General features: G+C 69.2%; 53 protein-coding genes (1 of these 53 cut by a window edge). 21 read left to right on the plus strand and 32 right to left on the minus strand.

Annotated features, from left to right (window positions below):
- Positions 1 to 320: 320 nt before the first annotated feature.
- Positions 321 to 584 (plus strand): hypothetical protein, encoded by a 264-nt coding sequence (locus tag AWQ70_RS01480; RefSeq protein ID WP_067169060.1) that lies wholly within the window; start codon positions 321 to 323, stop codon positions 582 to 584.
- A gap of 531 nt (positions 585 to 1115) precedes the next feature.
- Here the strand turns inward: AWQ70_RS01480 and AWQ70_RS01485 are convergent.
- The 5 genes from AWQ70_RS01485 to pstS all read right to left on the minus strand — a co-directional run bounded on the left by AWQ70_RS01485 (position 1116) and on the right by pstS (position 5586).
- Positions 1116 to 1754 (minus strand): winged helix-turn-helix transcriptional regulator, encoded by a 639-nt coding sequence (locus AWQ70_RS01485; protein ID WP_084516426.1) that lies wholly within the window; start codon positions 1752 to 1754, stop codon positions 1116 to 1118.
- Positions 1755 to 1829: 75 nt separating this feature from the next.
- Entirely contained in the window at positions 1830 to 2606 is a 777-nt protein-coding gene (gene pstB, locus AWQ70_RS01490) for a phosphate ABC transporter ATP-binding protein PstB (protein ID WP_067169062.1), read from the minus strand.
- 4 nt (positions 2607 to 2610) lie between these two features.
- Positions 2611 to 3501: a phosphate ABC transporter permease PstA gene (pstA, locus tag AWQ70_RS01495; RefSeq protein ID WP_067169065.1), complete on the minus strand. Its 891-nt coding sequence runs from the start codon at positions 3499 to 3501 to the stop codon at positions 2611 to 2613.
- The gene (gene pstC / locus AWQ70_RS01500) at positions 3498 to 4475 is read right to left on the minus strand and encodes a phosphate ABC transporter permease subunit PstC (RefSeq protein ID WP_067169067.1); all 978 of its coding nucleotides are present in this window, start codon (positions 4473 to 4475) and stop codon (positions 3498 to 3500) included. The genes pstA and pstC overlap by 4 nt, the downstream gene beginning before the upstream one ends.
- 4 nt (positions 4476 to 4479) lie before the next feature.
- Entirely contained in the window at positions 4480 to 5586 is a 1107-nt protein-coding gene (gene pstS / locus AWQ70_RS01505) for a phosphate ABC transporter substrate-binding protein PstS (RefSeq protein WP_067169069.1), read from the minus strand.
- A 151-nt stretch (positions 5587 to 5737) separates the two neighbouring features.
- Here pstS and AWQ70_RS40380 point away from each other — a divergent pair, with 151 nt between their 5' ends.
- Entirely contained in the window at positions 5738 to 6196 is a 459-nt protein-coding gene (locus AWQ70_RS40380; RefSeq protein WP_067169071.1) for a low molecular weight protein-tyrosine-phosphatase, read from the plus strand.
- A complete protein-coding gene (locus AWQ70_RS01515) occupies positions 6183 to 6995 on the plus strand; it encodes a fructosamine kinase family protein (protein ID WP_067169073.1) in 813 nt (270 codons plus the stop codon). Before AWQ70_RS40380 ends, AWQ70_RS01515 begins: the two co-directional genes overlap by 14 nt.
- 6 nt (positions 6996 to 7001) lie before the next feature.
- Here AWQ70_RS01515 and hisN read toward each other — a convergent pair whose 3' ends face one another.
- A complete protein-coding gene (gene hisN, locus AWQ70_RS01520; RefSeq protein ID WP_084516451.1) occupies positions 7002 to 7787 on the minus strand; it encodes a histidinol-phosphatase in 786 nt (261 codons plus the stop codon).
- Positions 7788 to 7869: 82 nt separating this feature from the next.
- Between hisN and AWQ70_RS01525 the strand changes: the two genes are divergently transcribed.
- Positions 7870 to 8307 (plus strand): DUF4442 domain-containing protein, encoded by a 438-nt coding sequence (locus AWQ70_RS01525; protein ID WP_067169076.1) that lies wholly within the window; start codon positions 7870 to 7872, stop codon positions 8305 to 8307.
- Between the two features lie 81 nt (positions 8308 to 8388).
- On the opposite strand, the gene AWQ70_RS01530 is transcribed toward AWQ70_RS01525, so the two are convergent.
- The 3 genes from AWQ70_RS01530 to aroA form a co-directional block, all read right to left on the minus strand.
- A complete protein-coding gene (locus tag AWQ70_RS01530; protein ID WP_157529839.1) occupies positions 8389 to 8802 on the minus strand; it encodes a hypothetical protein in 414 nt (137 codons plus the stop codon).
- Positions 8803 to 8897: 95 nt separating this feature from the next.
- On the minus strand, positions 8898 to 9845 hold the full coding sequence (gene rsgA, locus AWQ70_RS01535) for a ribosome small subunit-dependent GTPase A (RefSeq protein ID WP_245646670.1): 948 nt from the start codon (positions 9843 to 9845) through the stop codon (positions 8898 to 8900).
- 91 nt (positions 9846 to 9936) lie between these two features.
- On the minus strand, positions 9937 to 11247 hold the full coding sequence (aroA, locus tag AWQ70_RS01540; protein ID WP_067169085.1) for a 3-phosphoshikimate 1-carboxyvinyltransferase: 1311 nt from the start codon (positions 11245 to 11247) through the stop codon (positions 9937 to 9939).
- 75 nt (positions 11248 to 11322) lie between these two features.
- Here aroA and AWQ70_RS01545 point away from each other — a divergent pair, with 75 nt between their 5' ends.
- Entirely contained in the window at positions 11323 to 12066 is a 744-nt protein-coding gene (locus AWQ70_RS01545; RefSeq protein WP_067169088.1) for an SOS response-associated peptidase, read from the plus strand.
- A 115-nt stretch (positions 12067 to 12181) separates the two neighbouring features.
- Here the strand turns inward: AWQ70_RS01545 and AWQ70_RS01550 are convergent, their stop codons facing one another.
- Positions 12182 to 12922, minus strand: coding sequence for a class I SAM-dependent methyltransferase (locus AWQ70_RS01550; RefSeq protein WP_067169091.1), 741 nt, complete (start codon positions 12920 to 12922; stop codon positions 12182 to 12184).
- Positions 12923 to 13170: 248 nt separating this feature from the next.
- Here AWQ70_RS01550 and AWQ70_RS01555 point away from each other — a divergent pair, with 248 nt between their 5' ends.
- The 7 genes from AWQ70_RS01555 (at position 13171) to AWQ70_RS01585 (ending at position 19820) form a co-directional block, all read left to right on the plus strand.
- Entirely contained in the window at positions 13171 to 13776 is a 606-nt protein-coding gene (locus AWQ70_RS01555) for a sigma-70 family RNA polymerase sigma factor (RefSeq protein ID WP_157529840.1), read from the plus strand.
- On the plus strand, positions 13773 to 14039 hold the full coding sequence (rsrA, locus tag AWQ70_RS01560) for a mycothiol system anti-sigma-R factor (protein ID WP_067169094.1): 267 nt from the start codon (positions 13773 to 13775) through the stop codon (positions 14037 to 14039). The genes AWQ70_RS01555 and rsrA overlap by 4 nt, the downstream gene beginning before the upstream one ends.
- A 32-nt stretch (positions 14040 to 14071) precedes the next feature.
- Positions 14072 to 14986 (plus strand): NAD-dependent epimerase/dehydratase family protein, encoded by a 915-nt coding sequence (locus AWQ70_RS01565; RefSeq protein ID WP_067169097.1) that lies wholly within the window; start codon positions 14072 to 14074, stop codon positions 14984 to 14986.
- Between the two features lie 398 nt (positions 14987 to 15384).
- The gene (locus AWQ70_RS01570) at positions 15385 to 16734 is read left to right on the plus strand and encodes an HD-GYP domain-containing protein (RefSeq protein WP_067169100.1); all 1350 of its coding nucleotides are present in this window, start codon (positions 15385 to 15387) and stop codon (positions 16732 to 16734) included.
- 12 nt (positions 16735 to 16746) lie between these two features.
- Positions 16747 to 18009: an HD-GYP domain-containing protein gene (locus AWQ70_RS01575; RefSeq protein WP_067169103.1), complete on the plus strand. Its 1263-nt coding sequence runs from the start codon at positions 16747 to 16749 to the stop codon at positions 18007 to 18009.
- A gap of 151 nt (positions 18010 to 18160) precedes the next feature.
- The gene (locus AWQ70_RS01580) at positions 18161 to 19492 is read left to right on the plus strand and encodes an acetyl-CoA carboxylase biotin carboxylase subunit (RefSeq protein ID WP_067169105.1); all 1332 of its coding nucleotides are present in this window, start codon (positions 18161 to 18163) and stop codon (positions 19490 to 19492) included.
- Positions 19493 to 19607: 115 nt separating this feature from the next.
- Positions 19608 to 19820: a biotin/lipoyl-binding carrier protein gene (locus tag AWQ70_RS01585; protein ID WP_218004374.1), complete on the plus strand. Its 213-nt coding sequence runs from the start codon at positions 19608 to 19610 to the stop codon at positions 19818 to 19820.
- A 92-nt stretch (positions 19821 to 19912) separates the two neighbouring features.
- Here AWQ70_RS01585 and AWQ70_RS01590 read toward each other — a convergent pair whose 3' ends face one another.
- Positions 19913 to 20290 (minus strand): thioesterase family protein, encoded by a 378-nt coding sequence (locus AWQ70_RS01590; protein WP_067169108.1) that lies wholly within the window; start codon positions 20288 to 20290, stop codon positions 19913 to 19915.
- Between the two features lie 300 nt (positions 20291 to 20590).
- Here AWQ70_RS01590 and AWQ70_RS01595 point away from each other — a divergent pair, with 300 nt between their 5' ends.
- Positions 20591 to 22294 (plus strand): serine/threonine protein kinase, encoded by a 1704-nt coding sequence (locus AWQ70_RS01595; RefSeq protein ID WP_245646636.1) that lies wholly within the window; start codon positions 20591 to 20593, stop codon positions 22292 to 22294.
- Here AWQ70_RS01595 and AWQ70_RS01600 read toward each other — a convergent pair.
- From AWQ70_RS01600 to AWQ70_RS01615, 4 genes are all read right to left on the minus strand, one after another.
- Positions 22291 to 23940: an acetolactate synthase gene (locus tag AWQ70_RS01600; protein WP_067169115.1), complete on the minus strand. Its 1650-nt coding sequence runs from the start codon at positions 23938 to 23940 to the stop codon at positions 22291 to 22293. The genes AWQ70_RS01595 and AWQ70_RS01600 overlap by 4 nt on opposite strands.
- Positions 23941 to 24039: 99 nt before the next feature.
- Positions 24040 to 24762 carry a dethiobiotin synthase gene (gene bioD, locus AWQ70_RS01605; protein WP_067169118.1) on the minus strand — a complete coding sequence of 241 codons (723 nt, stop codon included), beginning with the start codon at positions 24760 to 24762 and terminating at the stop codon, positions 24040 to 24042.
- 9 nt (positions 24763 to 24771) lie between these two features.
- Positions 24772 to 25497 (minus strand): GntR family transcriptional regulator, encoded by a 726-nt coding sequence (locus tag AWQ70_RS01610; RefSeq protein WP_067169670.1) that lies wholly within the window; start codon positions 25495 to 25497, stop codon positions 24772 to 24774.
- 5 nt (positions 25498 to 25502) lie between these two features.
- Complete coding sequence (locus AWQ70_RS01615) at positions 25503 to 26696, minus strand: 8-amino-7-oxononanoate synthase (RefSeq protein ID WP_067169122.1); 1194 nt, start codon at positions 26694 to 26696, stop codon at positions 25503 to 25505.
- Positions 26697 to 26763: 67 nt separating this feature from the next.
- On the opposite strand from AWQ70_RS01615, the gene AWQ70_RS01620 reads away from it, so the two are divergent.
- Positions 26764 to 28227, plus strand: coding sequence for a PAS domain-containing sensor histidine kinase (locus tag AWQ70_RS01620; RefSeq protein ID WP_067169672.1), 1464 nt, complete (start codon positions 26764 to 26766; stop codon positions 28225 to 28227).
- 107 nt (positions 28228 to 28334) lie between these two features.
- Here the strand turns inward: AWQ70_RS01620 and AWQ70_RS01625 are convergent, their stop codons facing one another.
- Complete coding sequence (locus AWQ70_RS01625; protein WP_067125837.1) at positions 28335 to 28589, minus strand: WhiB family transcriptional regulator; 255 nt, start codon at positions 28587 to 28589, stop codon at positions 28335 to 28337.
- A 280-nt stretch (positions 28590 to 28869) separates the two neighbouring features.
- Positions 28870 to 29862 (minus strand): diacylglycerol/lipid kinase family protein, encoded by a 993-nt coding sequence (locus tag AWQ70_RS01630; RefSeq protein ID WP_067169125.1) that lies wholly within the window; start codon positions 29860 to 29862, stop codon positions 28870 to 28872.
- A gap of 59 nt (positions 29863 to 29921) precedes the next feature.
- Here AWQ70_RS01630 and AWQ70_RS01635 point away from each other — a divergent pair, with 59 nt between their 5' ends.
- The gene (locus tag AWQ70_RS01635; protein WP_084516452.1) at positions 29922 to 30317 is read left to right on the plus strand and encodes a hypothetical protein; all 396 of its coding nucleotides are present in this window, start codon (positions 29922 to 29924) and stop codon (positions 30315 to 30317) included.
- Between the two features lie 4 nt (positions 30318 to 30321).
- Here AWQ70_RS01635 and AWQ70_RS01640 read toward each other — a convergent pair whose 3' ends face one another.
- The 3 genes from AWQ70_RS01640 to sodN form a co-directional block, all read right to left on the minus strand.
- A complete protein-coding gene (locus AWQ70_RS01640) occupies positions 30322 to 31101 on the minus strand; it encodes an RNA polymerase sigma factor SigF (RefSeq protein ID WP_174552356.1) in 780 nt (259 codons plus the stop codon).
- 17 nt (positions 31102 to 31118) lie between these two features.
- Positions 31119 to 31544: an ATP-binding protein gene (locus AWQ70_RS01645; protein ID WP_067169132.1), complete on the minus strand. Its 426-nt coding sequence runs from the start codon at positions 31542 to 31544 to the stop codon at positions 31119 to 31121.
- Between the two features lie 201 nt (positions 31545 to 31745).
- A complete protein-coding gene (gene sodN, locus AWQ70_RS01650) occupies positions 31746 to 32147 on the minus strand; it encodes a superoxide dismutase, Ni (RefSeq protein WP_067169135.1) in 402 nt (133 codons plus the stop codon).
- An 80-nt stretch (positions 32148 to 32227) separates the two neighbouring features.
- Here sodN and AWQ70_RS01655 point away from each other — a divergent pair, with 80 nt between their 5' ends.
- Complete coding sequence (locus AWQ70_RS01655; protein ID WP_084516428.1) at positions 32228 to 32551, plus strand: S24 family peptidase; 324 nt, start codon at positions 32228 to 32230, stop codon at positions 32549 to 32551.
- On the opposite strand, the gene AWQ70_RS01660 is transcribed toward AWQ70_RS01655, so the two are convergent.
- A complete protein-coding gene (locus tag AWQ70_RS01660; RefSeq protein WP_067169678.1) occupies positions 32497 to 33051 on the minus strand; it encodes a CGNR zinc finger domain-containing protein in 555 nt (184 codons plus the stop codon). The genes AWQ70_RS01655 and AWQ70_RS01660 overlap by 55 nt on opposite strands.
- A 270-nt stretch (positions 33052 to 33321) precedes the next feature.
- Here AWQ70_RS01660 and AWQ70_RS01665 point away from each other — a divergent pair, with 270 nt between their 5' ends.
- Positions 33322 to 34506 carry an NAD(P)-dependent malic enzyme gene (locus AWQ70_RS01665; RefSeq protein ID WP_067169138.1) on the plus strand — a complete coding sequence of 395 codons (1185 nt, stop codon included), beginning with the start codon at positions 33322 to 33324 and terminating at the stop codon, positions 34504 to 34506.
- Between the two features lie 70 nt (positions 34507 to 34576).
- On the opposite strand, the gene AWQ70_RS40960 is transcribed toward AWQ70_RS01665, so the two are convergent.
- From AWQ70_RS40960 to AWQ70_RS01720, 11 genes are all read right to left on the minus strand, one after another.
- Positions 34577 to 36106, minus strand: a complete 1530-nt coding sequence (locus tag AWQ70_RS40960) for a trypsin-like serine peptidase (RefSeq protein ID WP_067169141.1) — start codon at positions 36104 to 36106, stop codon at positions 34577 to 34579.
- 518 nt (positions 36107 to 36624) lie between these two features.
- Positions 36625 to 37725: a trypsin-like serine peptidase gene (locus tag AWQ70_RS01675; protein WP_067169144.1), complete on the minus strand. Its 1101-nt coding sequence runs from the start codon at positions 37723 to 37725 to the stop codon at positions 36625 to 36627.
- Between the two features lie 123 nt (positions 37726 to 37848).
- The gene (locus tag AWQ70_RS01680; RefSeq protein WP_067169147.1) at positions 37849 to 39024 is read right to left on the minus strand and encodes a trypsin-like serine peptidase; all 1176 of its coding nucleotides are present in this window, start codon (positions 39022 to 39024) and stop codon (positions 37849 to 37851) included.
- A 256-nt stretch (positions 39025 to 39280) separates the two neighbouring features.
- The gene (locus tag AWQ70_RS40965) at positions 39281 to 40969 is read right to left on the minus strand and encodes a trypsin-like serine peptidase (protein WP_245646638.1); all 1689 of its coding nucleotides are present in this window, start codon (positions 40967 to 40969) and stop codon (positions 39281 to 39283) included.
- Between the two features lie 628 nt (positions 40970 to 41597).
- Positions 41598 to 42878 carry a trypsin-like serine peptidase gene (locus AWQ70_RS40970; protein WP_245646640.1) on the minus strand — a complete coding sequence of 427 codons (1281 nt, stop codon included), beginning with the start codon at positions 42876 to 42878 and terminating at the stop codon, positions 41598 to 41600.
- 531 nt (positions 42879 to 43409) lie between these two features.
- Complete coding sequence (locus AWQ70_RS01695; protein WP_067169150.1) at positions 43410 to 44642, minus strand: trypsin-like serine peptidase; 1233 nt, start codon at positions 44640 to 44642, stop codon at positions 43410 to 43412.
- Positions 44643 to 45719: 1077 nt separating this feature from the next.
- Complete coding sequence (locus AWQ70_RS01700; protein WP_067169153.1) at positions 45720 to 46940, minus strand: trypsin-like serine peptidase; 1221 nt, start codon at positions 46938 to 46940, stop codon at positions 45720 to 45722.
- 574 nt (positions 46941 to 47514) lie between these two features.
- On the minus strand, positions 47515 to 48771 hold the full coding sequence (locus AWQ70_RS01705) for a trypsin-like serine peptidase (protein ID WP_067169156.1): 1257 nt from the start codon (positions 48769 to 48771) through the stop codon (positions 47515 to 47517).
- 615 nt (positions 48772 to 49386) lie between these two features.
- Positions 49387 to 50658 (minus strand): trypsin-like serine peptidase, encoded by a 1272-nt coding sequence (locus AWQ70_RS01710; RefSeq protein WP_067169159.1) that lies wholly within the window; start codon positions 50656 to 50658, stop codon positions 49387 to 49389.
- A 548-nt stretch (positions 50659 to 51206) separates the two neighbouring features.
- A complete protein-coding gene (locus AWQ70_RS01715; protein ID WP_067169162.1) occupies positions 51207 to 52379 on the minus strand; it encodes a trypsin-like serine peptidase in 1173 nt (390 codons plus the stop codon).
- 551 nt (positions 52380 to 52930) lie between these two features.
- Positions 52931 to 54028, minus strand: coding sequence for a trypsin-like serine peptidase (locus AWQ70_RS01720; RefSeq protein ID WP_067169166.1), 1098 nt, complete (start codon positions 54026 to 54028; stop codon positions 52931 to 52933).
- 203 nt (positions 54029 to 54231) lie between these two features.
- On the opposite strand from AWQ70_RS01720, the gene AWQ70_RS01725 reads away from it, so the two are divergent.
- From AWQ70_RS01725 to AWQ70_RS01740, 4 genes are all read left to right on the plus strand, one after another.
- Positions 54232 to 54687: an SSI family serine proteinase inhibitor gene (locus tag AWQ70_RS01725; RefSeq protein ID WP_084516430.1), complete on the plus strand. Its 456-nt coding sequence runs from the start codon at positions 54232 to 54234 to the stop codon at positions 54685 to 54687.
- A 297-nt stretch (positions 54688 to 54984) separates the two neighbouring features.
- Positions 54985 to 55275 (plus strand): hypothetical protein, encoded by a 291-nt coding sequence (locus AWQ70_RS01730; RefSeq protein ID WP_157529842.1) that lies wholly within the window; start codon positions 54985 to 54987, stop codon positions 55273 to 55275.
- A 7-nt stretch (positions 55276 to 55282) separates the two neighbouring features.
- A complete protein-coding gene (locus tag AWQ70_RS01735) occupies positions 55283 to 55690 on the plus strand; it encodes a type II toxin-antitoxin system VapC family toxin (RefSeq protein WP_218004375.1) in 408 nt (135 codons plus the stop codon).
- Between the two features lie 147 nt (positions 55691 to 55837).
- On the plus strand, positions 55838 to 56764 hold the 5' portion of the coding sequence (locus tag AWQ70_RS01740) for a zinc-binding dehydrogenase (RefSeq protein ID WP_067169175.1). Its footprint extends 36 nt past the window's final position; 927 of the gene's 963 nt are visible here — the first part of the coding sequence; the start codon lies at positions 55838 to 55840; its stop codon lies off the right edge, out of view.

Genomic DNA, 56764 nt, shown 5'->3' on the forward strand with positions numbered 1-56764 from the left:
CTGGGTGTTCGTTGTTGTGTTTGTGGGGGTTGTCCTGCCTGGTCGGGGTGGCCTCTTTTTCTGGTTTTTGTGGGGGTCTTCGGGCCCCCTTTTTTTGTGTCCGGGGGTTCGGGGGAGGCCGGCTTCTGTCGAGGTGATGGTCGCGGTGGTGGGGCGGGGCTTGTGGTCTCGGCTGGGGGTCCGGGAGTTGCCTGGTCGTTGGTCGTTGGTCGTTGGTCGTTGGTCGTTGGTCGTTGGTTCGTCGGGTCGTCGGGTCGTCGGGTCGGTCGCGAGCGCGGGGGGCTGGTTACTCATCGGCTTGCGCACCCAGGGAGCACCTGGTGGGGCGGCCGCTGTCGGCCGAGGACGTGGCCGCCGAGGACGTGGCCGCCGAGGACGTGGCCGCCGAGGACGTGCCCGCCGAGGCCGAGGCGCTGAAGGACGTGCCCGCCGAGGCCGAGGCGCTGAAGGACGAGATGGCCGCGAGGCTGCCGTTCGCGCCGATCGCCCTCGCTGCTGATCGAGCTGGACGCGCGCACGCACTTCCTGGACTGCTTCTTCACCCACGCCGGCGCGCGCAAGCTGACCAAGGCGGCCGGGACTAAGCGCAACATGCTGGGCGTGCTCATCGCGACCGAGACCAAGCGCAACATGCTGGCTGTGCTCATCGCGATGGCCACGTATCTGGGCCTGGCCCGGACGTCGGAAGCCTGCCCGCCACGGCGACCGCGCCATTCCGCGCGCCCGGCTGGAGACGCGGTTCACCAACGGCGCGCAGCGCTGCGAGAACGCGTGCTCTGGAGGCGCTCCTGTACGACGCGGCCGCCCGGGCCGAGGAAATCCTCACCCTGAATGTCGAGGACCTCGACCTGAGGTTCCGCCGCGCCCGCGTCGTCTCCAAAGGCGGCGCCATCGAGTACGTGCACTGCCCACTCCGACGGCCCGGCTGCTGCCCCGCCCGTTGACCCGCCGTACCAGCGGCCCGGGTGTTCCTGGCCGACCGGCACGCCCCCACCTCTGGACGCCGAGCGCCCGCGGGCGCCGACATCGAGTCCACCACCGGCCGGGGACGGCTGTCCTACCCTCGTGCCGAGTATCTGTTCAAGTCCGGTGAGGCGTGTGGCCGGCTGGCTCGTTCAGGTGGTTGAGACGAGGCGGTAGCCCACACCGCGGACTGTTTGGAGCATCTTGTCATCCACGTCGCCGAGCCGGGCGCGGAGGCGCTTCACATGAACGGCGATGGTGTTGGTGGACATGGTGTCGGCGGAGTGCCAGACGTTGCGCATGATCTGCTCACGGGTGACCGTACGGTCGGCGTTGCGCATCAGGTAGTGCAGCAGCTCGAACTCTCTGAGCGGGAGATGCACGATCTTCCCGTCCACCTTGACCTGGTAGGCGGTGACGTCGAGCTCCACGTTGCCGATCGTCAGTACGGCGCGGTCGGCTTCCTGGCGGCGGAAGGCGGCCTGGACGAGGGGGAGCAACTCGGGCACACGGTACGGCCGGGCGACGCAGGCGGTGGCCCCCGCGGCGAGGGCGTGCACCGCCTGCTCGGCATCGCTGCCGAAGTCGATGCCGAGCAGGACGGGTACGGCCCGCGCGAGCCGTACGGCGCGGACGAAGTCGAGCGGCCCGATGATCGGGAGCGAGGCGCTGATCAGGACGGCGTCGGGCTGGAGGGCGGCGGCGAGTTGCCGGATCAGGTCGCTGTCCGGATCGGCCACCAGGAGTATGGGCGCCGACCGAGTGTCCCCCTCCACTGCGGGTACCGTCACCCGGGTCCCTCCACTTCCTTCCGCTTGTGTCGCGCTTCCGTTCGTCCCGGATCTCGCGTCCGCCCTGGTCCCCGGTCAGCCGAAGCGGCCGGTGATGTAGTCCTCGGTCGCCTTCATGCCGGGGTTGGTGAAGATCCTGGACGTGTCGTCCATCTCGATGAGCTTTCCGGGCTGGCCTTGGCCCGCCAGGTTGAAGAACGCCGTCTTGTCGCTGACGCGGGCGGCCTGCTGCATGTTGTGCGTCACGATCACGATCGTGTAGTCCGTCTTCAGGGACGAGATGAGGTCCTCGATCGCCAGCGTGGAGATCGGGTCGAGAGCCGAGCAGGGCTCGTCCATGAGGAGGACCTGCGGCCGTACGGCGATGGCCCGGGCGATGCACAGACGCTGCTGCTGTCCGCCGGAGAGGCCGGAGCCGGGCTTGTGCAGGCGGTCCTTGACCTCGTTCCACAGGTTGGCGCCCTTGAGCGAGGACTCGACGATGCCGTCCAGCTCCGACCGGGAGAACCGCCCGTTGAGCCGGAGGCCGGCGGCGACGTTGTCGTAGATGGACATCGTCGGGAACGGGTTGGGCCGCTGGAACACCATGCCGATGGTCCGGCGGACGGACACCGGGTCCACGTCGGGGCCGTAGAGGTCCTGCTCCTCCAGGCGGACCTTGCCCTCGACGCGGGCGCCGGGGATGACCTCGTGCATCCGGTTGAGCGTGCGCAGGAAGGTGGACTTGCCGCATCCGGACGGCCCGATGAACGCCGTCACGGTCCGCGGCTCGATGGTCATCGTGATGTCCTCGATGGCCTTGTGCGCTCCGTAGTAGGCGTCGAGTCCGGAGACCTCGATCTGCTTGGCCATGTCCTTAAGACCCTCTCTTCGCGGGTGAGCGCCACCACGCGATGAGGCGCGCCACCAGGTTGAGCAGCATGACGATCAGGATGAGGGTGAGCGCTCCGGTCCACGCGCGGTCGATCGCGGTGTCGGTCGGCCGTCCCGCCTGGTCGAAGACGTACAGGGGAAGGCCCATCTGCGGCCCGTTGAACGGGTCGTTGTTGATGGAGTCGGTGAAGAAGACGGTGAGCAGCAGCGGGGCCGTCTCGCCGGCCACGCGGGCGACGGCGAGCATGACGCCGGTCAGGATGCCGGTGAACGCGGTCGGCAGCACGACCTTGACGATCGTCCGCCATTTCGGGACGCCGAGCGCGTACGCGGCCTCGCGGAGGTCGTTCGGAACGAGGCGCAGCATCTCCTCGGCCGAGCGGACCACCACCGGCATCATCAGGATCGACAGCGCCATGGCGCCGGCGAAGCCGGAGAACGGCATGCCGAGGGCGAGGACCCAGAACGCCAGGACGAAGAGGCCGGAAACGACTGATGGGACGCCGGTCATGACGTCCACGAAGAAGCTGATCCACCGGGCGAGCCGGCCGCCTGGGCCGTACTCCACCAGATAGACGGCGGTGAGCAGGCCGATCGGCACCGCGATGAGCGAGGCGAGGAGCACCTGTTCCAGGGTTCCGATGATCGCGTGGTACGCGCCGCCGCCGGCGTCCCTGGCCCCGATGTTGCGCATCGAGTGGGTGAGGAACTCCAGGTCGAAGCGCCCGATGCCGTTCTTGACGACGAGCCACAACACCGAAAGCAGGGGGACGACCGCGATGGCGAAAGCGAGATAGACCAGCATCTGGACGATGCGGTCCTTCACCCGGCGGCCGGTCGAGATGGGCTGGATGCCCGTTTGCACAGTGGTCATGCGGCCCTCGCGAACTCCTTACGGCGAGCGATGACGAGGCGGGCGGCCATGTTCACCACCAGCGTGATCAGGAAGAGGACGAGGCCCGACGCGATCAGCGCGCCGCGGCCGACCGCGGTGGCCTCGCCGAAGCCGTTGGCGATGTTGGCGGCGATGCTGTTGCCGTTCGGGCCGAGGATCTCGAACGAGATCCCGAAGGTCGCGGGGAGGATGAGGGCGACGGCGATCGTCTCGCCCATGGCCCGCCCGAGGCCGAGCATCGCCGCGCTGATGACGCCGGGGCGGCCGAACGGCAGCACCGACATCCTGATCATCTCCCAGCGGGTGGCCCCGAGGGCGAGCGCGGCCTCCTCCTGCGTCTTCGGCGCCTGGAGGAACACCTCGCGAGAGATGGCCGCGATGATCGGAAGGATCATGATGGCCAGCACGATGGACGCGGTGAGCATCGACTTGCCGACGACCTGGTCGCCGCCGAAGATCGGGATCCAGGCGAAGTACGTGTTCAGGAACTCCGACGGGCCGCGCATGAACGGCACCAGGAAGACGACGCCCCACAGGCCGTAGACGACGCTGGGAACCGCGGCCAGCAGGTCGACGACGTAGCCGAGGACGGCGGCCAGGCGGCGCGGCGCGTAGTGGGAGATGAACAGCGCCACGCCGATGGCGACCGGCGTGGCGATGACCAGCGCCAGGAACGAGCTGAGCACGGTGCCGAACGCGAGCGCGCCGATGCCGAACGCCGGCTCCACCGCGTTCGGGTTCCAGATCTTCTCCGTCAGGAAGTTCGAGGTGTTGGCCTGGAGGGCGGGGATGGCCTTGACGACGAGGAAGACCCCGATCGCGGCCATGATCGCCAGAAGGACGACGCCCGCTCCCGTCGAGGCGAGACGGAACGGCGCGTCGCCGCGGCTGCGCCGGAAGGCGGACCGGCGCACGGCCGGTCCGCCTTCACGTGTACGTGGTGTCGTGACCATGTGGTTAGGAGATCGCCTCGACGGCGGTGCGGACCTTGCCGAGCAGGGAGGCCGGCAGCGGCGCGTAGCCGAGGCCGGTGAGCGCCTGCTGGCCCTCGTCGCTCGCCGTGTAGGTCAGGAAGGACTTGACGAGCTTGGCCTCCTCGGCGGGCAGGCCCTTCTCGCAGGTGATCTCGTAGGTCACCAGGACGATCGGGTACGCGCCGGCGGCCTTGGTGGCGTAGTCGATCGACAGCTTCAGGTCGTTGCCGGAGCCGGTGATCTCGGCGGCCTCGACGGTCTTGCCCGCGCTCTCCGGGGTGAGCTCGACGAACTCGCCGGAGCCGTTGGCGACCTTGGCCTTCTGGAGCTGCGAGTTCTCCGCGTACGACAGCTCGACGTAGCTGATCGCGCCCTCGGTCGACTTCACCGAGGAGGCGATGCCGTCGCTGCCCTTGGAGCCCTGCCCCTTGGCCTCGGCCGGCCACGCCTTCGCCGGCTCGTACGGCCAGTCGGCGGTGGTCTTGAGGAACTTGGTGAAGTTGTCGCTGGTGCCCGACTCGTCCGAGCGGTGGAACGCCTGGATCGCGGTCGAGGGAAGCTTCGCGTCCGGGTTGTCGGCCTTGATCGCCGGGTCGTCCCACTTGGTGATCTGGCTGTTGAAGATGCCGCCGATCGTCTTCGGGGAGAGCTGCAACCCGTCGACCCCCGGGAGGTTGTAGACGACCGCGACCGGGCCGGTGACCATCGGAAGGTTGATCGCCTTGCCGGTCTTGCAACGGGCGTCGGCCTGCGCCGGCTCGCCCTTGTCGTCCTTCAGAGCGGAGTCCGAGCCCGCGAAGGCGACGGTGCCCTGGATGAACGCCTGGACACCCGCGCCGGAACCGCTGCCCTGGTAGTTGATGCTCACTCCGGGGTTCGCGGACTGGAAGGACTTCTTCCACTCCGCGATCGCGTTGCCCTGTGCGGAGGAGCCGGCCGCGTTGAGGGTTCCGGACAGACCGCCGGCTGCGGCGGAGGAGCCGGCGGCGGTGGCACCGCTGTCGGCGCCGGTGTTGTCATCAGTGCCGCACGCAGCGAGCGAAAGCACGCCGGCGATGGCGGCCGCGGCGAGCCGGCCTGCATACTTCACGGTTATGTCCTCCCACTTCCGTCTTTCAACGATCAGGACAGTAGGGAGCCAAGGTGACCTAATCCCCTGTTAAAGGTGAACGGGCAGTGAACGGGCCTGGTCGCTCTTGTGCCGGTTCCGCCGCGCCGCCGCGAGCTGGGAACATGAACACATGAAGCGCATCTGCCTGGTCTGCATGGGCAACATCTGCCGGTCGCCGATGGCGGAGGTCGTGCTCCGCCGCACGCTGGAGAAGCACGGCCTCGACGTCGAGGTCGACAGCGCGGGCACCGGAGGCTGGCATGTCGGCGATCCCATGGACGAGCGGGCGCTGGCGACGCTCACCGAGGGCGGATACGACGGCTCTGCGCACCGGGCGCGGCGGTTCGACCCGTCCTGGTTCGCCGAGCGCGACCTGATCCTGGTCATGGACGCCGAGAACCTGCGCGCCGTACGCCGGATCGCGCCGCCGGAGGCGGATGTGCGGCTGTTCCGCTCCTTCGACCCCGGCTCTCCCGCGGGAGCGGAGGTGCCCGACCCCTACTACGGCGGCCGCTCGGGTTTCGCCGACGTCCTCAGGATGGTCGAGGCCGCCTCGGAAGGGCTGGCGAGGCACCTTGCGGATCACTAGGGACCTGGGCTCCAGCCACGCCTGGACGCTGCACGAGGGCGAGATCGACGGACGCCGCGTCTTCGTCAAGCGCGGCGCCGACTTCACCTCCGAGGCGGCCGGGCTGCGCTGGCTGGCCGAGCCGGGGGCGGTCGCCGTACCCGAGGTGATCGAGGCCGGAGACGGCACGCTGGTCCTGGAGTGGGTCGAGCCCGCGAACGCGACCGCCGCCGCGGCCGAGCGGTTCGGGCGCGAGCTGGCGGCGCTGCACCGGGCGGGCGCGCCCGGGTTCGGGGCGCCGTGGCCCGGCCACATCGCCGAACTGCCGATGGACAACACGCCCGCCCCGGACTGGCCGTCCTTCTACGTCGCGCGCCGCGTCCTCCCGTTCGTACGGCTCGCGCGGGACGGCGGGGCGCTGTCGGCGGCGGACGTGAAGCTGATCGAGGAGGCGGCCGACCTCATCCCGGCTGTCGGAGGCCCCGCCGAGCCGCCCAGCCGCATCCACGGGGACCTCTGGAGTGGCAACGTGCTCTGGACGGCGGCGTCGGGCGGGTCCGGCGCGGAGCGCGCCGTGCTCATCGACCCGGCCGCGCACGGCGGGCACCGGGAGACGGACCTCGCCATGCTCGCCCTCTTCGGGGCCCCGCATCTGAACACGATCCTCGCGGCGTACCGCGAGGCCGCGCCGCTCGCCGACGGATGGCGCGAGCGTGTGCCGGCGCACCAGCTCCACCCGCTGCTCGTGCACGTCTGCCTGTACGGCGAGGCGTACCGCGGCAGCCTGATGACGGCGGTGGCGCAGACCCTCGCTCTGTGACTCGGGTCAGCCGCGGGCGAGGCGCTTGAGCACCTCGTCGTGCAGCAAACCGTTGCTGCAGACCATGCTGCCGCCCTCGAGCGGGTCGCCGCCCTCGACGGCGGTGCAGGTGCCGCCCGCCTCCTCCACGATCACGGTGAGCGCGGCCATGTCCCAGGGCGACAGCTCGGGCTCGGCGGAGACGTCGACCGCGCCCTCGGCGACCATCATGTGCGACCAGAAGTCGCCGTACGCCCGGGTGCGCCAGACGCCGCGCATGAGATCAAGCATGTTGTCGAGCCGCCCCTGCTCCTCCCAGCCGGTCAGGCTGGAGTACGAAAGGGAGGCGTCGGCGAGGCCGCCCACACGGGAGACCTCGCAGCGGGTCGCCTTGGTCAGGTTGCGGCCGGTCCACGCGCCGCTGCCGCGCGCGGCCCACCAGCGGCGGCCGAGCGCCGGGGCGGAGACGACGCCGACGACGACCTTGCTCTCCTCCATCAACGCGATGAGGGTGGCCCAGACGGGGACGCCGCGCACGTAGTTCTTCGTGCCGTCGATGGGGTCGATGACCCACGAGCGCATGCCGTACCCGGTCTTGCCGAACTCCTCGCCCACGACGGCGTCGCGGGGGCGGGCGCGGCGCAGCGTGCCGCGGATGGCCTCCTCGACGGCGCGGTCGGCGTCGCTGACCGGGGAGAGGTCGGGTTTGGTGTCGACCTTCAGGTCGACCGCCTTGAAACGGCGCATGGTGATGTCGTCGGCGGCGTCCGCCATCACGTGCGCGAGACGCAGGTCGTCGCTGTAGCCCGTCACGAGGATCAACGCTATCGCGTCGGACACCGGCTACATCAGATCAGGTATCGCGCCGAATGGTACTCATCAGTAACATTTCGCCATGGACATCGGTGCTTTCATGCTGGACAGCGTGCCCTTCGCCCGGTTGCTCGGGATCTCCTTCGACACGGTCGGCGCGGGAACGGCCACCGCCCGCCTGCCCGAGCGGGCCGACCTGCACAACCACGTCGGCGGCCCGCACGCGGGCGCGCTGTTCTCCCTGGCGGAGTCCGCCTCGGGCGCGGCCATGTTGTCGGCCTTCGGCGACCAGCTCTCCCGGGCCGTCCCCCTCGCCACCTCGGCCGAGATCCGCTATCTCAAGCTGGCCAAGGGCGAGGTGACCGCCACCGCCACGCTGCGGGCCGACCGCGCCGAGGTCCTGGCCCTGCTGGACGAGGGGAAGCGGCCCGAGTTCACGATCGCCGTCGAGATCAGGAACGCCGACGGCGTGGTCGTCTCCGAGGTGACCGTGTCCTGGACCCTGCGCCCCAACCGGTAGCGGTCCGCGGACCGGGCGTCAGCCGTTTCACGTCGCGCTCGGCCGGCCCGGCTCCTGCCACCGCGCGGACCCGGGCGGGCTCTACTCGATCGGGGCGTAGTCCGTGCCGGACGTGGCGCCGCCGTCGATGCCGCCGGAGATCTTCACCTGCGTGCCCACGGGCGCGTAGTGATAGATCGGAACGGTGTGATCGACGGTGAGCTCCTCGTTCTTCACCACGCCCGCGTTCTTCACATCCAGGGCCACCCAGATCTTGGTGCGCTTGCGCAGGTCGGTCGTCTTGATCGTGACCGCGCAGGCGCTCCTGGTGCCGGCGTTGTGGAGCAGGTACGTGACCGCGCCCTTGAATGCGACCGACCGCTGTACCGCGAAGCCGGGCCCGCAGACCTTGGCCGGCGTGTCGCGGCCGGCCGAGGTGCCGGCCAGAGCGGTGCCGCCGGCGACGAGCAGGGCGGCCGTGGCCACCGAACCCAGCATGATCGAGGTGATACGCATGGGACGAAAGTAGGTCATGCGCTCACCCGCGACCGGGAGATTCCTCAACTTTTCGTGAAATAGGACCAAATCGCCCGCTCGCTGACGCGGGACGGTCAGGGGAGGTCGTCGCCGCCCTCGCGGCTGACGAGCAGCCGGCGCAGCGACTCCAGGCGCGCCGGGTCCGCGTGCCCCTCGGCCACGAACCGGTCGAGGGCGCACCCGTCGCCGAGGTGGGTGCAGCCCTTGGGGCACTCGACGGTCGCCTCGTTCAGATCCGGGAAGGACGCCAGCACGGTCTCGACGTGCACGTGCGCGAGGCCGAAGCTGCGCACCCCTGGCGTGTCGATGATCCAGCCGCCCTCGGGCAGCTCCAACGCCACCGCCGAGGTCGAGGTGTGCCGGCCGCGGCCGGTCACCACGTTGACGTGCGAGACCGCCCGCCCGGCCGTCGGGACGAGCGCGTTGACCAGCGTCGACTTTCCGACCCCCGAATGGCCGACGAGCACGCTGATCCGATCCTCCAGGTGGCCGCGCAGCTCGTCCAGCGGCCCGCCCTTGCTCACCACCACGTACGGCACGCCCAGCGGCTCGTAGAGCGCGACCAGCTCGTCGGCGGGCGCGAGATCCACCTTGGTCAGGCAGAGCAGCGGATCGATGTCGGCGTCGAACGCGGCGACCAGCAGCCGGTCGATCATGCGGGGCCTCGGGGGAGGGTCGGCCAGCGCGGTGACGATGACGAGCTGGTCGGCGTTGGCCACGACGGGACGCTCGACGTCGTCGGTGTCGTCGGCGCTGCGGCGGAGCATCGAGCGGCGGTCCTCCACCCGGACCACCCGGGCGAGGGTGTCCGGCCGGCCGCTCACGTCCCCGACCAGGGCGACCCGGTCGCCGACCACGATGCCCTTGCGGCCCAGCTCGCGCGCCTTCATCGCGACGACCGTGACCGAACCCACCAGGCACGTGTAGCGCCCGCGATCGACCGCCACCACGAAACCCTCGACGGCCTTCTCGTGCGCAGGACGGAGCCGGGTCCGGGGCCGGGACCCCTTGCCCGGCCGGATCCTCACGTCGTCCTCGTCGTAGTGCCGCTTGTTCAGCCTGTCCGTCCTTCTCGTGCGCCCGCGCGTCCCGCGCGGGAACCACGCGTACCGGTCACCCGGTCGCGTCCGTCCTCTCGGTCCTGCCCGCCGGACCGGCCAGCATGTCCGCCCACATGCGGGCGAAGTCCGGGAGGGTCTTGCCCGTGGTCGCGATGTTCTCCACCTCGACTCCCGGCACCGCCAGGCCGATGACCGCGCCCGCCGTGGCCATCCGGTGGTCCTCGTAGCTGTGGAAGACCCCGCCCGTCAGCGGGCGCGGCCGGATCTCCAGGCCGTCGTCGGTCTCGCGGGCGTCGCCGCCGAGCCGGTTGATCTCGGTGGCCAGCGCGGTGATGCGGTCGGTCTCGTGCCCGCGGATGTGCGCCACACCGCTGATCCGCGACGGGCCGTCGGCCAGCGCGGCGAGCGCGGCGAGCGTCGGAGTGAGCTCGCTGACCTCGCGCAGATCCGCCTCGATGCCGCGCACCCGGCCGGCGCCGGTCACCCGCAGTCCCTCCGGCGTACGCGTCACCTCGGCGCCCATGGCGGCGAGCAGGTCGCGGAGATGGTCCCCGCCCTGCGTGGTCTCCTCGGGCCAGTCCGGCACGGTCACCGAGCCGCCGGTGACCAGCGCGGCCGCGAGGAACGGCGCCGCGTTCGACAGGTCGGGCTCGACCACGACGTCCCGCGCCGCGATCGGGCCCGGCTCGACCCGCCACACGTCGCGCTCGGAGTCGTCCACCTCGACCCCCGCCTCGCGCAGGAGCTGCACCGTCATCGCGATGTGCGGCATGGAGGGGACCGGCGGGCCGCTGTGCCGTACGGTGAGGCCCTTCTCGAAGCGGGGCGCGGCCAGCAGCAGGCCGGACACCATCTGGGAGGAGACCGAGGCGTCCAGCACGACCTCGCCGCCCCTGATCGGCCCCCGTACGGTGAACGGCAGAGCGTCGGCGCTCACGGTCGCGCCGAGGGCGCGCAGCGCGCCCAGGATCGGGCCCATCGGCCGCTTGCGGGCGTGCGGATCGCCGTCGAAGGAGACCTCGCCGTCCGCGAGCGCCGCGACCGGCGGCACGAACCGCATGACGGTGCCGGCGAGGCCGACGTCGATCGAGGCGCCGCCCCTGATCGGACCGGGGGTGATCGCCCAGTCCACGCTCGACACGCTCTCGTTCGACGGGGTCATCCCGGCGCCGAGCGCGCGCAGCGCCGCGACCATCAGGTCGGCGTCTCTGCTGCGCAGCGCGAGCCGTACGGAACCGGGGGCCTCGGCCAGCGCGGCCAGGAGCAGCACCCGGTTGGTCACGGACTTGGAGCCGGGCAGGCGGACGGTCGCGTGGACGGGCCCGGTCGCCACGGGAGCGGGCCACAGGGGCTGGGTCGGCATGGCTGAAAGCCTACCGGCAGGTCCGGTCCCCGTCGGGGCGCCGCTCGACCGCCTGGGGATGGCAAGGTGGGGGGTATGTGCGGAAGGTACGCGTCGACGCGCAAGCGGCACGAGCTCATGGAGGAGTTCGAGGTCGAGCTCGACACGGGCGAGGAGATCGGCCCGGACTACAACGTGGCGCCCACCAAGCAGGTGTACGCGGTGATGAGCCGCGTGCCCAAGGTCGAGGGCGCGGAGCGGCCGGTGCGCCAGCTCAGGGTGGTCAGGTGGGGGTTCGTGCCGAGCTGGGCCAAGGACCCCTCGATCGGATCCCGGATGATCAACGCCAGGGTGGAGACGGTGGCGGAGAAGCCCGCCTTCCGCAGGGCGTTCGCCTCGCGCCGCTGCCTGCTCCCGGCGGACGGCTTCTACGAGTGGAAGGCGGCCTCCGAGGGGGCCAAGAAGGCGAAGCAGCCGTACTACATCCACCCCCAGGACGGCGGCGTCATGGCGATGGCGGGGCTGTACGAGTTCTGGAAGGACCCCTCGCGGCCCGACGACGACCCCCTCAAGTGGCTGTGCACCTGCACGGTGATCACCACCGACGCCGAGGACGGGGTGGGCCACATCCACGAGCGCATGCCGATGATGGTCGAGCGGGACAGGTGGGCCGAGTGGCTCGACCCGCGCGTGAGCGACGCGAGCCGGCTGCTGGTCCCCGCGCTCGCCGGACGGCTGGAGGCGTATCCGGTCTCCACCGCGGTCAACAACGTCCGCCACAACGGTCCCGAACTCGTCGAGCCGCTGGAGGAGGACGGCGACCGGGCCATGCTCTCCTGAACGCGGAGTGTAAAGGCCGTGCCACCGGAGGTCCGACCGGAGGCGGCCGCTGCGTCGAGTGCCAGTCGAGGCGCGAGCGCCGCCGCTGAGCACTCCGAGGCCGAGCGGGGCCGGGTCAGCCCCTCTTGCGCGCGCTGGCCACCAGGTGGATGCCGACCGTGTCCTCCTCACCGGGCCGGGTCGCCAGCTCGGTGCGGACCAGGCGGGTCAGCGAGTGACCGCCCGAGGCGAGCACGTGGTCGACCGTGGACGGGGACAGCACGGTGCGCGGCCGCACCCACTCCACCTCCAGCCCGGCGGCCGTGATCAGCTCGCGCAACTGGACGCTGGTGAAGCAGCGGGTGATGCTGCCGTCGGGCCAGGGCACGAGCATGACCTCGCCCGTCTGGCACAGGTGGGCCCAGTAGTTCTGCTCGGCGAGGATCGCCATGCCGAGCACCAGCGAGTCGACGCAGACCAGGGTGCGCCCGCCGGGCTTGAGCACGCGGGCGACGTCCTCGATCACGGACTCGGCCATGATCTCGACCGAGAGGGCGCGCTCCTCGGCGATCACCGCGTCCACGCAGGCGTCGGGAAGGAAGCCGAGGTCGTCGGCGCGGACCTTCTGCACGCGGCCGGACGCGTCGCGCAGCCACGGCTCGGGCAGCCGCCGGAAGTCCATCACCTGGATGACCCGGTGCCCCGCCCGTGCGGCCTGAGCCGTCCAGCGGCCGCGGCCGCCGGACAGGTCGAGCAGCAGGGAGGGACGCTCGGGCAGCCACCGGCGAAGTTGTTCGGCGACGACCGCGTGATAGAAGGTCCAGTACGGCCCGAGGGCTCCCGGGCCGTTGAGTTCGTTGGCCGGAATGGGCAGCACGAGCGGCTCCTGGACTATGGCTACCTCAGAAGGCGACATGAGATAGCGGAAATCGGTTTCCGGGCTACCAGCCGGTACGTAGGTCCTTCCCCAAACAGCGGTGTTCGTACCGCGAAAACGTACCGGGAACAGACTCTACGCCCGCCCTGTTGCAGTTGTGCATGAACGCGTTGCTCGTGCCCCCCGCCCAGGAGAATGGCGCCGCTACCCTGCCGGTATTCTCGGCTACGTACGGCGTCCTAGAGGGGGTGGGTCCGGTCTCCAAGACAGCTGAGGAGACTCTGGAGCAGCGCAGCGAGCGGTTCGAGCGCGACGTAATGCCGTATCTCGACCAGTTGTACTCCGCCGCGCTCCGGATGACCCGGAATCCCGCAGACGCCGAGGACCTCCTGCAGGAGACGTTCGCCCGGGCGTTCGCCTCCTTCCACCAGTTCCAGGAGGGCACGAACCTCAAGGCGTGGCTCTACCGCATCCTGACGAACACCTTCATCAACAGCTATCGGAAGAAGCAGCGCGAGCCCAAGCAGGCCGGGACCGAGGAGATCGAGGACTGGCAGCTCGCCAGGGCCGAGTCGCACACCTCGACCGGGCTGAAGTCGGCTGAGGCCGAGGCGCTGGAGCACCTGCCCGACAGCGACGTGAAGGACGCGCTCGCGGCGCTCCCCGAGGATTTCCGCATCGCGGTGTACCTTGCCGACGTCGAGGGCTTCCCGTACAAGGAGATCGCCGACATCATGGGGACCCCCATCGGGACCGTGATGTCGCGCCTGCATCGCGGCCGGAGACAACTGCGAACGCAGCTCGAGGACTACGCGCGCGCTCGCGGCCTGGTACGGGACGAGGAGGGGCGATGAGCTGCGGCGACCACCACGACACCGACTGTGGCGAGGTCCTTGACCGGGTCTACAGCTACCTCGACGGCGAGCTGGACGACAGCAGGCGGGCCGAGATACGCCAGCATCTGGACGAGTGCGGTCCCTGCCTGGAGGAGTACGGCCTGGAGAAGGTCGTCAAGCAGCTCGTCGCCAAGCACTGCGGCTGCGATCCGGTGCCCCAGGACCTGCGCGACAAGATCCTCGCCCGGATCGCGCAGGTGCGGGCGGATCTCGCCGATTAGGATCGGCCCGTACACCTGACGAAGGGGCGGGCATGCGCGTACTGGTCACCGGCGGGGCGGGATTCATCGGCTCGAACCTCGTGGACCGCCTGTTGGCCGACGGGCACGAGGTCGCGGTCGTGGACGACATGTCCTCCGGCAGCGTCCGCAACCCCGACGCCGCCCTGCACGCGATCGACGTGCGCGAGCCCGCGCTCATCGAGGCGGCCGAGGCGTGGCGTCCCGAGGTGGTCTGCCACCTGGCGGCCCAGATCAGCGTCCGCAGGAGCGTCGCCGATCCGCTGCACGACGCCAGGGTGAACGTCGAGGGCACCCTCAACGTCCTGGAGGCCGCCCGCCGGTCCGGCGCCCGCAAGGTCGTCTACGCCTCCTCGGTCGCCGTTTACGGCAGGCCCGCCGTGATCCCGGTGCCCGGCGACGCGCCCACCGACCCGCGCTCGCCGTACGCCGCGTCGAAGCTGAGCGGCGAGATCTACCTGTCGGCCTACAGCGCCCTGCACGGGCTGGAGTACACGACGCTCGTGCTGTCCAACGTGTACGGCCCGCGCCAGTCGCCGGAGGGCGAGGCCGGGGTGGTCGCGATCTTCACCGACGCGCTGCTCGCCGGTCGCCCCACGGTCCTGTACGGCGACGGCTCACAGACGAGGGACTACATCTTCGTCGAGGACGTGGTGGACGGCTTCGCCCGCGCCTGCGGGCCCGTGGGGAACGGGCGCAGGTTCAACCTCGGCACCGGCCTGCGGACGACCGACCGCGAGCTGCACACGCTCGTCGCGGCCGCTGCGGGTGCGCCCGACGAGCCCGCTCTGGCCCCGGCCCGCCTGGGCGACCTGCCCGAGATGGCGGTCGACCCCGAGCCGGCCCGCGAGGGGCTCGGCTGGCGCCCGCGCACCGATCTCGCCACCGGCCTCAAGGCCACCGTCGCCTGGGCGCAGTCCCGGTCCTGAACGGCCCGCCCGGTGCCGGTGGGGTTTCGGAGACCGGCGTGACGGGCACGTCACCGAGTTCCGGACGGTCACCGCCGACCGGTGAGGGCAGGCGTTCCGCTCCGGAGATCACGGGGGATGCGCCGGCCCACCGGCGTGCCGAACGACCGGACGAACCAGGGCGAATGCGCACAGCGTGATTGGTTGGTCACGGTTTGGCTGCGGTTCGCCGACCTCTCTGACCGGGCCCCCGGGCTTCTGTAGCCTGTGGGCGAAATCGATGTGGAGGCAGCGATGTTCAACAGGGTGGCCACCAAGTTCCTGGCGGCGTTGATGCTGCTCACCCCCGTGGTGGTGTACGTGGCCGAGACCGGCGTGACCTCCGGGATCTCCTGGACCTGAGGACGCGAGGTGGCCGCATGCGCGAACTGCCGTGGCGGGCAAAGGTCTACTTCGTCGTACTGATCGCCGCCGCCGCCGCACTGGTGGTCGACAGCGCCGTCACTCCCGGCTGGTTCGACCAGGCCGAGCTGCCGACGCTCGTCGTACTGGCGTTGCTCTTCCTGGTGTGCGAGTCCGTGCCCACGGTGCTCAACGTGCCGCAGGCGGCGATCTCGGTGAGCTTCTCGGCGGCGCTGGCCGCCGTCGTGCTCGTCGGGCCCCAGGGGGCGGCGCTGGTCGGGCTCATGGCGGTGGCGAGCGTACGGCCCGGCCTGCCGGTGGTGAAGCGCCTCTTCAACGGCGCCCAGTTCGTGATTTGCGGATACGCCGCGGGCGTGGCCTTCCAGCACGCCGGCGGCACCGTGGGCCTGCCCCGCGAGGACGACTTCCCCGGGGTGATCGTGCCGTACGGCGCGGCAACGGCAGCGTTCGTGCTGATCAACTTCGGGCTGACCGCGGTCATCCTGCTGTTGGCCGAGGGCGTCGGAAAGGACGAGGTGCCGCTCCGCGGCACCGTCCAGATCCTCGGGTCCTATCTCGGCTACGCGACCTTCGGCCTGCTGATCGCCGGGCTGTGGGCGACCGTGCAGTCGATCTCGGCGGTGCTGGTGCTGATCCCGCTGTTCGTGGCCCGCTGGGCGTTCGGGCACTACCACGCCCAGCAGCGCTCGTACGACGCGACGATCGCGGCGCTGTGCCAGGCGGTCGAGACGAAGGACTACTACACCCGCGGCCACTGCACCCGCGTCTCGCGGGCCTCGTCCATGATCGCCGAAGAGATCGGGATGGGCACCGAACGGCTGCGCGCGATCCGGTACGCCGGGATGCTGCACGACGTCGGCAAGCTGGGCGTCCCCACCAAGGTCCTGCAGAAGGAAGGCAAGCTGACCGAGGAGGAGTTCGCCGCGATCCAGCTCCACCCCATGCGCGGGCTGGAGATCGTGCACGGCATCGACTTCCTCGACGAGGCGTTCGCCGGGATCATGCACCACCACGAACGGCAGGACGGCAAGGGCTATCCGATGGGCCTCGCGGGGGACGAGATCCCCGAGTTCGCCAGGATCATCGCGGTGGCCGACGCCTTCGACTCGATGACGTCCGACCGGGCCTACCGCAAGGCGAAGTCGATCGAGGAGGCGGTGGCCGAGCTGCGCAAGGGCGCGGGCACCCAGTTCGACCCCGCCATGGTGAGCAGGTTCATCGAGGCGCTCGACCGTCACGGCTGGGACCCGCCGCGCGCCGTGCCCGCCCCGCCCGGGGCGGCGGTGACCGCGTCGAAGGATCACGACGACCCCACCATGCCCATCCAGGTCATCTCGGAACGCTGAGGGCGAGGACTCATGACCGCCGCCAGGGCGATGCGCGGGCTCGACTCGGGCCAGTTGCTGCTGATCTGCGCCGCGGGGATGCTCACCGTGGCCGGGATCTCCCACACGGCGGCGGGCGGGCCCGTCGATCCGCAGGTCGCGATCGGGTTCGGCGCCCTGATCGCGGTGGGCGAGCTGGCCAGGCTCACCATGCCGGGCAACCGCGAGGTGGCGCCCATCTCCACCGCCGCGGCGATCGGCTACGCGCTCCTGCTGGACGTGGGCGGGCGGCCGGCCCACCAGTCCGCGCTCCAGGTCGTCGCCGTCATGTCGGTGGGGATGATCGCGGGCGCGCTGCCGCATCTGGCCGTCGGCCGCCCGCCGCGCCTCGACGCGATCGCCAGGAGGCTGCTCGCCGGCTCGCTGCTGGCCTTCGCCTACCGCCCGCTCACGGATCCGCTCCGTTCGATCGCCCTCACCGGCAACTGGTGGCCGGCGCTCGGCGTGATGGCGGCCCTCGTCGCGCTCATGCTGACCGCCGACGTGGTGATCGCCGCCATGCTCAGGGCCGAGCAGGTCAGGACCGCCTTCGGTGTCGCCGTACACGACGAGCTGCGGATGGCCGCGCCGCTCGGCGCGGCGGTGGCGGCCTCGGGGACGCTGCTCGCGCTCGCCGCGCACAGCATGAACCTGACCGCGCTGCTGGTGTTCGCGGCGCCGCTGCTGGTCACCCAGGTGGCGTTCCGCAAGTACGCGGGCATCCGGGCGACGTACCTGCAGACGGTCCGGGCGCTGAGCCGGGTGACCGAGGTCGGGGGATACGTCGAGCCGGGCCACTCCCGCCGGGTGAGCACGCTCTCGGTCGCCGTCGGCCGGGAGCTCGGCATGCCGGAACCGCAGCTTCTCGAGCTCGAGTACGCCGCGCTCATGCACGACATCGGGCAGCTCTCCCTGAGCGACCCCATCCCCGGCGGCGCCACCGTGCTCACCGACCCTCGGCAGGCGAAGCGGATCGCCGAGCTCGGCGCCGAGGTGATCAGGAAGACCGGCGTGCTGCACGCGGTGGCCGAGATCGTCCGCCGCCAGTGCGACACCGTCGACCACTCCCCGCCGATGGCCAGCCGCGTCATCAAGGCCGCCAACGCGTACGACGACCTGGTGGGGGGATCGGCCGACCGGGACCGGGCGGCCTCGGCGCTGGAGCGGCTCAGGCTCGCCGTCGGCACCGAGTACGATCCCACCGTCGTCGAGGCGATGGCCCGCGTGGTCGACCGGGTCGCCCTGGGGCGTGTCTGACCGCCGATCGCTTGTAGCGAAGGTCGCACCGGCGCGGCCGCGACCCGGTGCGACGGACGGTGCTTTTGTGCCGACCCTACAGATTCCCCGGGCGCGTTCAGTCGGAATCAAGCGCAGGGGATCACCGGGGGGCCGCCGTAGGGTTGGCTGCGTGTTCGAGTCAGTTCTTGTCGCCAACCGAGGCGAAATCGCCCGGCGGGTCATCCGTACGGTCAGGCGGATGGGGCTGCGCGCGATCGCGGTCCATTCGGAGGCCGACGCGGACCTCCCGTTCGTGCGGGAGGCGGACGAGGCCGTGCTGCTCGGCCCGGCGAGTCCCGCGCAGAGCTATCTGGACGTGGAGAAGGTCCTCGACGCCGCCCGCAAGTCGGGCGCGGCGGCCGTCCACCCCGGCTACGGCTTCCTCTCGGAGAACGCGGACTTCGCCCGTGCCGTCATCGAGGCGGGCATGGTGTGGATCGGCCCGGCTCCCGAGGCGATCGTCCAGATGGGCGACAAGATCAACGCCAGGAACCTGATGGAGAACGCCGGTGTCCCGGTCGCCGCGGGCACCCGCGAGCCGGTGAGCACCCTGGCGGACGCCGTACGCGCGGCCGACGAGATCGGCTACCCGCTGATGGTCAAGACCGCGGGAGGCGGCGGCGGGATCGGCATGGGCGTCGCGTACGACGAGAAGTCCCTGGCCAAGGCGTTCGAGCAGGCGTCCAGGGCGGCCGCCCGGTTCGGAGGCGGCGCGGCGATCCTGCTGGAGCGCTACATCCAGCGGGCCCGCCACGTCGAGGTGCAGATCCTCGGCCTGGCCGACGGCACGGTGGTCGCGCTGGGCGAGCGCGACTGCTCGGTGCAGCGGCGGCACCAGAAGGTCGTGGAGGAGAGCCCGTCCCCCGGCATCACGCCCGAGCTGCGCGAGCGCATGCTGGCGGCGGCCGTGCGCGCGGGCGAGGCGGTCGGCTATCGCGGCGCCGGCACGGTCGAGTGCCTGGTGGACGTGGACCGGCAGGACTTCGTGTTCCTGGAGATGAACACCCGGCTCCAGGTGGAGCATCCGGTGACCGAGCTGGTGACCGGGGCCGACCTGGTCGAGCACCAGCTCCGCATCGCGGCCGGCGAGGTCTACCCCGTCGAGGTCGCCCCGAGCGGGCACGCGATCGAGTTCCGGGTCTACGCCGAGGATCCCAAGCGCTTCTTCCCCGGACCTGGGAAGATCGCAGTCTGGGAGGAGCCGTCCGGCGAAGGAGTGCGGGTCGATTCCGGATATGTCGCGGCAAACACCGTCACTCCGTTCTACGATCCGCTGATGGCCAAGCTCTGCGTCCACGGCGCCACCCGCGCCGAGGCGCTGGAGCGCGCCCGCGCGGCCGTCGCGGCGTTCCGGGTCGAGGGGCCGAAGAACAACCTGCCCTTCTGTGCGGAGCTGCTGGACCACCCCGAGTTCGCGAGCGGGGACTACGACACCGGCCTGGTGTCCCGTATGCGGTCATGAGCACGCGATCATGACACGGCGGTCATGGCGCGGCGGGTCTGGCCGTGCCTGACGACGCCGGCCCCGGCGGGCCGGCGAGCGGACCGCCGAGTGGAACGACTGAAGAGGAGTTGTGGTGGCCGAAGTACGCGCCGAGATGGTGGCGAACGTCTGGAAGATCGTCGTCGGTGAGGGCGACACCGTCAACGAGGGCGACACGCTCGTCATCCTCGAGTCGATGAAGATGGAGATCCCGGTCGTCGCCGAGGACGCGGGCGTCGTTGCCCAGATCAAGGTCGCCGAGGGCGACGTCATCCAGGAGGGCGACCTGATCGCCGTCATCGAGTAGACCCCCGCGGCGGAGCCGGCGCGGGGCCTCGGGGCCGGGGCCGGCCGGATCAGGACGGTGTGAGGAGTCGCGCAGAGGGGCGGCGCGGGCGGTCAGAGTGCCCCGAGGAACCGCTCCCGGTCGACGACCACCCGCTCGATCCTCCCGACGGCGACCACCCGTCCGGTCTTGTCGACCGCGGTGATGGCGAAGCCCAGCCGCCTGCCGTCCACATCGGTCAGCTCGGCGGAGATCTCGACGTGCATGCCGACGGGGCTCGGTGCCCGATGCTCGAGCTCGACGCGTGTCCCCACCGACGTCTGGCCCGGCTCCAGGTAGCGCTGGACGGCCTTGACGGTGACCCCTTCGGCGAAGGAGAGCAGCCGCGGCGTGCCCAGGACGGGCACGTCCCCGCTGCCGACCCTGATCGCGGTGTCCTCGCGCTCCACCATGATGAGGACGTTGGCGCGCAGGCCAGGAGCTAGCGTCATGTTTTCCAGCCTAGTAGTCGTACGCTCGGAGGCCGTGAGCGTGTTCTGCCACCATTGTGGTGGGCCGTCCGGTGCGGGGGACACCCCGTCCGCGTCGCCGCCGGAGCTCGGTGCGGCGGTGCGGGTGAACCCGCGCGGGTGGTCCGAACGTTGTGCTGAGCATGGGATCACCGGCGCGTAGGCTCCTGCCCGACATGCGGGCTTCCGTGATCAGGGCGTGACATTCCCGAGACACGCGTCTGCTTTGTTGGACAACTCCGGGGAACTTGAGGGGGTATTGGGCACATGGTGGCCCAGGGGATGACGCTGGCGGGGCGCTACCGCTTGGACGCCCGGCTCGGCGCCGGCGGCATGGGCGAGGTGTGGCGCGGTGAGGACATGGTTCTCGCGCGCACCGTCGCCGTCAAGGTGCTGCTCCCCGGCAGGCTCGACGACCCCGGCTTCGCCGTCCGCTTCCAGGGTGAGGCCCGGGCGATGGCGACCGTCAACCACCCCGGCGTGGTCGACGTGTACGACTACGGCGTGACCGAGGTCCCCGGCGACGGGCCGACGGCGTACCTCGTGATGAAGTTCGTGGACGGCGAGCCGCTCGACCGGCTGCTGACCCGCCTCGGCCGGATCGGCCCCGAGCCGGCGATGGAGCTGATCGCCCAGGCCGCCGCCGCCCTGCACGCCGTACACGAGCGCGGCATCGTCCACCGGGACGTCAAGCCGGGCAACCTCCTCGTCCGCTCGGACGGCACGCTCGTGCTCACCGACTTCGGCATCGCCCGCGCCGACTCGGCGAGCCGCCTCACCGACGCGGGCATGGTGCTCGGCACCGCCGCGTACTGCGCTCCGGAGCAGGCCGAGGGGCAGCCCGTCACGCCCGCGGTGGACGTCTACGCCCTCGGGGTCGTGGCGTACGAGTGCCTGGCGGGGCGGCGGCCCTTCGACGGCGAGTCTCCGGTGGCGATCGCGCTCCAGCACATCCGCGACGAGCCGCCGCCGCTGCCGCCGGACGTGCCCCCGGCCGTGCGCATGGTGGTGGAGCGGGCGCTGCTCAAGGACCCGGCCCGGCGCTGGCCGGACGCGGCGGCGATGAGCGAGGCCGCCCGCAGGTCGGTCCTGCCCGCGTCGCGGCAGCCCGCGCCTCAGCAGTTCCCGCACCCCGCCGACACCGGTGCGCCCCCAGCAGGCCCCGACTTCGGCGCGCAGACGGGGGGATACGCGCCGGCGACCGGCGGGTACGCCCCCGCCACCGGCGGATACGGGCCGCCGACGGGGGGATACGGGCCGCCGACGGGAGGATACGCCTCGTCCGACTACCCCACACAGGCGGATCACGCGTACGACGCCGAGGTGTGGGAGGACAGGCAGCCGACCCCGGGGACGGCCACCGCGGCGAGCACGCCGGGGCCGAGGGGCTCGCGCCGCAGGAAGGGCAGGAAGGCGCCGATCGCCGCGGGAGCGGCCGGACTCGCCGTCTTCGCCGGGCTCGCGGCGCTCGGCATCAACGCCCTCGCGGCCTCCGGGGACGAGCAGTCCGGCAACATCCCGAGCACCTCCCTGGATGTGACGACGCCGCCGCCGAAGCACAGCCCGTCGCCGAGCAGGACCAGGATCCGCACGAGCCCGACACCGAACGCCCAGCCTCCGCAGCCGAGCGCCACCACCCGGCCGCCGCGTCACTCGCCGTCGCCGTCGCCGTCGCCGACCCCCTCGCCCAGCCCCAGCGAGAGCGACGAACCGATGGAGAAGGTGCCCTCGGTCATCGGGCTGACCGAGGAGAAGGCGAAGGCCAAGCTGATGGGCCTCGGGTTCAAGGTCAAGGTGAGCGTCGCCGGAGGCACCGGGATGTGCACCAAGGTCACCGCCCAGGACCCGAAGGGCGGGGAGGAGGCGCCCGAGGGCGCCACGCTCAAGATCGTCGTCGCCAAGATCGCTTGCGCGGAGCCGAGCCCGAGCCCGTCGCCCAGCGCGTCGCCCTCACCCTCCCCGGACCCCAGCCCCTCGCCGCACTAGACGCCGGTCGTGTTGCGCGGGTAGGCGACCGCGGGGTCGGTGGCGATGTTCACCATGTACGGCACGCCCGAGTCGAACGCCCGCCGCAGCGCCGGCCCGATCTCCGACGGCGACGTCACCAGCTCGCCGCCCCCGCCGAGCGCGGTGACGACCTGGTCGTACCGGCACTGCGGCTGGAGCTCGGCGGCCACGTCATAGCCGTACAGGAGCTGCATGGGGTGCTTCTCCAGGCCCCACATGCCGTTGTTGCCGCAGATCATGACGACCGGCAGCTTGTGCCTGACCAGCGTGTCCACGTCCATCAGGGAGAATCCGGCGGCGCCGTCGCCGAGGAGCAGCACGACCTGCGAGGAGGGCCGGGCGAGCCGGGCGGCGATCGAGTAGCCGAGGCCCGTCCCCAGGCACCCGTACGGGCCGGGGTCGAGCCAGTTGCCCGGGTTGCGCGGCTCGACGTACTTGCCGGCGTAGGACACGAAGTCGCCGCCGTCGCCGATGACCACGGCGTCGTCGGCGAGGATCCGGCCGAGCTCGCCGTAGATGCGCATGGGGTGGATCGGGTCGGCGTCGGAGGAGAGCAGCTCGGCGTCCCCGGCGATCGCCGCGGCGGCCGCCTCGGCCAGCTTCGACACCCACGGCGCGTACGCCTTCGGGGCGACGCCGGCGGTCGAGCAGGCGGCGGTCAGGCCCCAGAAGGTGAGGGACAGGTCGCCGGCGGCGGAGGCGGCGAGGCCCGTGTGCGTGGCGAGCTGCGAGGCGGCGTCGGCGATGTGCACGACCTTGGCGAGCGGAGCGCCGTCCTTACCGCCGAACCAGCCGTACCCGAGGCGGAAGTCGAGCGGCGTGCCGACCACGATGACCAGGTCGGCCTGGCTGAACGCGAGCCCTCTGGCCCGGGTGACGAGCAGCTCGTGCCCGGCGGGGAGGATGCCCCGGCCCTGGCCGTTGGGGATGACCGGCAGGCGGTACTCCTCGGCGAAGTCCCGCGCGGCCTCCTCGGCGCGGTCCATCCACACGTCGGAACCGAGCACCAGGACGGGCCGCTCGGCGGCGGCGATCAGCTTGGCGATGTCCGCGAGCGCGTCGGTGTCGGGTTCGAGCGGTGACGGCGAGAGCGTCTCGGTGGCCCGCTCGGGCGACGGCGCGAACAGGTGGTCCATGTAGAAGTCGACGAAGACCGGGCCGCGGTGCGGGGCGAGCGCCGTGCGGAAGGCCATCTCGACGTCCTGGCCGATCGTCTCCGCGCCGGAGCCGGTGAAGGCGAGCTTGGTGATGGACTCGAACAGCGGCGGGTGGTCCATCTCCTGGAGCGCGCCGGAGCCCCAGCGGGACTGCGGAGCCCGGCCGCCCATCACGACGACGGGGGAGCCGTTGAAGTGGGCCGTGGCGACGCCGGAGACGCCGTTGGTGATGCCGGGCCCGGCGGTCAGCACCGCGAGGCCGGGGCCCCGGGTGAGGCGCGCGGTCGCCTCGGCCGCGAAGACGGCGCTCTGCTCGTGCCGGACGTCGAGGATGCGCATGCCCTCGTGCACCGCGCCGTCGTACAGGGGGAAGACGTGCCCCCCGGACAGCGTGAACATCGTCTCGACGCCATAGGCCTTGGAAACGGCGACCGCGATGTCGCCCGCGTGCTTCGCTGCTGACTCCATGCCGGGAACCTACCAGCCAGTCACATAGGGGGATAGATGAGTCGCCCCTGCCCGCGGAGCGGCGGATCTACACCTCGACGCGGTGATCCGGGCGGTGCGTCAGAGGGGGAGTCCGAGGGTCGATCGGAACCGGGCCGGGTCGAAGCCGCCGCCCAGCGTGGGGCCGATCCCCGCCCTCGCCGCGTGGGCGAAAGCCGTACGGTCGAGCGACCCCGCGCCCTCGGGCAGCGCGCCCGCGAGGGGCCGGGCGGCGAGCATCTCCAGGTCGCCGACATTGTGGCGCTCGGCGAGCCCTGGCTCGGCGGGCCAGGAGCCGACGACCACCCCGGCCGGCTCGACGCCGCGCGCCGCCATCACCTCCAGGGTCAGCGCCGTGTGGTTCAGCGTCCCGAGCCCGGCGCGCGCGACCACGAGCACCGGGGCGCGCAGCAGGTGCGCCAGGTCCGCCAGCGTCGAGCCGTCCTCGTCGAAGCGGACGAGCAGGCCGCCCGCGCCCTCCACGATCACCAGCCGGTGCGACTCGGCGATCTCGCGGATCCGCTCGGCCGACTCGGTCAGGGAGACCGGCGGCAGGCCCGCGTCGCGCGCCGCCGCGGCGGGGGAGAGCGCGGCGGGGAAGCGGGCGAACTCGAACGTCGTCGTGACGCCCGAGAGCCGGATGACCTCGTCGAGGTCGCCCGGCTCGCCCGGGGCCACGCCGGTCTGCGCCGGTTTCACCACCGCGACCGCCGCCCCGCGCTCCCGCGCCAGTGCGGCCACCGCCGCGGTGACCACCGTCTTCCCCACGCCGGTGTCGGTGCCGGTGACAAGCAGGATGCTCATCAGGCAACCCTAGGGGCTGGGCCTGCGCAGACGCGTGACGAACTTGTAGCGGTCGCCGCGATAGAGCGACTGGGCGTACTCCACCGGATGGCCGTCCGCGTCGAAGGCGTGCCGGGTGAGCAGCAGCATCGGCAGCCCCACGTCCACGCCGAGCACCTGGGCGTCGTACGGCGTGGCGAGGACGGTCTCGATGACCTCCTCGGCGTCGGTCAGCCGCACGTTGTAGGCGTTGTGCAGCGTCTCGTACAACGACGAGTGGGCCTCGAGCTCCCGCCGCAGCCGCGGGAACCTGCGGGCGGACAGGTGCGTGGTGTCGATCGACATCGGCTCGCCGTTGGCCAGGCGCAGGCGGTGGATGCGCAGCACCCGCCCGCCCGGATTGATCGCCAGGCGTCGGCCGAGCTGCTCGTCCGCCGTGATGTAGCTGATGTCCAGGATCTTGGTGTCGGGTTCGAGGCCCACGGTCCGCAGGTCCCCGGTGTACGACGTGAGCTGGAGCACCTGGGCGACCTTGGGCTGCGCGACGAACGTGCCCTTGCCCTGGATGCGCAGCAGGCGGCCCTCGACCACCAGCTCGGACAGCGCCTGGCGCACGGTCGTCCTGGACGTGACGAACCGTACGGCGAGCGTACGCTCGGGCGGCAGCGCGCTGCCGGGAGGCAGACTCTTGGTGAGCTCCAGCAGGCTCCGCTTGACGTCGTAGTACTTGGGGACTCTCGGCGCGTCCTCGGTCAGCTCGGTCACGATGCCTCCCTCACGACGTCGTCGATGGTTCGCCGGTTCACTTGCCCACCTTCCGTTTCGGCCACGGCGGTGAGCGCCCGCCTGATCACCGCGAGGTCATCGGACCCCAGATTGGCCCGAGCGGTCAACCTCAGACAAGACCTCCCATGGGGCACCGATGGTGGGCGGAAGCATCCCACGCGCACGCCGAGTTCCGCACACAGGGTCGCCGCCGAGACCGCCGCCCCGGGCGGGCCGAGCACGACGGGGACCACGGCGGCGGCCGGCTCGGCCGTCTCCAGGCCGAGCTCGTGTACCGTCCCGGCGAGCGCCCGCGCGATCGACGACGCGCGTTCGGGCAGCTCAGGATGCTCCTCCAGGAGCTCGACGGCCCGCAGCGCGGCGGCCGCGCTGGCGGGGGCGAGCCCGGTGTCGAAGATGAACGACCGCCCCGTGTCGACCAGCGTCCCGACCACCTCGGGGGCGCCGAGCACCGCCCCGCCCTGAGACGCGAGCGACTTGGAAAGCGTGACGGTTCTCACAATATGAGGATCCCCCGCGAGTCCGGCCGCGTGCACCGCGCCCCGGCCCGACTCCCCGACCACACCGAGGGAGTGCGCCTCGTCCACCACCAGGAGGGCGCCGTGCCGTACGGCGGCCGCGTGCAGGGCGGGAAGCGGCGCGAGATCGCCGTCCACGGAGAAGACGGCGTCGGTGACGACGACGGCGTTCTCCTCGTCGCGCTCGCGCAGCGCCGCCTCCATGGCCGCCACGTCGCCGTGGGGTGTGACCACCACCCGGGCGCGGGACAGGCGGCACGCGTCGACGATGGACGCGTGGTTGCCCGCGTCGGACACCACCAGGCCGCCGCGGGCGAGCGCCGCGACGGCGGCCAGGTTCGCCAGGTAGCCCGAGGAGAACACGAGGGCGCCCGCGGCCCCGGTGAAGGCGGCGAGCCGGGCCTCCAGCTCCGCGTGCAGCAATGTCGAGCCCGTCACCAGCCGCGAGCCGGTCGAGCCGGTGCCCCACTCCTCCACGGCGCGTACGGCCGCCTCGGCCAGCCGGGCGTCCCTGGACAGGCCGAGATAGTCGTTGGAGGCCAGGTCGATCAGTCCGTCGTGGTCGGGCGTGCGCGGGCGCAGGGTGCGCCGCAGACCGGCCGCCTCCCTGTCGGCGGCGGCCGCGCGCAGTCTGTCGAGTGGCCTACTCATGGGTGCATCTTTGCAGGTCGGACGGGTGGATTCGCTTTCGGGCCGGTTCGGGACGCATGATGCAGTGGTGCCGACTCTCAGCGACCTGGTGTCCCGCCAAACCGCGCTCGACGTCGCGGGCATCGAGTGGATGCGCTCTCTCGTCTCAGACTGGCAGTTGCTGGCCGATCTGTCGTTCGCCGACCTCATCCTGTGGATCCCGCGTAAGGAGGGGTCCGGTTGGGTGGCCGTCGCGCAGATGCGGCCGACCACCGGCCCCACCGTCTACCACGACGACGTGGTCGGCATGGTCGTGGCGGAGGGCGAGCGCCCGCTGATCGACACCGCCTGGAACGAGCACCGGATCTGCCGCGAGGGCGACCCCGACTGGTCCAGCGGCGTACCGGTCCGCGAGGAGACCATCCCGGTACGGCGCGGCCTGGACGGCGAGATCATCGGCGTCATCCAGCGTTCCACCAACCTGTCCTCCGCGCGTACGCCGTCCCGGCTGGAGCTGACGTACCTGCAGAGCGCCTCTGACATGGCCCAGATGGTGGCCGAGGGCAGGTTCCCGTTCCCGGAGGAGGAGCCGACCCTCGTCCGCTCGCCGCGCGTGGGCGACGGCCTGCTCCGGCTCGACCGGGCCGGCCGGGTGACGTACGCCTCCCCCAACGCGCTCTCGGCGTACCGGCGGCTCGGGCTGCAGGCCGACCTGGTCGGCGCGGAGCTGGGCCGTACCACGGCGGACCTCTGCTACTCGGACGAGCCGATCAACGAGGACCTGATGCACGTGGCGAGCGGCCGCGCCCCGAGGGAGACCGAGGTGGAGCGCGGCGGCATCGTCGTGCTGCTGCGGGCGATCCCGCTCGTGGTCGGCGGCGGCCGGATCGGCGCGCTGGTGCTCATCCGCGACGTGACCGAGCTGCGCCGCCGCGAGCGCGAGCTGCTGACCAAGGACGCCACGATCCGCGAGATCCACCACCGGGTGAAGAACAACCTGCAGACGGTGGCGGCGCTGCTGCGGCTCCAGGCGCGCAGGCTCGGCAACCCCGAGGGCCGCGAGGCGCTGGAGGAGGCGGTCAGGCGGGTCGGGTCGATCGCGATCGTGCACGAGATCCTGGCCCAGATGCCCGAGGAGATGGTCGAGTTCGACGACATCGCCGACCGGGTCGTCGCGATGACCGCCGAGGTCTCGGTGGCGCACGTCACGCCGAAGCGGATCGGCAGCTTCGGCGTGCTGCCCGCGGCCGTCGCCACGCCGATCGCGATGGTGCTCACCGAGCTGCTGCAGAACGCGGTGGAGCACGGCTTCTCACACGCGAGCGGGAGCATCCAGGTGATCGTGACGCGGGACGTCGATCATCTGGATGTGGTGGTGGCCGACGACGGGAAGGGGCTGCCCACCGATTTCGACCTGGAGGCGACGACCAGCCTCGGATTGCAGATCGTCCGCACGCTCGTGGTCGGCGAGCTGTCCGGACGATTGTCGATCGCTCCGCGTGAAGGCGGCGGGACCGAAGTGACGATCAGCATTCCGGTTCAAACGGGGTAAGGGCCGCGTCCTTTGAGACGCGACCCTCGCCTTTCATGTGACCGAAACAACAGCGAAAAGGTGGCGCCGTTGTATTTGGCGGTATGCGGGATCTCTTGGGGAAGAATTCAGACGTTCGCGCGGGCGCGGGCGCGGGCCGTACGGCGCTTGAGCGCGCGCCGCTCATCCTCGCTCATGCCGCCCCAGACGCCGGCGTCCTGACCGGACTCCAGTGCCCACTTCAGGCACGACTCCATGACGGAGCACTGCCGGCATACCTGCTTCGCCTCTTCGATCTGCATGAGCGCGGGGCCGGTGTTGCCGATCGGGAAGAAAAGCTCGGGATCCACGTCACGGCAGGCAGCGCGGTGGCGCCAGTCCATGCGTTCCACTCCTTCGTAAGTGGAGCCTTCCGCGGCTCCTGACCGTCAACTTTGTGAAGTCTTTCACTAACTGCTGCGAACTTTCGCCCGGAACACGGGTCGTACCGGGCTGGGTCCGTTGATCGCCGGGGTCTCCGGGAGGCGGTGGCCCCCGCAAAGGTCCTACGTTCCGACGTCGCATTCAGCTTTTCAGGGACGCCAAGACCGCACAAGAGGTTTGGGAGAAGGTTTTGCCGGTTATGGCTGTCGGATTCGTCACACTATGACCGCATGTAACGGACTAGACGAGGACTTGTAATGCGTCCGGGATAGACCGGAAAAGCACCCGTTCGCGTTCTCCCAGGTAGTCACCGTCCAACTGGAAGGCGACCGGACGGGAGGCGGAAAGGGTCAACTCCTCCTCGTCATGGGCCTGGACCAGGTGCCGGCCCACCGGCAGCCCCGATCGCTCCCCGATGATCTGCCGGACCAGGCCGAGCACCGCGCCCAGCCCCATCTTCCGCAGCGCCAGCAGGTCCAGCCCGGTCTCGAACGCCGCCCAGGGCGTCGGGTTGATCGGGCGGGGCCCGGCATAGGTCCACGGCGCGGTGTTGGAGACGATCGCCATGAAGATCCGGCTCTCCGACGCCTGCCGCGGACGCTCCAGCACCATGGCCGGACGGCGGCGATCGGTCAGGAAGTAGTGGCTGATCGCCGTCTTGACGTACAGGGCGGGCGTCGCCTTGCAGCCGGCGCTCCGCAACCCCTCGACGGCCCGGACGACCTCGGCGTCGTATCCGAGCCCAGCGCAGAATGTGAAATAACGTGACCCCTGCGGGCCTGTGGGCGGCTCTGCCCCGGCATCGCCGTGTGAAACATCGTGGTCCCATACGGCTTCGCCGAGCCCGATCGTGCGCCGCCGGCCCTCCCGCAGCGCCTCGAGCGCCGCCCCGGTCGCCTCTACCGGGTTGCCCGGCAACCCGAGCGCCCGCGCGAACACGTTCGCGCTCCCTCCCGGGATCACGATCAGCGTGGGACGCTCCACCGCGGACACGGACGGCTGCCCGCGCAGCAGGCCGTTGACCGCCTCGTTGATGGTGCCGTCGCCGCCGAGCACGGCGACGGCGTCGAACCCTTTGGCGTGCGCCGTTTCGGCGATCATCGCCGCGTGCCCCCGGTAGCCGGTCTCCTCCACCGTCAGGTCCATCGCCGCACCGAGCGCCCGCATCAGGACGTCACGCGTGCGATGGTTGGTCGACGTCGCCTTGGGGTTGACGACAAGGAGAGCCCGCATGCCCTGAAGGGTAGAGCACGAACCATGCCCTACCGCCCATGTTGTTAGTGTTGGCCGCTGTGAGCAGCCGACCCCTGACCCTGACCGTCGCCTCAGTCGTCGTGGCCGTGGAGGGCGTCGCCGCCCTGGCCCTCGGCGGTTACGTCGCCGTCGAGACGCTGATCGGCAAGCCGAGCGACCTGGTCAGCTCCATCTTCGTCGCGGCTTTCGGGATCCTGGTCGGCGCCGGCCTGCTCTGGGTCGCCTGGGGGGTTCTCCAGGTGCTCCGCTGGAGCAGGGGACCGGGTGTGGTCACCCAGATCTTCGCCCTGCCCGTGGCGATCACGTTGATCCAGTCCCAGCAGTACGCCTACGGAGTGCCGCTGGTCGTGGCCGCCGCGATCGCCCTGGTGACACTCCTCGCCCCGCCGTCCACGAGGGCGCTGATGGGCGAGGACGGGCCGCACGGGCCGTGAGCCGCTAGTCGTCCGCGGTCAGGCCCTCGCGAAGCTGGGCGAGGGTCCGGGCGAGGAGGCGGGACACGTGCATCTGCGAGATGCCCAGCTCCGTCGCGATCTGCGACTGCGTCATGTTCCCGAAGAAACGCAGCAGCAGGATGCGCTTCTCCCGCGGCGGAAGCCGCTCCAGCAGCGGTTTGAGCGACTCGCGGTACTCGACGCCCTCCAGCGACTCGTCCACGATGCCGAGCGAGTCGGACACCGCGGGCGCGTCGTCGTCTCCCGAGTCGGGCGCGTCGAGCGAGACGGTGGAGTAGGCGTTGGCCGACTCGAGGCCCTCGAGGACCTCTTCCTCGGTCATCTGCAGGTGGGCCGCCAGCTCGGCGACCGTGGGCGCGCGGCTCTCCCGCTGTGACAGCTCGCTGATCGCCTTGGTGAGCGAGAGCTTGAGCTCCTGGAGCCGGCGCGGCACCCGGACCGCCCAGCCCTTGTCGCGGAAGTGCCGCTTGATCTCCCCGACGATGGTGGGGGTCGCGTAGGTGGAGAACTCGACGCCGCGGGCCAGATCGAAGCGGTCGATCGACTTGATCAGGCCGATCGTGGCGACCTGGGTGAGGTCGTCGAGCCACTCGCCCCTGTTGCGGAACCGGCGGGCGAGGTACTCCACCAGCGGGAGGTGGAGCTCGACGAGCTCGTCGCGGATGCGCTGACGCCTCGGGTCGTCGGCCGGCAGCTCCACGAGCTCCCCGAAGAGCGCGCGGGCACGCACGCGGTCGGGCACGGCCGAGTCGCCGGAGGCCATGGCACGAGTCCTTTCCGTCACGCCGGCCTCGCCGCGCCTCGACGCTTACGCAGCACGATCGCCATGTGGTCCGGGGAGTCGGAGGTGGCGTCCACGTCGTCGGCCAGCGCGGTGAGCACCATCCAGGCGAAGTCGTCGCGCTTGGGAACGGTCACGCCCACCGTGTTGACCTCGACCCGGACCGTCATCTCCTGCCCGGTGAGCTCGAACTCGGCGACCAGGTCGGTGCCGGGCACCGCCTGCCGCAGGAGCATCGCGCAGGCCTCGTCCACCGCGATGCGGAGATCCTCGATCTGGTCGAGGGTGAAGTCCAGCCGGGCCGCGAGCCCGGCGGTAGCCGTACGCAGCACTGACAGATAGGCGCTCACGGCGGGCAGCCGGACACTCACAGCGTCGCGGATCCCGGCCAGATCCACCGCAGGCGTCTCGGTTTCCTCGGTCACGTTCCTCCTCGCCCAAAATCGAGCCGGCGCACTGCCGCTCACTGCAACCTACCGCCACTCGCCCGCGATTGCTCGGCTGGGACGCGCCGATTGTGGCGATCTTGGAGGTGGTTACGGGGGAATTCCACGGTTCCGACGGGCCGGGAAAACACCGGACCCCGCGCGGTCGGGGGACCGGGCGGGGTCAGGACGATCTCCGGCTCAGGCGGCCTTGGTCTCCCAGAAGATCTTCGCAATCTCGTCGATCTTTGCCAGGAGGTCGTCGGCCTTTGCCACATCGACGGTGCCCTTGGCGCCGGCCGCGCCCGCGAGCTTGGTGGCGTCCCAGAAGAGCTGGTGGAGCTGCGGGTACTGCTCCAGGTGCGGCGGCTTGAAGTAGTCGGTCCACAGCACCCAGAGGTGGTGCTTGACCAGCTCCGCGCGCTCCTCCTTGATGGTGAGAGCGCGGGCGCGGAACACCGGGTCGTCGTTGTCGGCGTACTTGGCCATGATGGCCTTCACCGACTCGGCCTCGATGCGGGCCTGCGCGGGGTCGTACACACCGCACGGCAGGTCGCAGTGGGCGGACGCCTCGTGCTTGGGCCGCAGCAGTCGTGCGAGCATCGGAATCCTTCCTTAATGCTGTGACAGCACTGTCCAAGACCGACCTTACTCGTCTCGGAAAGCCAAGTGTGGAGGGGGATGTGCTCACCACGGTGCGCGTCGTCGGCGACTCGATGCTGCCCGTCCTGCGCCCCGGCGACTGCCTGCTGGTACGGCGCGGCACCGCCGTGCGCGAAGGCGACCTGGTGGTGGCCCGGCGCCCGCACGGGCTGATCGTCAAACGCGCGTTCCGCTGTACCGGGGAGGGCTGGTGGCTGGAGAGCGACAACCAGAACGCCCCGGGACGGCGGGACAGCTGGGACTTCGGCGCGGTGCCGGAGTCCGACATCGTCGGGCGGGTGGTGCTGCGCTACTGGCCGCGCGTCGCCTTACGCCTCGCGGCGCCGCGCCTGCGCGCCCGGTAGTTGGCGACGTTGACGCGGTTGGAGCAGCGCTCGGAGCAGTAGCGGCGCGAGCGGTTCGACGACGTGTCGAGGTAGGCGTTGCGGCAGAGCGGCGCCTGGCAGATGCCGAGGCGGTCCATCCCCAGGCTGGTGACCACGGTCGCCAGGCCCATGACCGAGCCCACCGCGAGGGTGTCGGCCACCCGGCCGCCCTCGGTCAGGTGCATGTGCCACGGCTGGCCGTCGTGCCCGGAGATCTGGGGATGCACGGGATGCCGTACGAGGAGGCCGTTCAGCCGCTCGACCGCGTCGACGCCGTCGCCTCTCGCGGCGGACTCGAAGACGCCGGTCAGCTCCTCGCGCAGCTCGCAGATGGCGTCGAGATCTCGGCGGGTGGCGCGCGCGGCGGCCTCTTTGCGGCCGGTTTCGGCGAGCAGCTCGCGCAGGGAATCGAGGGATCTCAGCCGGTCGTGCTCATTGACAAGGAGTACGGCGAGCTTTGCATATGAGGTGAAGTCCACGTGCGACCCACGGTTGTAAGTGATCAGACCGGACATCGAGTATTACATGCCGCAGGTTAGATTGCATACATATTAAGTCTGACACTTTGTTAACCTGCGGGCCTCGCGGGCCGCCATCTCATCATGTGGCACAATCAAACAACGGGTGACCCCCGTACCCCCCAAAGAGACGACCGTCAACGGAGACGGCCGCCGGGCGGCTACCGAAGCCCGGGCCGGTCCGCTCTCGCGGCGTCTACCGAAGGAACTCCTCGTGACACTGGGGTCGCTGTGACTGTTACTTCCACTTCTCTGGACGCTCTCGACGTCGATCCGGCTTTCGCCCTGCACCGCGGCGGCAAGCTGGAGGTCCGCTCCACCATCCCGGTCCGCGACGCGGACGATCTCTCCCTGGCGTACACGCCGGGGGTGGCCAAGGTGTGCACCGCCATCGCCGACAACCCCGAGCTGGTCAACGACTACACCTGGGTCTCGAACGTCGTGGCGGTGGTCTCCGACGGCACCGCCGTCCTCGGGCTCGGCGACATCGGGCCGGCCGCCGCGATGCCCGTCATGGAGGGCAAGGCGCTGCTGTTCAAGGAGTTCGCGGGCGTCGACGCCGTGCCGATCTGCCTTGACTGCACCGACGTGGACGCGCTCGTCGAGACGGTGGTCCGGCTCGCGCCGTCGTTCGGCGGCATCAATCTGGAGGACATCAGCGCCCCGCGCTGCTTCGAGGTCGAGGACCGGCTCCGCTCGCTGCTCGACATCCCGGTCTTCCACGACGACCAGCACGGCACCGCCATCGTCGCCCTCGCGGCGCTGCAGAACGCCGCCCGCCTGACGGGGCGCTCGCTGGGCGACCTGCGCGCGGTGATCGCGGGCGCGGGGGCCTCCGGCGTCGCGGTGACGCGCATCCTGCTGGGCGCGGGCATCGGGGACGTCGCGGTGGCCGACTCCAAGGGCGTGATCTACACCGGGCGCGACGGCCTCAACCCCGTCAAGGAAGCCCTGGCCAGGGACACCAACAAGGCGGGCTTCACGGGGTCCACCGAGGACGCCCTCAGCGGCGCGGACGTGTTCATCGGCCTGTCGGGCTCGACGGTGAGCGAGGAGGCCATCAGGTCGATGGCCCCGGACTCCATCGTCTTCGCGCTGTCGAACCCGACCCCGGAGGTCCACCCCGAGGTGGCCCGGCGGCACGCGCGGGTGGTCGCGACCGGCCGGTCCGACTTCCCCAACCAGATCAACAACGTGCTCGCCTTCCCGGGCGTGTTCCGCGGCGCGCTCGACGTCCGGGCCAGGACCATCACCGAGAACATGAAGGTGGCCGCGGCCTCCGCGCTGGCGTCCGTGGTCGGGGACGACCTGTCCGCGGACTACGTGATCCCGTCGCCGTTCGACGCCCGCGTCGCGCCCGCCGTGATCGCGGCGGTGGCCGAGCAGGCCCGCCTGGACGGCGTCGCCCGGCGCTGACGACGAGAACAGAAGGGGCCCGGCCGATCGGCCGGGCCCCTTCCTCATGCCCCTTGAAGCGTGCCGCGGATCAGTACTTCGGCACGATGCTGCCGGACCAGAGGTTGGCCGCGGCCTTGTAGACGCCGTACAGCTCGCCGTCGAAGTACGGCGAGACGCTGGTGTCGATGCGGTCGTTCTTGTCGGTGTCGGCCAGGCCGATGGTGACACCGTTCAGGTAGCCCAGGCGGCGGCCGTTGTTGTAGTTGAGCAGCCAGGACGAGCCGATCGCGCCCTCACCGGTGAAGGACGACTTGACGCCGAGGAGCTCCTCGCCCTTCACGGCCGGGGCCTGGACGGGGAACGTCTTGCCGTAGCTCCACTTGAGCGTCTTGCCGGTGTAGGCGTAGTTGCCGTCCGGGTGGGAGCCGCTCGGGTAACCGAAGACGTGGACCGGCTTGCCGACCTTCTGGTTGTACGCGAGGCCCTGACCGCCGACGTTGTCGCCGAGGCGGCCGACGTCGGTGAAGGTCCGCACGAAGTACCGGGTGACCTTGTAGTCCAGGTCGTAGTTCGCGCAGAACTCGCTGCGGTAGTACTCGTACTCGGCCGGAGTCTCACCCTCGGCGGGCTTGATCTCCTTCTTCCAGTAGTACTTCTTGCCGTCGGAGCTGGAGTAGGGGAGCGTCTTGCCCTTCACGGCGGGGTCGTCGGCGGTCAGCTTGGTGTCCTCCCGCTCGACCTTGCCGGCGATCTGCTCCTCCGCGCCCCCGGTGAGGCGGAGGTACTCGGCGCGGGTGACGTCGATCCAGTCGGACGAGCCGGGGGTGCCGTGCGCCACCACGTGGTCGGTGTCGACGATCTCCTCGATCTTGCCCTTGCCCCGGTGGGCGAGGGCCTCGGCCTTGGTCTCGTACACCCGGACCTCGGGCTGACGCAGGTCCGGCGTGCGCGGGTACTTGCGGTACTCCGACTCGCTGACCTCGGCGCCGCTGTTGTCCGGCAGGACGCCGTTGTACACGGTGACGAACGCGTAGTCGCGGTCGCCGTCCTCGTACACGTCGTAGTCGTAGTGGGTGAAGGCCTGCTTGCCGACGTAGATGCCCCACGGGGTCTTGGCCTGGTAGTAGCCGGGGATGAAGACCCACTTGTCGAGCGTCTGGCTGTTGGACTCGGTGTCGTACACGCAGTGGCCGGCGGTGGCGACCAGGTTGCGGTAGCCGGACTGCACCGAGGTGGCCGAGCACCAGTGCGGCTCGCGGTCGGCGCCGATGAAGAACACCTTGCCCGTGGTCTTGGGCAGGTTCACGTTCTTCGACTTGGCGGTCGACTTCTTCTCGTCACCGATCGCCGGCACGAGGCCGGGCTTGGTGTCCGCGGCCGGGCCGCCCTTGGAGACGTGCTTGGTGACGACCTTGGTCTCCACGTCGTACGGCGTGGCGCCGATCAGGTTGGCCTTGTCCTCGCCGTACCAGAAGGCCGCGATCTCCCACGCGAGCGTCTGGCTCGCCAGGGGTTTGGCGGCGACGTCGCCGGAGGCGTGGGCGGGGGTGACCATGGCGGAGCCCAGGAGCCCGGCCGCGGCGACACCGCCGAGGGGGAGAAGCACACGCTTCTTCATGGGGGTTCGCTCCTCGCGCTGTCGTGGGACGCGCCTGCGTCCCATCCGTCAGTAAAGGGATGACGGGGACACTACAGCGAAGATCTCGACCCTCGAAGGCCCCTTCGGACCGGCCATCGGCTCACAGCTTCCTGTGATCCGGCCGTTATCGAACGGGTATTTTTCGGCTCACAGCAAGCTGGTACGTAATAGTGATGTTTCCGCAGATAGGCAGGTAGAGACGGCATTTGGCCGGGATCCGGTACGCGAAGTCCGGAAAAGGTTGCATTTTTCGAATGTGATAACTGTCACATCCCGCTGGGGCTCCATTCGTCCTGGGCGTCCCTCGGTGCTTGACCGTTTTGTCGGGGTTTCTCGGACTCGGTCGACCGGGTCGCCGGGGTCCGGGTCTCCGGGCATGAAAAGAGGCCCGGCCGGAGCCGGGCCTCGGAAAGGGCCACAGGAAAGCGACGCCGCGGGGGCGACGTTCTCCGACGGGGACGCCCCGAAGGGGGTGTCACCCGGTCATCGCCCGGTCGTCACCTGGTCTCGGTGATGCCGATCGAGCCGTCCTTCTTGACCAGCGAGCCGGACCAGAGGGGGAAGGCCGCGCGGTAGACGCCGTACGTCTCGCCGTCGAAGTACGCCGAGGTGATCATGTCGCTGCGGTGGTTGCCGTCGGTGTCACCGCCGAGGCTGGTCACGCCGTTGATGTAACCGAGGCGACGGTTGCTGTTGTACTTGAGGATCCAGGGGCCGCCGGACGAGCCGCCGGTCATCGAGCACTTCAGGCCGATCTGCTCCTCAACCTTCACGCTGCTCTCGACGATCGGGTAGACCGGCTTGCCGTAGCACCACTTCATCTTCTCGCCGGTGAAGACGTAGTTGCCGTCGTCGTGCGGCGCGGCCGGGTAGCCGAAGGCGTAGACGGGCTGGCCGACCTTCTGGTTGTACGCGAAGCCCTGGCCGCCGGCGTTGGAGCCGAGCGAGCCGAGGTCGACGAAGACGTCCTTCTTCGCGTCGTACCCGATGCCGTTGTAGACCGTGACGAACGCGTAGTCGCGGTCGAGGTCCTCGTAGACGTCGAAGTCGTAGTGGCTGAAGGCCTGCTTGCCGATGTAGACGCCCCAGGGCGCCTTGCCGTCGTAGTAGCCCGGGATGAAGACCCACTTGTCCGCGGTCTGGCGGTTGCCGTCGATGTCGTAGACACAGTGGCCGGCGGTGGCGACCAGGTTGCGGTACTGCGACTGGATCGCCGAGGCGGAACAGGCGTAGAGCTCGTTGTCGACGACGAAGAACGCGCGGCCCACCGTCTTGGGCAGGTTGACGTTCTTGGACTTGCCGGCGGACGTCTTCTCGTAGCCGATCGCGGGCACGACGCCGGGCTTGCCGTCCGCGGCGGGTCCGCCGGTGGAGACGTGCTTCGGCACGCGCTTGTGCTCGGCGCCGTACGCCTTGGCGGCCTTGAGGTTGGCGCCGCCGTCGGCGATCCAGAAGTCCATGATGTCCGCGGCGCTGGCCGGGGAGGCCAGCTTGGCCTTGGACACGGTCGGCGCCGCAGTGGCGGGGGTGACCAGTGCGGCGGCCATGAGGCCGGTGGCGGCGAGGCCGCCGAGGGGGAGAAGCAGACGCTTCCGCATGAGGGGTTCGCTCCTTGCGCTGATGAGGGCCGCTACTGCGCCCCTATCGTCAGTAAAGGGATGGTAAAAAACTACAGCACCCATTCAGGAACCCCTATGTCCTGAAATATGCGGAGCGGTTTGTTACAGAATGTTGATCTCGTTCGCGCCGTCGCGGAAGGCGCCGGCGGGCACCGCGCCGGACCGGATCTTCCGGGCCGCGACATAGACGCTGTAGAGCTCGCCGTCGAAATAGGGCGAGACCGCCGAGCCGCCGGAGGTGGCGATCGTGACACCGTTCAGGTAACCCAGGCGTCCGGCCTTGCGGTAGCCGATCAGCCAGGACGATCCGTCGTTCGTACGGGACGACTTCAGGCCGAGCAGGTCGTCCGCGCGGAGGGCCGGATCCTGGAGCCGGAACGTGGCGCCGCGCGCCGGACGCCCGGAGGGCCCGAACACGACGGTCCTGCGGCCGACCTCCTGGTTGTATGCGAGCCCCTGGCCGCCCACGCCGTCCGCCAGGCGACCGCCGTCGACCAGCCTGACCCGTCCGGAGGCGCGCGAGGGCTGCGGCGTGAGGCCGTTGTGCACGGCGACGAACGCGTAGTCGCGGTCGAGGTCGCGGTACGTGGCGAAGTCGTGGTGCGTGAACGCCTGCTTGCCCACGTAGACGCCGAAGGGGAGCGCGTCCGGCGCGTAACCGGGGACGAAGATCCAGTTCTTCATCGGCGCGTCGCCGTTCTCGGCGTCGAAGGCGCAGTGCCCGGCGGTGGCGACGAGGTTGCGGTGCGGGGACTGGACCGAGGTGCCCGAGCACCAGTGGGGCTTGCCGTCGGACGCGAGGAAGAAGACCCTTCCCGTGGTCGCGGGCAGGTTGATGTTCTTGGAGACGGCGGCCCCGTTCCCGTCCTGCCCGGTCTTGTCGTCACCGCTCTTGTCGGGGGCGCGTGTGCCGGGCGTGCCTGTGTCGGGCGCGCCGCCTTCCGGCCTGTCGCCCGAGGGCTTTCCCTCGGCCGGCTTCCTGTCGGCCGGCCGTACGCCTCCCGGCCTGCCGTCCGCCGCCGCGCCGCCGCGCTCCGCCTGCCGGGCGGTCACCTTCGTCCGCAGCGTGTACGGGGTCGCCGCGGTGAGGGCGCGGCCGTCTCCGCCGAGCCAGTACGCCAGCACGGAGGGCACCTGGGCCTCCCCGGCCAGGGGGCGGGTGGCGGTGATGTCGTACGCGTGCGCGGGGGAGAGCGGGCCGGACACGACGAGCGCGGCCGGACAGAGCAGTCCGGCGATGGCCGCCGTACGCCTGGCGGCCAGGACGACGCGCTTCACGGACGCTCCTTGCGCTCTCTGCGTGGACGCCCGCAGCGCCCCTTGCCCTGGTAAAGAGGAAGATTACCGTCGTTTTGCCATGGCATGGGACAGCAGCGGTGCGAGCCGGGCCATGCGTCCCGGATGGGGCCCGGAAACGACGTGGGGGCCCGGCGCCGCCGCCGAGCCCCCACGCATGATGTTCCCTGCTGAGGAATATCCCTTTACCTCAGGGTCCTGTCCCGTTTCCGGGCCGGCGTCCCGCGCCGGAACCAGGTCAGACGATCTTGCCGGACCAGACGTTGGCGGCGATCTTGTAGACGCCGTAGGTCTCACCGTCGAAGTACGGGGAGATGCTGGTGTCGTAGCGGTTGTTGCCGTCGGTGTCGGAGACGCCGATGGTGACACCGTTCAGGTAGCCGAGACGGCGGCCGTTGTTGTACTTCAGCAGCCAGGAGGAGCCGATGGCGCCCTCGCCCGTGAAGGACGACTTCATGCCCTGCAGCTCCTCGCCCTTGACGGCCGGAGCCTGGACCGCGAAGGTCTTGCCGTAGGCCCACTTGAGGGTCTTGCCGGTGAAGGCGTAGTTGCCGTCCGGGTGCGACCCGCTCGGGTAGCCGAAGACGTAGACCGGGCTGCCGAGCTTCTGGTTGTAGGCCAGGCCCTGACCGCCGACGTTGTCGCCGAGACGGCCGACGTCCTTGAGTGCGACAGAGAAGTACCGCGCGGTGACCTTGTAGTCCAGGTCGTAGTTCGCCCAGAAGGTCCGCTTGAAGTACTTGTACTGCTTGGACTGCTGGCCGCCGCCGTTCCCGCCGCCGTTGCCGTTGCCGCCACCGGGGTTCCCGCCGCCGTTGCCACCACCGTGGCTTCCACCGCCGTTGCCGCCGCCGTGGCTTCCACCGCCGCCGCCACCACCGGGGTTGGTGGGCTGCTCCTTGATCTTCTCCTGCGAGACGGTCTTGTCGCCGCCGCCGCCCTTGATCTCCTTGCGGAAGAGGAAGGTCGCGCCGTCGGCGCTGGTGTAGGAGTCCACGTCGCGGCCGTAGGCGTCCTTCGTGATCTCCACGGGGGTGGAGGCGCCGGTGCCGGTGGTCCACGGCCCGTCGCCCGTCAGGTCCTTGACGGCCGGGTTGAGGCGCTTGAACTCGTCGACCTTGATGTTCTCGACCTTCTTGGACTCCGCGGTGCCCGGCGCGACGACGTCGCCGGTGAGGACCGCCTCGATCCCGATGTGCGAGTACGCCGTGGTCTTGTCGTTCTCGATCCTGGCCTTGTCGGTCTTGGCCAGGGCCTCCGTCTTCCAGGTCTTCTCGTAGCGGTCCCGACCGGCGTCGGTGGGCAGGACGCCGTTGTACACGGTGACGAACGCGTAGTTGCGGTCGCCGTCCTCGTAGACGTCGTAGTCGTAGTGCGTGAAGGCCTGCTTGCCGACGTAGATGCCCCACGGGGTCTTGCCCTGGTAGTAACCCGGGATGAAGACCCACTTGTCGAGGGTGGCCTTGTTGGACTCGGTGTCGTAGACGCAGTGGCCGGCGGTGGCGACCAGGTTGCGGTAGTTCGCCTGGACCGAGGTGGCCGAGCACCAGTGCGGCTTGCGGTCGGCGCCGATGAAGAACACCTTGCCCGTGGTCTTGGGCAGGTTGACGTTCTTCGACTTGGCGGTCGACTTCTTCTCGTCGCCGATGGCGGGCACGACGCCGGGCTTGCTGTCGGCCGACGGGCCGCCCTTGGAGACGTGCTTGGCGACGACCTTGGTCTCGACGTTGTACGGCGTGGCGCCGATCAGGTTGGCCTTGGCCTCGCCGTACCAGAAGGTGGCGATCTGCTTGGCGGCCATGTTGGTGTTGGCCAGGATGACGGTCGGAACCTCGTCCTTGGGCACGGCCGAAGCCGGAGTGGCCAGCCCGGCGGCCAGCAGACCCGCGGTGGCGACGACGCCACCGAATGCAAGAGTGCGCTTCATCTTGGGTTGTTCCTTGGTCTGTCGTGGGACGCCCCATGCGTCCCATCCGTCAGGGAAGGGATGAAACGCAACTTATGTCGCAGCACTTGGAGTCCACTTGGAGCCCGTTGGTGACTCACGGGCGAAGTGGTTGCGCAACGGGACCCGACCGATGACGGGAGGCGTTCCGGGAATGCCGTCCGGCGTCTCCGCTCGGCGCCGGATCACGAAAGCGTTTGTCGGCGTGGGGATGCGGCGGTGTTTCCGGTGCTTTTCGGGTGCTTTTCCGGTGCCGCGAATGTTCAGGCGGTTCGTCACCGCGCCGGAACGGCGACCGATGGCTGATCGGCACGGGTGCCGGGAGAAAAGGGGGAAAAGACGACCGAAGCTCGCAGGAGGGCGGAGTCGGGGCCCGCGCTGTATTTCTCGTCATATGACCGAGATCACGCGCGATGCCTCCGGAGTTCCGTGGTGCGGATCGAGTTCTGTGGTGCGATCGGAGTTCTGTGGTGTGGCCGGAGTTCTGTGGTGTGGCCGGAGCGGAAATGGCACAGGGCCCGGCTGGAGAGCCGGGCCCTGTGGGTGACGTGATTGTGAGGCAGGGTTTGGACCCCTGTCTCGGGGGTCGCCGTGTTTCCGCGAGCGGAGACTAGGCGATCGAGCCGGACCAGTTGTTCTTGGCCGCGGAGTAGACGCCGTACAGCTCACCGTCGAAGTACGGCGAGAAGCTGGTGTCGTAACGGTTGTTGCCGTCGCTGTCGGAGACACCGATGGTCACACCGTTCAGGTAGCCCAGGCGGCGGCCGTTGTTGTAGTTCACCAGCCAGGAGGAGCCGAGGGCGCCCTCACCGGTGAACGACGACTTGGTGCCGACGAGCTCCTCGCCCTTGATGGACGGGACCTGGACCGCGAAGGTCTTGCCGTACGTCCACTTCAGGGTCTTGCCCGAGAAGGCGTGGTTGCCGTCCGGGTGGGAGCCGCTCGGGTAGCCGAACACGAAGACCGGCTTGCCGACCTTCTGGTTGTAGGCCAGGCCCTGCCCGCCGACGTTCGCACCCAGGGCGCCCGCGTCGACGAACTTGAAGACGAAGTAGTGCTGGAACTTCTCGGTGCGGTCGCCGTCCTTGTCGAAGTCGTCGTAGTCCGGGCCGTACACGCTGGCGGTGTCACCGATGAAGGTGTCCCAGCCGCGGTACTGGTCGTAGACGTCCTTGGTGACCTCCTGCCAGCCACCGATGTTCTGCCAGCCCTCGCCGCCGTTGTCCGACCACTTCGGCACGTCGTTGCCGTGCGGCACGCCGTCGTGGGGAGCCTTGAGGCCGTTGTAGACCGTGACGAACGCGTAGTCGCGGTCGGCGTCCTCGTAGACGTCGAAGTCGTAGTGGGTGAACGCCTGCTTGCCGACGTAGATGCCCCACGGGGTCTTGCCCTGGTAGTAACCCGGCACGAAGACCCAGTAGTTCATCGTCTGCGCGTTGGACACCGTGTCGTACACGCAGCTACCCGCGGTCGCGACCAGGTTCTTGTACGCGGACTGCACGGAGGTGGCGGTGCACCAGTGGTTCTCGCCGTCGGCGCCCTTGAAGAACACCTTGCCCGTGGTCTTGGGCAGGTTGACGTTCTTCGACTTGGACGTCGTCTTCTTCTCGTCGCCGATCGCCGGCACGACGCCCGGCTTGCTGTCGGCCGCGGGCCCGCCCTTGGAGACGTGCTTGGCGACGGCCTTGGTCTCGACGTTGTACGGCGTGGCGCCCTTCAGGTTCGCCGAGTCCTCGGCGTACCAGTAGGCCACGATGTTCTTCGCCGCGATGCCGGTGGAGGCGAGCGGCTTGCTGGCGACGTCACCCGACGCCTGGGCAGGGGTGGTCAGGCCGGAGGCCAGCAGACCGGTGGCGGCGATGACGCCGCCGAACGCGAGAGCGCGCTTCATGGGGGGAACTCCTTGCGCTGTCGTGGGACGCCTCTTGCGCCCCATGCGTCAGTAAAGGGATGGCGGAAACATACAGCCGCGATCTTCCGGCGTGGAAGCGACTTCGACGGGGTCGTTTCGGCCCCCGGATGGCGTGACGATTCCGTTATCTTTCCGGGGAAGTCGGTACTTTGCCCGCCAGATGACATACGCGCAGATCAAGAGTGAAGCGGTGGCTTTGGTGCTGATGTGACCGCCGGACCGCAGATCTTGAATGATGTGACCTAAATCACATCAATTGAACGGCACCGGATCGGTGGATGGTCACGTCTAAGAGGGTCGCCGAACGCGCGAAGGCCCCGGGGTGGACGCCCCGGGGCCTTCGGTTGTCTGGAGCATACAGAGGGGGAGGGTGGCGCGCCCACCGTTCCGCTCCGGAGTCTCCAGAAAAGGCACAGGGCCCGGCTGGACGCCGGGCCCTGTTCAGATCAAGCGGTTGGGGCAGGGTTTGGACCCCTGACCCGTGACCACCTGGCTCCCACAGGCCGGGAACTAGGCGATCGAGCCGGACCAGTTGTTCTTGGCCGCGTTGTAGACACCGTAGGTCTCACCGTCGAAGTACGGGGAGAGGCTGGTGTCGATCCGCTTGTTGCCGTCACGGTCGGCCACGCCGATGGTGACACCGTTCAGGTAGCCGACCCGGCGGGCGTTGCTGTAGTTGAGCAGCCACGCCGAACCGAGCGAGCCCTCGCCGGTGAAGGACGACTTGACACCCTGCAGCTCCTCGCCCTTGATGGCCGGCGCGGTAGCGGCGAAGGTCTTGCCGTAGCTCCACTTGAGGGTCTTGCCGGAGAAGGCCTGGTTGCCGTCCGGGTGGGCGCCGCTCGGGTAGCCGAACACGAAGACCGGCTTGCCGATCTTCTGGTTGTAGGCCAGGCCCTGGCCACCGACGTTGTCGCCCAGGCGACCGGCGTCGGCGTACTTCCAGACGAAGTAGATCGGGTTGCCCTTCTCGTCCTTGTCCTCGTAGTAGCCCCAGCGGTGGCCGCCCTTGTCGGCCGCGGCGTAGGCGTCGTACGTCGCCTTGTCGACCTGCTGGAAGCCCGCGTACTGCTTCCGCTCCTCGCGGGACATGCCCTTGAAGTCCTTGAAGCCGCCGGCCGGGAACTTCAGACCGTTGTAGACGGTCACGAAGGCGTAGTCGCGGTCGCCGTCCTCGTAGACGTCGAAGTCGTAGTGGGTGAAGGCCTGCTTACCCACGTAGATGCCCCACGGGGTCTTGCCCTGGTAGTAACCCGGCACGAAGACCCAGCGGTCCATCGTGGCGGCGTTGGACACCGTGTCGTACACGCAGTGACCCGCGGTCGCGACCAGGTTCTTGTAGCCCGACTGCACCGACGTGGCGGAGCACCAGTGCGGCTTCTTGTCGGCGCCGACGAAGAACACCTTGCCGGTGGTCTTCGGGAGGTTGACGTTCTTCGACTTGGCAGCGGTCTTCTTCTCGTCGCCAATGGCCGGGACGACGCCGGGCTTGCTGTCCGCAGCCGGGCCGCCAGTCGAGACGTGCTTGGCCGAGACCTGGGTCTCGACGTTGTACGGCGTGGCCTGAACCAGGTTGGCGGCGTTCTCCGCCGCCCAGAACGCCACGATGTTCTGCGCGGCGATCTTGTTGGCGGCCAGCGGGGTGCTGGCCACGTCGCCGGCGGCCTGGGCCGGGGCGGCCAGACCGGCGGCCAGGAGGCCGGCGGTGGCGACGAGGCCACCGAAGGCGAGGGTGCGCTTCATGAGGGAACTCCTTGCGCTGTCGTGGGACGCCTCTTGCGCCCCATGCGTCAGTAAAGGGATGACCGGAAACATACCGGCGCGATCTTGCGAGGGGAAAGCCGTCCGAGGACGCGAGGATGCGACGGGCGCCGCAGAGATCTTTCCGTGACCTTACGTTCGAATCTGATCTAGGCGGCGAGGAGGGACGCATCTCCGCAGATCAATCACGCGATCGCCGGTGAGATCGTCGCGGTGAAGTTGTTACATCCGAAAGATCCTGAAAAACGGCTGTGTGAGGTAAAACACATTTCCGTCATGGCACCGATAGCGACTCTCTCGCGTCTAACGCGCCCCCGGGCCCGGGGGCGCCCCGCCGGGGAGCGCCGGAGCCTCCTCTCGAACGGGCCGGTTCACGGTCGCCACGTCTTGCGCCGTACCGTCAGGGGGCCGGCCGAAGGCAGTGCGGTCGCGGAAGGTGGCGTATTAGGAACCGCCCAAAAAGGTGAGGGGCGGCGGGCCTCGGGTATGCCGAAACGCCAGCGAGACTCGTCGATCGAGGCCGTCCGCCTCGGCGGTGTGGCGCGCCGCCCGCCGGTGTCCGAAATAGGCCGGGCTCTGGGGCGCGGGCGGCTCCGGTTCAGCCGGTGTCGAAGCGCCCGCGTACGGCCCCTGCCCGGCGGCCGCCGGGAGCACGCAAGGTGGGGCGTCTCTGATGCGGCGCTTACACCGGGGGCGCGCTCCTGGGGGAGCGGCGGCGGTGAGGCAGCAGCGGTGAGCGGGAGCCGCCAGGAGACGGAGCGGCGAACCAGGGCGATGGCGGGCCGGGTGGTTCACGGCTTCCGGGGAGGGGCCGGGGCAAGGCTCGGAGACGTCTCACCCGGAAGCGAACCCGTCCGGAAGCGAAGCGGGGCTGAGACGTGAAGCGGGGCTGAGACGTGAAGCGGGGCTGAGACGTGAAGCGGGGCTGGGAAAACGAAAAGGCCCGGCTGGGACAGCCGGGCCTTTCGATGAAGCAGGCATAGGTCAGGGTTTGGACCCCTGTGAGAGCAGGGTTTGGACCCCTGCTCTCGTGAACCGCCGTGTTTCCGCGAGCGGAGACTAGGCGATCGAGCCGGACCAGAGGTTCTTGGCCGCGGCGTAGACGCCGTACAGCTCACCGTCGAAGTACGGCGAGAAGCTGGTGTCGTAGCGGTTGTTGCTGTCGGTGTCGGAGACGCCGATGGTGACACCGTTCAGGTAGCCGAGGCGGCGGCCGTTGTTGTAGTTCACCAGCCAGGAGGAGCCGAGGGAGCCCTCACCGGTGAAGGAGGACTTGGTGCCGACGAGCTCCTCGCCCTTGATGGCCGGGGCCTGGACCGCGAAGGTCTTGCCGTAGGTCCACTTGAGCGTGTGGCCGGAGAACGCGTGGTTACCGTCCGGGTGCTGGCCGCTCGGGTAGCCGAACACGAAGACCGGCTTGCCGACCTTCTGGTTGTAGGCCAGACCCTGGCCACCGACGTTGGCGCCCAGAGCGCCCGCGTCCTCGAACTTCCACACCTTGTACTTCCCGCTGCGCGAGATGTAGTGCGGAACCTTGCCGGCCTTGTCGTAGGCGTCGTAGGTGGCCTTGTCGACCTCGCGGAAGCCCGCGAACTTGTCGAGCTCCTCCCACTTGCGGTCCTGGATCAGACGGAAGACGTCCGACCAGCCGTTGGCCGGGAACTTGATGCCGTTGTAGACGGTGACGAACGCGTAGTTGCGGTCGGCGTCCTCGTAGACGTCGTAGTCGTAGTGCGTGAACGCCTGCTTGCCGACGTAGATGCCCCACGGGGTCTTGCCCTGGTAGTAACCCGGGATGAAGACCCAGTTGTCCAGGGTCTGAGCGTTGGACTCGGTGTCGTAGACGCAGCTACCCGCGGTCGCGACCAGGTTCTTGTACGCGGCCTGGACCGAGGTGGCGGTGCACCAGTGGGCCTGCTTGTCGGCGCCGATGAAGAACACCTTGCCCGTGGTCTTGGGCAGGTTGACGTTCTTCGACTTGGCGGCGGCCTTCTTCTCGTCGCCGATCGCCGGCACGACACCGGGCTTGCTGTCCGGAGCCGGCCCGCCCTTGGAGACGTGCTTGGCGACGACCTTGGTCTCGACGTTGTACGGCGTGGCGCCCTTCAGAGCCGCGGCGTTCTCGGCGTACCAGAAGGCGGCGATGTTCTGACCGGCGATGCCGTTGGCGGCCAGCGGGGCGCTGGCGACGTCGCCGGCGGCCTGGGCCGGGGCGGCCAGGCCGGCGGCCAGGAGGCCGGCGGTGGCGACGAGGCCACCGAAGGCGAGGGTGCGCTTCATGGGGAAACTCCTTGGGCTGTCGTGGAGCACTTCCTGCGCTCCAGACGTCAGTAAAGGGATGGCCAAAACATACAGCGCGATCTTGGCTCGAAAGCCCTCTGAGTCGACCCTTTTTGGGAGGGTGAAACGACGAGATCATCCCGTTATCCAACTGACTCTGTGAAACCTGACGTGTCAGGGGTTTGCTTCCCTTGTTTTCGCTGCTCCCGGCCCCGTCCCCGGATTCCTTCGGCGAAGCCTCGGGAGGGAGGTGTTCCGGCGGCGTCCCAACAATGTGGTGCGGATCACAATGAATCCAGGGCACCGTATCGGTGCGACCCGCGTCTAAGCGCGGCTTCGGTCGGCCGTCCGTTGTCGTTCCGAATCGACATGATCACTCAGTGCGATGATTTGCGGCCGAGGATGCCGCCCGGGCCGGGCCGCGTCGGTTGCGATTTCCGGAAGCCGTTCAGAACGGATTCGGTGTGCGGCGTGCCGGGGCTTCGCCATGCCGGCTTCTGAAACGCCAAAAAGGCCCGGCTGGCAGCCGGGCCTTTCTGAAACGAGCTAATCGACGAACGAGCCAGCCGATGAACTAGCTGGGCCGGGGCGACTCGGTCGCGCGGGGCAGAGCCGGCGACTCGAACGGCGTCGCGATCGAGCCGGACCAGAGGTTCTTGGCCGCGGAGTAGACGCCGTACAGCTCACCGTCGAAGTACGGCGAGAAGCTGGTGTCGTAACGGTTGTTGCCGTCGGTGTCGGAGACGCCGATGGTGACACCGTTCAGGTAGCCGAGACGGCGGCCGTTGTTGTAGTTCACCAGCCACGCCGAGCCCAGCGAGCCCTCACCGGTGAAGGAGGACTTGGTGCCGACGAGCTCCTCGCCCTTGATGGCCGGGGCCTGGACCGCGAAGGTCTTGCCGTACGTCCACTTGAGGGTCTGGCCCGAGAACGCCTGGTTGCCGTCCGGGTGCTGCCCGCTCGGGTAACCGAACACGAAGACCGGCTTGCCGACCTTCTGGTTGTAGGCGAGACCCTGCCCACCCACGTTGGCGCCCAGAGCACCGGCGTCCTGGAACTTCCAGACGTAGTACCGCTTGCCCTCGTGGCAGTAACGGAACTCCTCGTAGTTCCAACCCTTGAACCACTTCGGGAAGTTGTCGTAGGTCTCCTTGGAGACCTCCTGCCAAGCGCCGGGCACGTCGGAGAACTTCTTGATCCCGTCGTGCGGCATGTTGAGGCCGTTGTAGACCGTGACGAACGCGTAGTCGCGGTCGCCGTCCTCGTACACGTCGTAGTCGTAGTGCGTGAACGCCTGCTTGCCGACGTAGATGCCCCACGGGGTCTTGCCCTGGTAGTAGCCGGGCACGAAGACCCAGTTGTTCATCGTGGCGGCGTTGGACTCGGTGTCGTACACGCAGTGACCCGCGGTCGCGACCAGGTTCTTGTACGCGGACTGCACCGAGGTGGCGGTGCACCAGTGCGGCTTGCCGTCAGCGGCCCGGAAGAACACCTTGCCGGTGGTCTTGGGCAGGTTGACGTTCTTCGACTTGGCAACGGTCTTCTTCTCGTCGCCGATCGCCGGGACGACGCCGGGCTTGCTGTCCGCCGCCGGGCCGCCCTTGGAGACGTGCTTGGCGACGACCTTGGTCTCGACGTTGTACGGCGTGGCGTTGATCAGGTTCGCGCGGTGCTCGGCGAACCAGTAGCCGACGGTGTTCCAGGCCGCCATGCCGTTGGTGGCGAGGGCGTCGCTGGCGACGTCGCCGGCGGCCTGAGCCGGGGCCGCCAGGCCGGAGGCCAGCAGGCCGGCGGTGGCGACGAGGCCACCGAAAGCCACAATGCGCTTCATGGGGGAACTCCTTGGTCTGTCGTGGGACGCCTCTTGCGTCCCATGCGTCAGGAAAGGGATGCAGGAAAGATAGCGCAGTCGATCACCCATAAGAAGGGGATAAAGGGCCTTCTCCGGGAGGTCCGCCGCCTTTCTTTTCGGCTGACACGGGGAAAGAGTCCCTGTGGTCCTTCCGGCGCCGGATGGGTGACGCATTCGCGCAGCTAGTCCCCCTGGAACGCCCTTCTTTCGGGCTTTGTCGTCTCCGCGAACAGAGTTTTGTCAGCATTTCCTGTGAGGCAGATCACAGGATTGTCGGGTCGTTGACCATAAGTGGAAAGGACTGTTATCGGACGGCGTCGCCCAACCGCCGGGCCGGGTTTACTCCCGGCTCCGGAAACTTTTGCGAAAATAAGCGGGAGGAGGCGGGTAGCGCAGTTCCCGGGGGAGGGGTGTTGACTCGATCAGGCCGGCCGAGTTCGGTGACAGGAGCCGTTTCGGGCCCTCCGGGAAAGCGGCTCATCCCGGAAATGTGAAAGGGCCCGGCTGGAGAGCCGGGCCCTTCGATGAAGCAAGGGTGAGAGCAGGGTTTGGACCCCTGCTCTCATTGAATCACCGTGTTTCCGCGAGCGGAGACTAGGCGATCGAGCCGGACCAGAGGTTCTTGGCCGCGGAGTAGACGCCGTACAGCTCACCGTCGAAGTACGGGGAGAAGCTGGTGTCGTAGCGGTTGTTGCTGTCGGTGTCGGAGACGCCGATGGTGACACCGTTGAGGTAGCCGAGGCGGCGGCCGTTGTTGTAGTTCACCAGCCAGGAGGAGCCGAGGGCGCCCTCACCGGTGAAGGAGGACTTGGTGCCGACGAGCTCCTCGCCCTTGATGGCCGGGGCCTGGACCGCAAAGGTCTTGCCGTACGTCCACTTGAGGGTCTTGCCGGAGAACGCCTGGTTGCCGTCCGGGTGCTGGCCGCTCGGGTAGCCGAACACGAAGACCGGCTTGCCGACCTTCTGGTTGTAGGCCAGACCCTGGCCACCGACGTTGGCGCCCAGAGCACCCGCGTCAGCGAACTTGAGGACCTTGTAGACCCACTTGCCGTCCTTCTGGTAGGCGTAGTGGGGAAGGACGTGCTCGTCGTGGTACGCCTTGAAGGTGGCCTCGTCGACCTCCTGGAAGCCGACGTACTGCTCGAGCTCGGCCCACTTCTTGTTCTCGATCAGGTCCCACACGCCGGAGAAGCCGTCGTGCGGCATCTTCAGGCCGTTGTAGACCGTGACGAACGCGTAGTTGCGGTCGGCGTCCTCGTACACGTCGTAGTCGTAGTGCGTGAACGCCTGCTTGCCGACGTAGATGCCCCACGGGGTCTTGCCCTGGTAGTAACCCGGGACGAAGATCCAGTTCTCGAGGGTGGCCTTGTTCGACTCGGTGTCGTAGACGCAGCTACCCGCGGTGGCGACCAGGTTCTTGTAGGTCGACTGGATCGAGGTGGCGGTGCACCAGTGCGGGTTCTTGGCCTTGGGGTACTTGTGACCGCGGGGGCCCTTCACCCACTCGAAACCGTCGGCGAAGAACACCTTGCCCGTGGTCTTGGGCAGGTTGACGTTCTTCGACTTGGCGGCGGCCTTCTTCTCGTCGCCGATCGCCGGCACGACGCCCGGCTTGCTGTCGGCCGCGGGCCCGCCCTTGGAGACGTGCTTCGCGACAACCTTGGTCTCCACGTTGTACGGCGTGGCGTTGATCAGGTTGGCGGCGTTCTCCGCGAACCACAGCGCGGCGATGTTCTTGGCGTTGATGCCGGTGGCGGCCAGCGGCTTGCTGGCGACGTCGCCGGTGGCCTGGGCCGGGGCGGAAAGGCCCGCCGCCAGCAGGCCGGCGGTGGCGACGAGGCCACCGAAGGCGAGAGTGCGCTTCATGGGGAACTCCTTGGGCTGTCGTGGAACGCATCTTGCGTCCCATGCGTCAGTAAAGGGATGGAGGAACCATACAGTCGCCGCAGTCCCCTTAAAACCGGCATAAGTCGTCATTTGTCGGCACGCTGAGTCCCCGCGCGTGAACCTGGTCGCGACGAAGGGGGTGAAGGGGTGGCCATCGCCGCAGCTAGGCGATCACGGGACCTTCTTTCGCGCTGACGTATCTGCCATTCCTCTGGTTCCCCGCCATGGGTTACATGTGACGCGAATCACACATGTTGTGTTCAGGTTGAGCTCTCGCGCCCGCTCCCTTTGACCTTCCCTTGAAGCCCTGTCAAGCCTTCTACCTGCGTGTTTTCGCATGACCCCTGACTTCGATCTGTCATGCGCGCGCGTGGAGCGACGGGGCCGGTACCCCTGTCGTCGAAATTCGCAGAATCGACCTAATCGGACAGCGACGCTTTGTGGACGGCGGAGGTTTACCGGCCAAGTCTATAAATTTAATGAAAAAAGGGCCCGGCTCGGAGCCGGGCCCTTCTCTCGGGCGGGTGTTACGCGATGCTGCCGGACCAGACGTTGGCGGCGGCCTTGTAGATGTCGTAGAGCTCACCGTCGAAGTACGGCGAGACGCTGGTGTCGATCCGGTTGTTGCCGTCGGTGTCCGAGACCCCGCTCGTGACACCGTTCAGGTAGCCGATCCGACGGGCGCTGCTGTAGTTGAGCAGCCACGCCGAGCCCGAGGAGCCCTCGCCGGTGAACGAGGACTTCACGCCCATCAGCTCCTCGCCCTTCACCTCGGGAGCCTTGGCGGCGAACGTCTTGCCGTAGCTCCACTTGAGGGTCTTGCCGGAGAACGCGTAGTTGCCGTCCGGGTGCGACCCGCTGGGGTAGCCGAAGACGTAGACGTTCTTGCCGAGCTTCTGGTTGTAGGCCAGGCCCTGGCCGCCGACGTTGTTGCCGAGGCTGCCGACGTCGGTGAACTTGACGACGTAGTACTTGCCGCCCTTCGACTTGCGGATGTACGGGCTGTACTTGTCGTAGGTGGCCTTGTTGACCTCCTGCCAGTTCCACTCCGCCGCGTTGAACCAGCTCGTGCCCGAACCGGCCTTGATGCCGTTGTAGACGGTCACGAACGCGTAGTCGCGGTCGCCGTCCTCGTACACGTCGAAGTCGTAGTGCGTGAACGCCTGCTTGCCGACGTAGATGCCCCAGGGCGCCTTGCCCTGGTAGTAGCCGGGGATGAATACCCAGCGGTTGAGGGTGGCCTTGTTCGACTCCGTGTCGTACACGCAGTGGCCGGCGGTGGCGACCAGGTTGCGGTACTTCGCCTGGAGGGACGTGGCCGTACACCAGTGCGGCCTGCCGTCGGAGCCGGTGAAGAACACCTTGCCGGTGGTCTTGGGCAGGTTGACGTTCTTGGACGTGCCGGATCCGCCCTTGCCGATCGGCGAGACCGTGCCGGGTCGGCTGTCGGCCGACGGACCGCCCTTGGAGATGTGCTTCGCCACCACCTGCGTCTCGTACGGCGAGGCGTTGACCAGGTTGGCGGCCTTCTGGTTCAGCCAGAAGGCGACGACGTTCTTGGCGGCGATTCCGCTGGAGGCCAGCGGGTCGGTAGCCGTGTCACCAGCGGCCTGAGCGGGTGCCACGAGCGTGCTGCCGATGAGGCCGGCGGCGGCGAGACCCCCGAGAGGGAGGACCAGGCGCTTGACTCGGGTGTTCATTGAGCTCCTTGCGCTGTCGATAGACGCGGGAACGTCACATCTGTCAGTAAAGGGATGGTCAAAACACTACATCCGAGATCTTGCGGCTCCCGGCCGTGTCGGGGATGGTTTCTCGCGCCGAGGCGTCGTGATATTTCCGTGATTTTCCACAACTCCTGTCACTTACGAGATCATTTCGTGATGTATCCGCAGGTGATCGAGTGGTGACGGCACGAGGTTCGGGCCCCTCCCGCAAGATCATGTAGACGTCGAGTGTGATGCAAATCACACATCACGTGCGGCACCGTTCCGTTCATGATCACGTCTAATTTGCCCGGAAAGGAAGGAATTTCTATCCGGCGGGTTCCGGTCCTCTCGACTCGGGGGATCGGGGCGGGCCGAGAAGGGCGCCCGCGGTTGTCGCCGTCTGGCGGGGGCTTCCACGGACACTCCCGGGACCCGCGCGAGGGCCGGCTCCCCTTCGATCTCTGGAGCGCCGGATGCGGCCACGAGGTGGCCTGGCGAGGCTCGCGCGCAGACGCGGTACCGCGGTGGCGGTGCCTCCGCGCGAGCTACGAGGTGGCCTGGCGGGCGGCCTGTAGGTAGACGCGCTGCGTGACCGTGTTGAAGTAGGGCGTCGAGACCGCGTCGAGCTGGCCGTCGCCGTTCAGGTTCCAGGTCAGGCTCGTCACGCCGTTGATCCAGCCGGTGCGCTTGACGCTGTCGTAGCCGATCACCCACGGGCCGCCGCTCGCGCCCGAGGTGAAGTTGCAGCCGGCCAGCCGCACGCCGTGCTCGAGCTGCCAGGTGGGCGCGCTGACCGTCTTCTTCTCGGTCGTGTTCGAGCAGGTCTTGACGTCCTGGCCGGTGTACGGCCGGCTCCCGTCAGGGTGGGCGCCCGCGGGGTAGCCGAAAACCTGCACCTTCCGCCCGGTGGGCTTGTTCCAGGCGAAGTGGAACGCGCCGACCCGGTCCTCGAGGAGCCCGACGCTGACCGAGCGGTACTTCACCGTGCCCGCGTCGGTGTACGGCTGCCACGTGAATCCCGGGTAGACCGTGACGAACGCGTAGTCGCGGTCGAAGTCGCCCTGTCCCTGGAAATCCTGCTGCATGTAGAGCGTGTGCCCCACGAAGATGCCCGCGCTCGTGGCCCCGTTCGCGTACGACGGGATGAAGATCCAATTCTCGACCGGCTTGTCCCTGCCGAGAGAGTAGGCGCAGTGCCCGGCCGTCGCGACGAGGTTCTTGTGCGCCGAGTGCACCGCGGAGGCGGAGCACCAGTACTCCTTGTCGTCGACCTTGAAGAAGACCTTGCCCACCATGGGCGGCGTGTCGGGCGAGGGGGCGCTCGCCGAGGCGCCGAGGGGGAGCGTCGCGCTCCCGATCTCGGCCGACGACGTGGTCGCCGAGGTCGAGGGCGAGGGCTTGGTCTTCGGCTCGTAGCTGCTCGCCCGCTTCAGCCGATCGGGACTCCAGTACGACGCCACCCTGCGCATGTCCGCCTGCGTCGCGGCCAGGGCGTAGGAGCTGACGTCGCCCTTCAGGGTCTTCGGGGGAACGCCGGCGGTCACCGCCGCGGCCGGCGCGGCGGGCAGCGGAACAGAGAGCACGGCGACCGCGCTCGCCGCGGCAAGGCCGCCGACGAGGCCGTGTGTGAGTCGCCGAAGCACCGGTCTACCTTCCTTCATGGGTGGTAAGGGGTGATTTTTCCAGATCAACTCGAAATACGCGAAGCTTCGTGACCGGCTCGTTATGAAACTGGTGGAACCGCCGGGACCTTGGAGACGTCAGATTTCCCCAACGCCGCGGAGTGGCCGCTTGATCGGAGGGGGTCGCCCGGCCAGGCTGTCTTCAGCCGAATCGGGGGATTGATATGAGGCCACTTCTTGCAGTTCTCGCCTTCACGGCGATCGCGATCAGCCCGGCGGGCACGGCCGTCGCCGCCACCGTCCCGCCGCCGTGGGAGCCGGACGTCAACGTCGACGTGCCGGTCACCAGGATCCACCCTATGAAGGCGCGCACCAGGTCGCTGGTGGTGACCGTGGCCAAGGGCGATGCCGGGACGCAGCCCCAGCGCTTCGCGCTGCTGAGCTGCTCCTCGGGTCGGGGCACGCATCCGGCGCCCACCAAGGCCTGTCCGATGCTGGAGAAGGTCGGCGGGGACCCCGCGAAGCTTACGCCCGATCCGGCCGTCGCCTGCCCGATGCTCTTCGAGCCGATCACGGTGTCGGCCTCCGGAATCTGGGACGACGCCTACATCAGGTTCGAGCGCACGTACGGCAACGCCTGCCAGCTCCGCGCGATGACAGGTGCCATCTTCGCCTTCTGAGCGAGCCGCTGTACGTGAAAAGGGGCCCGGCGCCGCCCGCCGGGCCCCTTTGCCGTGCCGGAAAACATCTGATTCGGCCGGTTCTCGGGTTCCCTTCCAATCATCGGGTCGGGCCGGGCGTCGCCCATCCGTGGTCGATCCTGCCCGCTGTCTCTTTGAACGACATGGTCCCGGCAGATATTCGTCATGTTTCGGACAGGCTTTCGAAATCACTTGAGATCTCGTGACGATACGATTACCTTCCGTGTTGACATTTAAATGTCGGCCGAGGACGCTGGAGTCATGCGGAGAACCACGGTGCGCATCGACGAGGCACTTCTCAACGAGGCGAAGGCGTTCGCGGCCAGGAACGGCAGGACTCTCAACTCGGTGATGGAGGAGGCCTTGCGCCAACTGATGAACCGTTCGGAGCGGATCGCGGAGAGGCCCCGCGTGGAGCTTCCGGCCTTCGGCGGTGAGCCGGGATACGCGCCGCGGATGCAGGTGGCCCTCGGCATGGGACACACTTTCGACGAGGCCGTCGACGATCTCTGGCTGGAGGAGCAACTCGAGACCCTGGAAGGGATCCGGCGCGATGATGCTCGTTGACACGAATGTGTACGTCAACGCCTTCCGGTCCGAGAACGATCGACACAAGGAATATCGAGCGTGGCTGGACGACGTCATCAACGGTTTCCAGGCGTACGCGGTGGCGGATTTCGTGATCAACGGGTTTCTCCGCGTGGTGACGAATCCGCGCGCGTACAAGGAGCCCGCGCCGATTGACACGGCTCTGGAGTTCGCCGACCACGTTCGGAACCAGCCCCACGCCATCGTCGTGGCCCCGGGTGAGAGGCACTGGCAGATCTTCTCGGCGCTGTGTGAGGGCGCAGGGGCGGTCGGCAAGTTGGTTCCCGATGCCTATCTGGCCGCGTTGGCGATCGAGCATGGATGCGAGTTCGTCACCTGTGACGGCGACTTCGGGAAGTTCCCCGGCCTGAGGTGGCGGCATCCGTTGAAGTGAGGGCCGGTCCCCGGCCCTGATCATGTACGGCGGGAGGCGGGATCCGGCGGCCTTCATGGGACGGTGCGGACATCGGCGGCGGCGCCCTCGCGACGCTCCGCGAGAGCCGTACGTGATCTTGATGGGCGGGCGGAGTAATGTTCGGGCATGTTCGCCGTAACCGCCACTCAGACCGATCCTGACAACCCTCTCAAGGGGCTGACGCTCGGGGAGCGCCCTGATCCCACGGTTCCCGACGGCTGGACCACGGTCACCGTCAAGGCCGCAGCCCTCAACCATCACGACCTGTGGACGCTCAAGGGTGTCGGCATCCGTCAGGACCGGCTGCCCATCATCCTCGGCTGCGACGCCGCGGGCCTGGACGAGAACGGCAACGAGGTCATCGTCCACTCGGTGATCGGCACCCCCGTGAACGGAGACGAGACGCTCGATCCTCGGCGTTCGCTGCTCTCAGAGGTTCACGACGGCACCTTCGCCGAGAAGGTGACCGTCCCCAAGGGGAACCTCGTGCCCAAGCCGGCGGCGATCTCCTTCGAGGAGGCCGCCTGCCTGCCCACCGCGTGGCTGACGGCCTATCGGATGCTGTTCGACAAGGCCGGGCTGCAGCCGGGATCGACGGTGCTGGTCCAGGGCGCGGGCGGCGGCGTGGCGACCGCGCTCATCGCACTGGGGCGGGCCGGCGGCTTCCGGGTCTGGGCCACGAGCCGGTCGGAAGAGAAGCGGGCCCGGGCCCTCGAACTCGGGGCGGACCGGGTCTTCGAAAGCGGGGCCCGGTTGCCCGAGCGGGTCGACGCGGTGATGGAGAGCGTCGGCGCCGCGACGTGGGACCATTCGCTGAGCTCGCTGCGTCCCGGCGGCCGCATCGTCGTCTGCGGCGCGACCAGCGGCATGGTCGCCCCCACGCAGCTCGCCCAGGTGTTCTTCCTGCAGCGCTCCATCGTCGGCTCCACCATGGGGACCAGGGAGCAGCTCGCCAGGCTGGCCGTCTTCCTGGAGCAGACCGGTGCCCGTCCGGTCATCGATCGGGTGCTCCCGCTCACCCAGGCGGAGGAGGGGTTCGCCGCCATGCACGAC

Origin of the sequence: Microtetraspora niveoalba, from assembly GCF_001570405.1 — a bacterium.
In the GTDB taxonomy this organism is placed as follows: domain Bacteria; phylum Actinomycetota; class Actinomycetes; order Streptosporangiales; family Streptosporangiaceae; genus Microtetraspora; species Microtetraspora niveoalba.

Coding starts and splice junctions, on each gene's coding strand:
- pstB (WP_067169062.1), bottom strand. CDS start 2,606: ATGGCCAAGCAGATCGAGGTCTCCGGACTCGACGCCTACTACGGAGCG.
- pstA (WP_067169065.1), bottom strand. CDS start 3,501: ATGACCACTGTGCAAACGGGCATCCAGCCCATCTCGACCGGCCGCCGG.
- pstC (WP_067169067.1), bottom strand. CDS start 4,475: ATGGTCACGACACCACGTACACGTGAAGGCGGACCGGCCGTGCGCCGG.
- AWQ70_RS40380 (WP_067169071.1), top strand. CDS start 5,738: ATGAAGCGCATCTGCCTGGTCTGCATGGGCAACATCTGCCGGTCGCCG.
- AWQ70_RS01525 (WP_067169076.1), top strand. CDS start 7,870: ATGGACATCGGTGCTTTCATGCTGGACAGCGTGCCCTTCGCCCGGTTG.
- AWQ70_RS01530 (WP_157529839.1), bottom strand. CDS start 8,802: ATGCGTATCACCTCGATCATGCTGGGTTCGGTGGCCACGGCCGCCCTG.
- aroA (WP_067169085.1), bottom strand. CDS start 11,247: ATGCCGACCCAGCCCCTGTGGCCCGCTCCCGTGGCGACCGGGCCCGTC.
- AWQ70_RS01545 (WP_067169088.1), top strand. CDS start 11,323: ATGTGCGGAAGGTACGCGTCGACGCGCAAGCGGCACGAGCTCATGGAG.
- rsrA (WP_067169094.1), top strand. CDS start 13,773: ATGAGCTGCGGCGACCACCACGACACCGACTGTGGCGAGGTCCTTGAC.
- AWQ70_RS01565 (WP_067169097.1), top strand. CDS start 14,072: ATGCGCGTACTGGTCACCGGCGGGGCGGGATTCATCGGCTCGAACCTC.
- AWQ70_RS01570 (WP_067169100.1), top strand. CDS start 15,385: ATGCGCGAACTGCCGTGGCGGGCAAAGGTCTACTTCGTCGTACTGATC.
- AWQ70_RS01575 (WP_067169103.1), top strand. CDS start 16,747: ATGACCGCCGCCAGGGCGATGCGCGGGCTCGACTCGGGCCAGTTGCTG.
- AWQ70_RS01590 (WP_067169108.1), bottom strand. CDS start 20,290: ATGACGCTAGCTCCTGGCCTGCGCGCCAACGTCCTCATCATGGTGGAG.
- AWQ70_RS01595 (WP_245646636.1), top strand. CDS start 20,591: ATGACGCTGGCGGGGCGCTACCGCTTGGACGCCCGGCTCGGCGCCGGC.
- AWQ70_RS01600 (WP_067169115.1), bottom strand. CDS start 23,940: ATGGAGTCAGCAGCGAAGCACGCGGGCGACATCGCGGTCGCCGTTTCC.
- bioD (WP_067169118.1), bottom strand. CDS start 24,762: ATGAGCATCCTGCTTGTCACCGGCACCGACACCGGCGTGGGGAAGACG.
- AWQ70_RS01615 (WP_067169122.1), bottom strand. CDS start 26,696: ATGAGTAGGCCACTCGACAGACTGCGCGCGGCCGCCGCCGACAGGGAG.
- AWQ70_RS01625 (WP_067125837.1), bottom strand. CDS start 28,589: ATGGACTGGCGCCACCGCGCTGCCTGCCGTGACGTGGATCCCGAGCTT.
- AWQ70_RS01630 (WP_067169125.1), bottom strand. CDS start 29,862: ATGCGGGCTCTCCTTGTCGTCAACCCCAAGGCGACGTCGACCAACCAT.
- AWQ70_RS01640 (WP_174552356.1), bottom strand. CDS start 31,101: ATGGCCTCCGGCGACTCGGCCGTGCCCGACCGCGTGCGTGCCCGCGCG.
- sodN (WP_067169135.1), bottom strand. CDS start 32,147: ATGCTCGCACGACTGCTGCGGCCCAAGCACGAGGCGTCCGCCCACTGC.
- AWQ70_RS40960 (WP_067169141.1), bottom strand. CDS start 36,106: ATGAAGAAGCGTGTGCTTCTCCCCCTCGGCGGTGTCGCCGCGGCCGGG.
- AWQ70_RS01675 (WP_067169144.1), bottom strand. CDS start 37,725: ATGCGGAAGCGTCTGCTTCTCCCCCTCGGCGGCCTCGCCGCCACCGGC.
- AWQ70_RS40965 (WP_245646638.1), bottom strand. CDS start 40,969: ATGAAGCGCACTCTTGCATTCGGTGGCGTCGTCGCCACCGCGGGTCTG.
- AWQ70_RS40970 (WP_245646640.1), bottom strand. CDS start 42,878: ATGAAGCGCGCTCTCGCGTTCGGCGGCGTCATCGCCGCCACCGGTCTG.
- AWQ70_RS01695 (WP_067169150.1), bottom strand. CDS start 44,642: ATGAAGCGCACCCTCGCCTTCGGTGGCCTCGTCGCCACCGCCGGCCTC.
- AWQ70_RS01700 (WP_067169153.1), bottom strand. CDS start 46,940: ATGAAGCGCACCCTCGCCTTCGGTGGCCTCGTCGCCACCGCCGGCCTC.
- AWQ70_RS01705 (WP_067169156.1), bottom strand. CDS start 48,771: ATGAAGCGCATTGTGGCTTTCGGTGGCCTCGTCGCCACCGCCGGCCTG.
- AWQ70_RS01710 (WP_067169159.1), bottom strand. CDS start 50,658: ATGAAGCGCACTCTCGCCTTCGGTGGCCTCGTCGCCACCGCCGGCCTG.
- AWQ70_RS01715 (WP_067169162.1), bottom strand. CDS start 52,379: ATGAACACCCGAGTCAAGCGCCTGGTCCTCCCTCTCGGGGGTCTCGCC.
- AWQ70_RS01725 (WP_084516430.1), top strand. CDS start 54,232: ATGAGGCCACTTCTTGCAGTTCTCGCCTTCACGGCGATCGCGATCAGC.